The organism is Neobacillus notoginsengisoli (assembly GCF_003515685.1).
Taxonomy (GTDB): domain Bacteria; phylum Bacillota; class Bacilli; order Bacillales; family Cytobacillaceae; genus Bacillus_D; species Bacillus_D notoginsengisoli.
Genome location: NZ_QWEG01000012.1, coordinates 1 through 57671 on the forward strand (window position 1 = coordinate 1; position 57671 = coordinate 57671).

Genomic DNA, 57671 nt, shown 5'->3' on the forward strand with positions numbered 1-57671 from the left:
ATTAATGGCCGCTCCTCACCGCTAACTTTGCTTTTTCTAGATGCAACATGAACGGTATGAATGTCCTGGCTGTCGGGAAAAGGATAGTTTTGCAAAGTGACTTCTTCCTTTCCCTCATTAATTTGAATATATATTTCTCCCCTTGCCTTAAAGCCGGCTGCCTCACAAACTAAATGTTGTAGAAAAAGCCGCGGTTTTTCTGGTTTGCCTTTTTTGGACACTGTATATACTTTAGTCAATCTCAGATTCATCATGAGTTCCTCCTATTTTTTCGACCTTCAAGCGGAAAGGTGAATAGTCCTTGTATAGCCGCCATCATCATTGTAAATATCGAACAATAGATCTCCGGTATAACGAAGTCGGACAAATCCCTTTGTTTTGATATATAGGTGGTTGCTACCTTCAATCAGGAGCTCGTCATCGTGAATTTCGATGTTCGTTATCCTTGCCGGGTAAGAAATGATTTCATTGAAAAAATCATTATGGCAACGTACCTGAACCCCATAGGTGTTACCGATAATGGCATTAATTTGTTCATCATGGGTTAATTTCTCAAAATTGGTTATCTTCTTAACCTTCCGTACAGTTCCTGGTTCAATGAAGTTAGGTGACAGATCAAAGGTTACGACACTATCCTCCGTTATAAATTGTTTGGCATGATTGTTCCGATAAACGCTTCGGTCATAATTAAAGGACAGAAGGTCATTCTGTTTTATCACCAGATTCAAGTCGCCAATCATGCTTGCATAGCTCATGAGTTTTTTGTTTTTGACTGAACCTATTCCGCTTATTGGTGGAAAGGATGATTTAAAGATGGACTTAAAGGATATTTCTCCAGCTTGGAAAGGTAAGCAAAACTCCTGGTACTGGTCTTTACCTTTAACTAGAAAGAACTGGCCACTGAGTGAATCCAGTAACTCTAGCATCCTCCAACTTTCAAAAATAACTTTTTCTCCCCGGGCCGCCGCTATTTCTGTTGGTTTTGATGTAACATCGAAAATTGATAGTTGCATGTTATTCCTCCGCATTTTATTTTTGGTAAAAGAAAAGCAAGGCACCTTTACGGCCGCCCTGCTTTTAGACACTTAATATAATTTTCAATTCAGTTCCTCTTGATAAAATCCTCGGCGCTTTGCCGCGAAATAAAAAGGTTCTAATTGTTCCAATGCTTCCCCATATGGTTCGATAATTAGAAAAGGGGAAAATTTATTTTCTGCACTAATTAATCGCTCCATAGAATCCACAAACCTTTGAATGGAAGATGGAATAATTAAATGAGATGCAGCACAAAGTGTTTCCTCAATCACCTGTGTGTTTTTAATATCAGACCAATAAATATCAATAAGCTGATGTATTGTATTTTTAGTGCTTTCATACATGGCAGCTTTCCCCTGCCATTACCAAATCCTCATAGAACGCACCATTACAAATAGGGCAGCCACCAACAAATTTTTTATTAATGATAACCGGTCGTGACCATTCACTTTTATTAGTAACTTCATTACAACCACAACACTTTACCTTTGCATTTGTAGCTACCGTTTCCTCACTATTAAAAAGAATATAATACTCCTTTTCAAAATTGATTTGATTACCTTTATCAAGGCTGTAGGGAATAAAATCCACTTTAATTTCATCAAAGAACAGTGGTTCTTCCATGAGGCCGTTAAAGCAGTCATCTTCCCTTAAATCCCCCTTGTAGGCAATGGCAATATCTAGATCACTGTTTTCATTAAACCTGCCATTTAGCCGGCTGCCTACCATACAAATAATAGTTGGCTTAAATCTGCCTTTTTCCAAGGTATTTAAAAAACATTCAATATGGTTTAGTGCAGCTTCCCTAATATCGTTTAAGGTAACTGCCGGAAATACTTCCATTTTCCCCACCTTCTATTCCTCCTTATTAAAAAGAGAAAGCTGCTCAGTTATAAGTCAGCTTCCCCTATAATTTGATTTATTCTTCCTGGCAGCTAAGACAAAGTGAAAAGCCCAACATGTTCTTTCCATCGTCATTATCGATTACTGTAAGGCTAGAGCGGTTACAGCGTTCACAATGACAATCCGATAAGAACTGGTCCTTAGATAGCTGAACCAAATTATTGGTCTGCTTAACTTTTAGCAATTCCGCAATAGTCATTTTTATTTTCCCCCTACAGCAGATTTTCTTCTTTTATAAACTCAAAAATCTGCTCGAATTTTTTATTAATGGCTTCACGCTCTTCATCCATTGGAAAAGCCAGTCCATCCCTGGTACCTGCTACAAGGTAATCTGATCTTCTGCCGGCAGCCTTCAACTTATCCTGTATAAAGGATTCGAAGGCTCGGGCGGAAAGTTCTAAATTGGCGGACCAATAACGACCTACCTTGTTTTTGTCCAGGGCAATAGCTGCTTGATAGTAATTGGACATATTTGAAGGATAAGGGATACGTTCAACCCGCTCTCCTGTCTGTTCCTCATGGTACCAAGCAATTGCTTGAGCAAAAGACTTAATATCTCTTTCGGTTTTCTTCTTCAATTTCTCGATATCCTTTTCGGTAACATAGGAAAGAGAAGAATAATAACGGATCTGAGATTCAAGGTTTGCGCTCGCATCTTTGACTTTCTCTTCCATGGCTTTGAAGAGGTCACCGCCATGACGTTTATAAACCATTTTAAATTGAGTTCCTCTCCATCTTTCACCCGGCTTGTTGGTATTCTCGTAATACCCAATGCTGTTTCCGCTCTTAATTACGTCGATTAATTCAGCAAACAACAGTTGAAGGAACGAATCAATGTGATTACCAAGTGTATCCGGTTCTGAAGCAAATCCGCGTTTTCCGTTTTTTGAGTTATGGCTAAGGTTATATAGTCTTGAGTCTAGAGCATGGAACCACTCGTGTCCTAAGACCCCCAAGCACCCTTTCTCTTTTGTCATGTTGATGACATTAGAAATCGGTTCGAAATGGGCTAAAGCACTGCCACCTCTGCCGCGGGCACCATAAGCCATAGCAAGTGTTCCTCCGAGGGATACAGCCTTATAGTCAACTCCTAAAAGCTCAGCCAAATCCATCATTGCTTCTGATGAACGGAGAAGATGCTCCATGCCTTTTTCATCCCCCATATAATGGCCAAATTCCACACCGCGAAAGTCAAAGAACATTACTAAATCCTCTGGCTTTTCGATAGGACTCTGTGCCCCTCCTATACGATCTGGACGGTCAGGCAGATTCCTTTCCCATACCGGCTTTCGTGTAGAGGGTTGCTTTTTCTTCTTTTTGGAAAGCAATTCTTCCCAGGTCGTAACCTTTAAGGCATTTGTTAAGGTGCTCGTATAACTGGCTTTATTTCTAAAGAAGTTAATGAATTTCTCACCCAAGCTCCTTAACCCAATTTCTTGTGCCTTTTTAGTATCGTTAAGTGTTTTCTTTGTCCATAAAGCTTTATTGTATTTTTGTTTCCACTCTTCCGAACCTTTCTCAAGACAACCAAGTTCTGTTTTGAGAGTTTCAAAAGTATTTTCATAATAAGCCAGGTTAGTCCGTTCATTTCGGAGTAAACCAGCTATTTCATTTATCAAGGTATAAAACTCATCCAACGTTTTCACTGGCTCCATTAGAGCTAGGAGATGTTGCGCAGCCTTCATAAATTTTAGCCGGCCATCTTTAGAATCATCAGCAGGACTAGCATCAATACGCTGAATCAAAAGCTGTTTTGCTCTGGCTACAGCTGGTTCAACCTCATTTTCTCTTTCTTGTTCAAGAGAAAAACCCTTGAAGAGATTGTTTTTTGTAACGACTTCAACCGCCAAAGCGCTGCTGAAGCTTTCAATCTCTTCCAAAAGCGAAGCAGAATTGTTTTCTTCAAAGGCTTTTCTTAATGCGGCCATATCCTTTCTGGCCCCGCCAATTTTTTCTCCCACATCATAGGCAATCTTATTAGATGCCTGTTGCTCGGTTCTAATATCTAATTCTTCATTTTCTTCAGATGCCACTTGGAACAATGATAATTGACTAGTATCCATCTCTTTGACCTCCACAATGGTTTTTAATAAAAAAAGAGACAAAGAAGATAGTTCTTCCTTGCCCCTCGTTATGTTCAGCATCCTTCATTCAAAACCGGAAGATACTGACCATCCTTTTTAATTTTCTTTACCCCTATACCAGTTTTAAGATTCTACCTGTTGGGCAGATTACTTTTACGGAAACTTCCCTCTTGGTTTTAATCTTGGTTATAGTAGTGACACTACCATTATCATGAGTTTTCTTTTCCTCACTTGGAATTTTCTTTACCAATTCCAGGCCTTGGACTAAATGATAATTTTCGCCTTCTCCAATTTCACCGTTTACTGCGCCCGAAGCTAATAGAAGGGCAAGCTGTCCAACATTCAAAGGAAGAATTGGATCACCGCCAATTTCAAGCTGTCGTGGTTTAGAGCGGTTCATAAACGCTTGAAATCCCTTGCTGTTCCGAATGCCTTCTGAGAAATCGGATTTGTGGGCAAGCTTCGTGTAGAATGTCCTTAATTCCTCTATACCTGGGGGAACACTCCACTTTTTTCCCGCAGTAACAAATTTGTCGATAGGAGTAACTTTCGAAAATACAAATTCATCGGACTCCATATTAACCAGGAAATCAAAAAGCTTTTGATTAAACTCTTTATGCTTTCCGGATTTTTTGTTTCCAATGAAAATGCACTGACGAAAATCTTCGTAATCCTCATCGGAGAAACGCATCATGCCGACATTATAGAAATGGGTGGCCAAGAACCTAGCGATCCGCTTATCAGCAAACCTATAAGAAGGAATGACATATATGATTAATCCCTTCTCTTTTAGATAGCGGGTATTACGGGCAAGCTCGGTCCATTCTTTACGGTCAGCTGACTCATCGTCCATACCTTTCATCGTGAAATCATACGGTGGATTTAGGTAGAGTAAAGACACAGCATCATTTTGAATTACCATTGATTCAATTGGTGCATTAAGACAATGGCTCAATAGCTGTTTTGCTTTTTCTGCCCTGGCTTTGTCCAACTCAACCCCATATGTGGAGATACTACAATCCTCTAGATTGAACCGAGATGAAAGTTGATGCAAAATCTCACCTTCACCACAAGTTGGATCAAGCCATACACCGCTGCCTTCCACTTCCAGTATGTTTGTTAAATATTCTCCCTGACGATCCGGTGTCGCGAAAAAGCCCGCTCTTATTTTATTGCCAACATGACTCATATTAAATGATTCCTCCTAAAAGATTGGTTTTGGTTTGAGCCCAGCTCCTATAGTTACGTTTATCAAGAAATTCTTCATAAGGGTCTTGAAACGTATCTAGTAAACTAATAAGCTCTCGAAATAGCTCTTCTGGAATGGCGGCCTTCTTAAAATAATTTTTAAGATGCGTAAGTGCCACTACCTTAAACATCTTATCTTCATCATCGTAGGCCCCCTGAATAGCTAAATAAGCCAGAAATGGGAGGCTTTCTTTGGCTCTATCCAAGAAGGGTTGAACAGCTTCCCTGTCTTCGTAGCAGTGCGGTAGCCCCATTGGAAATCCCCTTTCATAATAAAAATGAGAGGTAAATATGACCTCTCTTTTAGTTCCATTTAATTTCTTAGTTAGCAACCTTCCCATAAATATCGATGCCTAGTAAGATCAAGTCTTTTCGGAATGGATGTTTAGGTAAACAGTTTTCACAAATATCTTCCTCCACGAAATCCTTCTTATTAACCAAGGAATCATGATATTGTTTATTGCAAATTGTGCAAGAAGCAATTTGTTCATCAGAATAAACTTCAATACGGGTATTTAACAACTGGCAAATAGCCTCCAGTGAATCATCTTCCGTAATGCCAATTTCAGTCAGTTTAGCAACTTCCTCGTCTGAAAGATCTTCATAAGAATCAGTATGAATATACATTTGCAAGTGCCCGTCATCCTCATTTTCTTGAAGCATAGGGTTGAAATCGAGCACTTCACAAATTTTCTCTTCCAAAACTTCACGTAAGTCACATGCTGTTCCCCTGAAAGCAATAGAGCCATCTTTTAATAGTACGCTATAAGTCGTTTCCATTTTGTCTCCTCCAATATTTGAGATTTAATTAAAAAGAAAAAGCGCCCACAAGTGTGAACGCTTCGGTTTCCCCTATTAGAATGGCCAATCATCTGTCGGAGTGCCGCCAGAGAAAGGGTCATAATTGTTATTATTATTGCTGTTGTTATCTTCGTTGTTAGATGGATTGTTCCTGTTGTCCAAGAAACGTACTTCGTCAGCAATGACTTCCATAGTAAAGTTTCTCTTACCATCTCTTTCAAAAGAACTAGTCCTTAGAAATCCAGTAACAGAAACAAGACTTCCCTTGCCAAGATACTTTTTACAATTCTCAGCAAGCTTGTTGAAAACCTTCACCTGGATAAAGTCAGCTTCCCTTTCCCTCTTTTGATTCAAATACTTCCGTTGAACCGCAATGGTGAAAAGACCGACTTTATTTTCGTCTCCTTTAAGATCACCCATTTGTTTTGTAAGTCGCCCAACTAAATTCAAAGAATTCATTATACATACTCCTCGTCTTTATTGTTTTGTGTTTACCTGATTTAGCCCAATCTGGTGCTTTCTTTGTTCACAACATTGCTGAACAAAAACTATAGATGCCCCAATTCTTTTATTGATCTGAATCTGCCGCTTCCGATAATAATATGATCGAGCAAGTCAATACCCATTAATTTTCCAACTTCAGCTAAACGCTTAGAAATCTCAATGTCCTCCCTAGAAGGAGTAGGGTCACCACTTGGATGCTGATGAGCCACGATAATTGAGGCAGCACTTAGTTTTAAAGCTTCGCGAAAAACGTCACGAGGATGAACTATGCTGGCATTTAGAGTTCCTTTAAAGATTGTCTTTCTACCAATAACAACATTCTTGGTGTTTAAAAAAACAACTTCAAATTGTTCTTGGTCTAGAATAGACATATCTGAAAATAATCTCGCGGCATCCTCTGGACTACGAATAGTGTACTTGTTTTCAATTTTGTACTTATTCATTAGCCCGGCTAAACCAAGAGATGCAAGAATGCGATTAGCAGCGCTTTCTCCAACTCCTTCATATTGGAGTAACTCTTCTTTAGATAAAGAAGAGAGCCCTTTTACTCCCAATGAAGCAAGTTGTCCAGTAATGGATGGATTTGCTTTTGATCCGATTAATACTGCCAACAAGTTCTGTAGGGAAGTATTTTCGGTACCATAAAATAATAGTTCTTCTTTTGCAATAGCGAAATGTTTGTTCATAGTTTCTACAACAACCTTTCGTAAAGTCTCTTAAAGTTTTTTGTTTTTCTATGCTTCCAGGTCAAAAAAATAGTTTAGAAGTGAAGATTTCGCACGTTTGAAGATAGAAGGTTGAGCATTATAATTAGTGCTCATGTGATATGTTTTTTCACCCTTAAATCTCCACATGACTGTTTCACCGGTTGCATTTTCTACAGCTGCAACGAATGTTAATACTTCCCGAGTAGCAGAATTTCTGTCAAAAGACTTGGCGCGATAAATGCGACGCTCCCCTTCTTTTAGCAAGATTTCTGCGGTTACGCGGTACTTTTGATTAGAGGTTAATACCTGAAATTGCCTACGACAATTATCAATTACATCCTCTTTTGTTCCTAATAACTGCGACATTGTAGCCATTACATTTCCACCCTTCTGGATTTTTTTTTATTAGAACGCAAAAAAGCGCCCTCCAGAACGGACTTTAATTGACACATAAAAATGTGTTTAAAGTCAGTCCCAAAGGACGCTGCGTTTAATAACTTAGCCCGCAAACCTAATAGGTTGCCAGAAAAACAAAAAATAAAAACAAGGTATGCATTAAGTCTACTATTAATTGGCTTAATACGCAATAATATTTATCATTCAATTAGACACTTCTACTAGATTAAAAATCTTTTGATTTAATTAGCTGGCACTAAGAAATTTTCTTCAATTGCTTTTCGTAATATTTCCATTCCCTCCGGACTAACGACTACTTTTCCATTAGCTAGGGCATAGTTTGAATCAGTAATTTGTCCTGTAACAATACAAACATGGTCCGGTTTGTATTTGCGAAGAATAATTTTATTGTCATCTTTAAATATCTCTAAAGAATCACCCACCGCTATCTCTAAAGACCTTCTTAGTTCAACGGGAATAACGACTCTCCCTAAATCATCTACTTTTCTAACTATTCCAGTACTCTTCATTTTAATCCTCCCAAAATATGAACTGCAAATTATTATATAGCATTTTTGGGGGAATCTGAAATAGTTCAAACAATCTAGGCAGATACATTCCCTCTACCGCGAGGTTTAAGTTGAAGAAAGGTTACTTTTTTCCAAACAAATTCTAATGGTCCGTAATTGTGGTACATTAACCACCATCGGCTTAATAATGCTTGAAGTAGAATAATAATAGCGGCCAGAGTTAAAGTTGCGATTGGTTCAACTTTTCCATAAAAGCCAAACACTCTAAAAATAATTAATCCCACTATTGATTGAAATAGGTAATTGCTCATTGACGTCCTTCCGATATCAGCCAGGATTGCCTGTATTCGAGTTCCCCTCTGTCCGAGCATGATAATGCTTAAAGAGTAAAACAAGCCTAAAATGGGGCCTCCGAACGCCTCAGATAAATGAATAACGAGTACATAGGATGGCTCGATTAGAAAGAGTGTTTTAAGTGTTAAGCCTAAAGCTCCGGAAATAAGCCAAAAAACATAAAGTATACGTTTTTCTTTGTTAAATTGATTGAACAAATTACTTTTAGCTGCTGCAAGGCCAAATAAGAACATAGGGAATATGCTAATGAAAATAAATGGAATGCTATCAACGTATGACAGCTGCCAGTCATGAAAGTTTTGAAAAAACCTTGCCGAAAATTCGCTATTATAAACGTCAATAATCTCCTGGATAATGATGCTGTTATTATAAGGTACTAACGAGAAGTTTGATCCATAAAGATACATTCCATATAGGAAGTTTGGAATTAACCAGATAAATAATTCGGTATTAGCAATCGCCTTCGGTTTTAAGCGGTAAAAAGGCATAAGTAAAAATCCAAGAATAGCATAAATTAATAAAATGTCACCATGCCATATAAAAAAGGCATGTGCAGCACCGATTAACAGAAGAAATAATAGTCTTTTTGAGAAGATGATATAAGGATTCAATCCTTTGCGAAGCGCACTTTTAAAAACAAAACTCATGCTAATGCCAAAGAGCGTTGCAAATATTGGGTAAAAGCTGGATTGGGCAAAAATTGTAGAGAAGTTATGTAGGAATTGTTCTGTTGGAGATTGCCAATACGAGCTAGGAAAAGAATCATATAGTTCTGGCCAGGAAAAAGAAATTATATTAACTAAGAGAATCCCGACAATAGCAAATCCTCTAATAGAGTCTAATGCTTGAATACGGACTTGATTCAAAGAATAGCACCCCAATTTTCTTTGCAATTCATCATTAACAATCCCCCGTAAATGGTTATTCTACCTTCATTATAACAATTAGTACTACTCATAAAAATGAAAAAACCTACTACTAGTGACTAGTAATAGGTTTTGACTGCTTTTTATGTTCTAGCGGTTTTGACTATTTTGTAGTTCTCAACCGAAATCTTGGCCTCTGATGGGTTTTTGTAAAGGGATCGACAGGCTTATACTTCAGTAATGCCACGATTTCCTCTTGTATTTGTTCAGCGTCTTGAAGGAATTTATCTGTGTCATGGAATAGTTGATCTATATCACTATAACCGGTTGTCTTTGGTGTCTCTTTTAATGCAGTATTTGCCATGTTATATTCCTCCCCGCTTAGATTTATTCTTTATTTTATCACATAACAGAATTAAGGTGCAAAGGCGAGCATAAAATTCTACAGTCCTTAAATCTGATGGGATAACAAAACCATCTTTTTCTTCTGACTGTATACAAAGAACCCCTAGTATTTGATCATCTACATTTAATGGAAAACCCAAAATCGAACCAATGGGTGTAGCTTGTAATCCCAAGTCATGAAACCTTGGATCTGAAGAAACAACATTGTTCTCAAAATCTGGTTTTCCTTTACCCCAAACTGAACCCGCAAACCCCTCACCCTTAGAAAAAACTCTTTTGGCGATTGATTCTGCGTTAATTCTTACGGATTCAATAATTTCAAGTTGTTCATTTTCATTTACTCGAAAAAGGGAAATAGATTTATCACTTTGGTCTTTTTCAAGCACAGTAATGCATTCCTCAAGTATATTCTTTAACATTTTCTGTGTTGTATCAGCGTCTTTTATGAAATGCAAAAAATTATAGGACCTTAATAGGCGGTTTGCATTTTCATTATGCCTTAACATTACTTTTATTTGAGCTTTTTGGCGGGATGCTGCATCCATTCCTGCTATTAATGTTTCGTTTATTTTTTTCATAGCTAACTGTGTCAATTTGTATTTAGTAACCAAAGCACTGTATTCTTTCTGTATTAAAAGCGGCCCCTTCCTGAAGCTAGGGTCATAAAACGGATTTGGCAGATTGGTTACAGCTGTTCCAATTTCATTTTTTGGATTGCTTCTCCAATGGTCTCCAACTATCCGCATTAGCCTATACATAAGAAAAACTACAGCAATGCTATTTGTGATGTCCATTCTACTAACCGGTTTATTTAAAGCTTTTGTCAGTATATCAGCAATTATTCCTGTAAATCCATACACAATTGAGACAACTAATAACAAAGCAACCAGGTAGCAAGCTAAAACCATTGGTTTTGACAAAGGCTTTTCTTTTATTGTTTCTTCCTCTTCAAAATGATTATTTTCCATAATTCTCCCTCGCATTAATTTTAATATTCTTAAATTAATTATACTTGATAAATGTAACCTGTCTTCGTTTTGTTTTAAATAGCAAAAACTAATTGGCCCGCTTCATTTTGTGTTACAGGAAGTGGCTCCAAATTAGTTGAAACAAAACTTTTCTGTTTTTTATTTCTTTGGTTTAATCCTTCTGAAAGAGCAGATAATATTAAATAATTAAGGGCTGCTTTCTTGGTTTCCTCTGTAAAAGAGCCATATATCCAGCCAAGCCATTTATGAACCAGTTCTGTAGCTTCTAATTTCGTTGTAATCTCATCTTTACACACAATAAAGGTAACTTTATTCCATACAAGCTTCATATCATAAAACTCCGTTGTGTCTGGAAAGAAATACAAGCTCGTTTGATTAGCCCTTTGCCTGTCTTTTAAGAAAGTGTAAAGTTCTTTTTCCTCCTTATTCAACTCAACTGTAATGTAAAATACTTCATTACAAGTTTTCGTTAGCTTTTTGTTTGTAGTCTTATCAGGAAGAAAGACCAATTCACCATCGTATTTGAAAGCTTTGGGCTTAATTGCTGAGCGTTTCAAACGAATTCCCTCTGTATCCTCCCAGGCATTCAAAACGGACTGAATTTCGTCCTCTGAGATTAGAGGAAGGTTATCCCTTTCCTGGATATAAAGAAGATGCTCCAGAAGTAATCTGCGGCCTTCTAAATTCATTCCGCCAGGTGCATACGAATCGGTTGTTGCCCTTCCATAGGTCTCAAAGTAATTGGTAGCCTTGGTGGTTTCATCTATATCAAATAAATCAACCTGTGCCGGCTTGTCCCCTTTTTGTTTTTTCATACGATTATAATGCTGTCTCGGAAAGATTTCCCTGTATCTTATGTCGTTCCTCATGGCCAGCATTAGTGTTTTCCACTCGAGTAAGCCTTGGTAATTATGTCCTTCTGCTATGAACCTTAATAACATAGGGTCTCTGCCGCTAACCATTCCACAAGTCCAGCATCCAAGCCTTCCTCCGGATGCTCCACAAGAACTTTGTCCTTGTTCTTTTGCAGTTTTTATACCACATTCCAGAATGCCCTCACCGTATTGAATCGACAACTCTTCAGCTGTGACACCATAAGGAAGGGTTCCCCGGCTTAATAATTCAAACCAAAGCTCGTCTGCAGTAACCCACTTGATCGCGTGAAAGCACATTATTTCTTCAAAATCAGAGTGTTTCGCCCATAATGAGTCCTCGCTTACCTGGAACTTATTAATTGAAGCTTTTCGTCTCGCTCCCTCTTCATTACGGACGCCCAAGTAACAAGTGATAACTGACTTATCTTCTCCTAACCTAATAGGAGCAGAAGCAATCCACTCCTTAAACTTTTCCTGGGTGGGTCCGATTTTAAGCCAATGCGTACAAGGATGATGTTTCGTGTTTGGAGTCGAAATAAGTGTACCGCGCCCCAAAATCCTGTACCAGAAATTATTCTTCATATTGGGTTTTACTCTTACTACTACGATTGGAAGTCCCTGCAAGGCAGCTTGTTGTTCAATTTTTCTAAGTGTACTATTCACGTAATCGGACATAATTGGAGCTTCAACCCCAGTGTCTGAATTCATGACGTAGACAGTCTTTGTTCTTAGATGTGCCGGTAATTCAAGCAGCACTTCCCAAAATAAAGTGAGTAGGTAAGAACTATCCTTACCCGCACTAAAAAGAACCGCTTGCTTTCGATTATCAGTAAGATAGTTTTGTTTAATTGCCTCTTTAACTTGTTGAGTAATATCCATATGCTATCCTGCAGCCAAATAAAAGGGGGGTAATCCCCCGCTAAGAATATTTAGCAGAGGATCTGCACCCCCTATTCATTTATTTGTTGATGCAATACATAGAAGAAAAAAGGGAGAATTCCTGCTAAATTTGCAAGAATTTTCCCTATTCATTTCAAGCCAGGTCAGCTACCTTATATACCCCACCATTGTGCTCAAAATACTTATTTTTAGAAATCATAAAAACATAACTTCTAACCAAACCATTTTCTGTAATGATCTCCACATAATCCTCATTTATAGAAAAAGCTCGTAGCATAATAAATTACCTCCAGTGTATTTTGTTTTATTAGATGCATTAAGCGCCCATTCGGTTGGCAGCAGCCATCCGATTTTTTTTGTCCAGCATTTCAAAGACAAGCTTCTCATCCTCCAAGGTCATAACTGCAAACTCTAGTCGGATATCAACAACGGTCCTAAACTGTTCAATGTCCTTTTTTGATATTGTGCCATTTAAAATGAACTGCTCTAAGAGGCGAGAATTTGGTTTTCCATACTCAATGAGCATCCACTCCCCTATATAGTCACATATAGCGGGAATGTCATATTTAGGTTGGTTGGCAATTACAGAAAGGCTTCCGTATTTATGATGAATAGGTTCACGCTTTGCTTGTTTCATTAAATGCTGAATTTCTGGCAATTTCATAAATTTTCGTTTCAAAATCTCATAATCACTATTTAAATGTTTTTCCTTTGACTTTAATATGGCCAATTCTTTGATAGCGACAGATAGATCCCATTGGTCAGCCATAGCAAAGTTTTGGGGAATTTTATTTAAGGCGTTTCCTAACTTATTGAAATTTGGCTTAATATAAAAACTATCCGTTAACTTGAAATCCTGAATCATTTCCAGATATAACTCATTGCTATCAATCGCTTTATTATCAATTTCAGCTACCTGAAGCAGTAAGCCAACGTCATATAAATACTCATTCAGCGCAATATAGTCAGTCTTATAAACCTTCTTTGCGGTGAACCGGCCAACAAGTCCAGCCTCTTTAAATTCATGACGCTTTGAATCGGAGTCCTTCAGAATTTCTTTTACGTTAGTAGTCAGCTTTTTTATTTTTCCTTCAGTTTGCTTCATCTCAGGATATTTACCTTCTTCGATAAAAGTCTCCATCAATTTGGCCGCCACTGATAACTTTGTTTTTTTGCCTTTCGCCATTTTATCACCTCATAAGACTCCCCAATCTAGTACCAGGGAGTCATTTTTAGATGATCCCCACTAGAAAGGGAGAATTATATAGGCTATTAAGCGACTTTAATGAGATGCTTCAGCGGGGCCGAAGTCCATTTTTGTACAACCTCTTTAGCCTGGAGTTCAGATGCAGCACAAATGTTTACTGTTTGAATGCTACGATATTGAATAAACCCCTTATAGAAAAAGAGCTCTGTTTTAGATTCGGAATCAATTTTCATTAGACCAGCTTCAACTATTTCTTTTACTTTAGGATCTGAGCAAAAGCGAATCTTGCCCTTCTTAAAGTTAAGAATAAAATGGTTGTTGAAAGGCCCTACAACGACAATATCGCTAATATCACTTTTCTCCTTAACCAAAACAGCCAGGTTGTTGATATTAACAATTATTTCTGTAGTTTCTCCTTCATGGATTAGATAAGCCCTGCAGGCCATTGGCATAGGTAATCCTCCATTCTGAAAGTTATAAGAAAGCCAGGGAAAGCAATTAAGCAACTTGTGAAATGTTAATTGGCTTAAAAATAGACCATTGTAAGAAGTCCTTATAAGCCTGTTCACCCGTTGTTGAAAGCAAATAAAGAGTTTCAACTGCTAATACCTCCTGGGTAACCTTAAACAACTTCAGAGGTTCACCAAGCCCTGTTAGATGGTTATCTAATTCAGTTTCTAGAGACACATCGCTAAAGTCAGTTACAACACCATTTTCCACTTTAAGCAGCAACGTTCCATGGTGCATAACCTTAAAGTCCCTACAATCTTTATACTGATGATAAAAAGCCGGCAAACAGTCCTGGCTAATTAGGTTATCCCGCTCCTGCCCATTTTCTTTAAAGAGAATTCGATAAATGTTCTTTCTCATAATAGCCTCCTAAGTCTTTTGATTTACAATGCAATTTCATTAACATTCGACTGTGATTTATTTGGTTGGAGCCTTTGGCCGTTAGCGAATTGATTGTGTGGAAGAACCGCTGTAATTGGTTTGGTTTTAATACATAGGACCGGTATTTCCTCACCTTGATCGACTATGAACCAGGCCGGTTCATTCATCATCAGATGTTGGACATTTACTACTCCTTCCGCAATAACCTCACCATTCTTAAAAATCTTTTCACCCGACACTACAAATTGGTCAGAGCCAATATAAAATTCAATAATCATGCGATTTCCTCCTGGGCGGCAAATGAAAAAAGATCGAATTCTACCGGCATTAGTTCTTCCCGGATAAAATCGATCTTTTTAGTAGCATCCACCATTATTAGTTTTTTGTTTTTTCGGCTGCGGAGTTGCAGAATAACCGTATCATTTACTAATACAACTCCAATTCCTTGCTTTACAAACATTCCCCTTGAATCAACCATTTGGTACGAAGGTCTATTTCTTAGCAGCTTAATCCAATCGGAATGCTTCATTTCGGGATGATCCAAGATGTATTCGACACCAGTTACTTCGGCGCTTAGCACTCCTAAAGATAGGTCGAATAGATAGAAGCCTCCATGAATATCCCCATCAAAATAGACTCGATAACCTTTCATACTATCCCGCGGCTGATTTTGAAATGGTTCAATCCGAAACGTAGATTCGTCCATTTTCCATTCAAAACCGTTCTTAACAACCTTAAAATGGATGCCTTTTAAAGCCTTTGCTAATTGTTTAGGTTCGACAGGAGCAAAACAGGTAATCTTAAACATTAAGTTCAACCCCTAACCTGGAAACTAAACAATCCGAACAATACTCTTTTCCTCTGATAAAGTAATAAGGATAGTCCTGTTCGCATTTTTGTTCACAAGAACAACAAATAAAGCCCATGTTTTCAGCCCTCTTTCTTAAAGTTTCTTAGATTCATAACCCTAAAACCGTTATCTCATAAACCACCTCCCAAAATGCAAAAAAAGCCCTTGGGCATAGTCTAATACGCATAAAAATATGCTTAAAGACTAAGCCCAAAGGCTCCAACGTTTCATACAATAAACGTAGCAAGAATGCTAACTAAAACCAAAAAAACAAAAGAAACTATGATTAAAGTTTACCATTCTAGGATTAGTGATACAAGTATTAAAATAAATCGGTTGCTGCTTTATGAAAAGAATCTTGATCTTCTACTAAATCAGTAAGCTTCATAGCCTGTTCTCTAGAAATAAATTTTTTATTATCTGGAACTTCCAATGGGTCTAACCCTTTTTCTTTCAAATCTTCTGCATTAATGTCACAAATACAAGATGATAAAATCTCTGGAGTCACTACTTTTACACCATTAACATTGTGGACTACTTCTTTAGTTACTGAAATGAGTTCTGTGATTGTATTTGAGTCTTCTCCAGGGAAGTATATTCTCTTAATAAAAAACGATTCAATAAAATTCATTGCTTTTATCATTTAGATAACCCCATTTATAGTCTTATAGTTAAATTAATTGTAATCTAATTAATATGCTCTACTGTAGATTTTCACAATGATTTAGAGTAAACAAAAAAATAGATATAAAACCAAACATTTTATATTACCCTATTAACTGATTATTAAACCTCATAAAACATAATTCTATTATACTTCCAATTTAGGGAAAAATAATAGAAACATTAGTTCTGATTATTCATTTTTTTACAACTTATCATAAGTATTCGGTGTAAATGATATCTTTTTGTCCTCAAAAAGTAAAAAAAAAAGCTTACTCATAATGAGTAAGCTTAAATATTAATAGCTTCGATGAAGTTTAAAGACTTCAAATGAATCAGCAATTATTTCAATAGGTACAGTGGCTTTTTTTATAACACCGTTTGTATATTTCACTTCAAATTCAAAAGCAGCGGGACCAACTTTTAAATTAGTTGGATAGTCAAGAAATGTCGGATCATACAACTCACCTATATAAAAAGTACTTGTAGACTTAGCTAATGTGGAGGGGGATGAAACTGGTGTTCCATTTTCTCTGGAAGCAATAAGAGTACTTTTCACATATTCTATTGGATATTGAGATGTATCAGCTTCTAATATAAACTTTTCTCCACTGTAAAATTGATTTTCCCTATTTCCCAAGGATTGATGCTTATCCTCCCAAAACTCAGTATGTTTTACATATCCATTTAAAATAAGAGTTTTTGAATAAAACCAGGTGGAAGAAGTAGTTATTTCCGCGCCATCGCTTACGGTGACTCTTAGGTCATACCTTCCAACTTCGGAAACGAAGGAATAGCATTGCTGAGTATTGCTAACAACATTTGATTTGTTCATTACTAATTGCTCTGCTGCCCCATCCTTAGACACAAAAAGCTGAACATTTAACAGATCATTGTCTTTATCTGTGGGTACTACACATACATTAACTGTGTCCCCTTCATATGGCTCATTTGGGGTATAGGATACCGTTACTTCCGGTGCTCTGTTTACTACAACAGGATTTTTAATTACTGAAGCGGTTGCTCCGCTTGTGTCTGTAACCGTCAACCTAATTCCCCAAGTACCTTTTATGTCTAAAACTCTTGAAGGGTTTTTAACTGTAGAAAAATTAATCCATGAAGTACTTCCTGGTTCCTGATATGCCCATTGATAAGTAAGCGTATCACCGTCAGGATCAGTAGAGCTATCGTTAAAAGTAACCGTCGTATCTTTATAAATTGTTGTAGGGCTGTACGTGAAATTGGCCACAGGTGCTCGGTTTAAAACGGTTAAAACCCTCGTCACTGAATGACTAGCTGTACCGTCAGAAACAGTCAAGCGTATGTTCCAAGTGCCTTTAATGTTAAAGATGCGGCTCGGGTCTTTTACTGTTGAGAAGTTAGTCCACGTTGTAGAACCGGGTTCTTGATAAGCCCACTGATAAGTCAGAGTGTCACCATCGGGATCCGTAGAACCGTTAGTGAAAGAAACATTTGTATTATTATAAATTGTTGCCGGACTATGCGTGAAGCTAGCGACCGGTGCTCGGTTTGAAACAGTCAAAGTCCTCGTTACTGAATGGCTAGCTGTACCATCGGAAACCGTCAGGCGAATACTCCAAGTACCTTTGATATTGAAAACTCGGCTCGGGTCTTTAGCTGTGGAGAAGCTAGTCCATGTGGTAGAGCCGGGAGCTTGATAAGCCCACTGATAGGTCAGTGTGTCTCCATCAGCATCAGTAGAACCGTTAGTGAAAGAAACAGTCGTATTATTATAAATAGTTGTTGGACTGTGCGTGAAACTGGCTACCGGTGCTCGATTTGAAACGGTCAGAGTCCCCGTTGCTGTATGGCTGTCTGTACCGTCAAAAACCGTCAAGCGAATATTCCAAGTGCCTTTAATATTAAAGGTACGGCTAGGGTTTTCAACTGTGGAGAAGCTAGTCCAGGTTGTAGAGCCGGGTTCTTGATAGGCCCACTGATACGTTAGTGTGTCTCCATCGGCATCTGTAGAACCGTTTGTAAATGACACAGTCGTATCATTATAAATCGTTGTAGGGCTATGCATGAAGCTAGCGACCGGTGCTCGGTTAGAAACGGTTAAAGCCCTTGTGACTGAATGACTGGCTGTACCATCTGAAACAGTTAAGCGAATGTTCCAAGCGCCCTTGATGTTAAAAACTCGGTTCGGGTCTTTTACTTGCGAGAAATTAGTCCAAGTTGTCGAACCTGGTGCTTGATATGCCCATTGATATGTCAAAGTGTCACCATCGGGATCAGTAGAACTATTGGTAAACGTCACATTCGTATCATTATAAATTGTTGAAGGACTATGAGTGAAACTGGCAACCGGCGCTCGGTTTGAAACAGTCAAAGTCCTCGTTACTGAATGGCTAGCTGTACCATCGGAAACCGTCAGGCGAATACTCCAAGTACCTTTGATATTGAATACTCGGCTAGGGTCTTTTGCCGTTGAGAAATTAGTCCAAGTTGTCGAACCGGGTTCTTGATAAGCCCATTGATAAGTCAGTGTATCGCCATCCGGATCAGTAGAACCGTTTGTGAAAGAAACATTCGTATTATTGTAAATTGTTGCCGGACTATGCGTGAAGCTAGCAACCGGTGCTCGGTTAGAAACGGTTAGTACCCTCGTTACTGAATGGCTGGCTGTACCGTCGGAAACAGTCAAGCGAATGTTCCAAGTGCCCTTGATGTTAAAGATACGGTTCGGGTCTTTTACTGTTGAGAAATTAGTCCAAGTTGTCGAACCGGGGGCTTGATAGGCCCACTGATAAGTCAATGTGTCCCCATCAGCATCAGTAGAACTGTTTGTGAAAGAAACATTCGTATTATTGTAAACTGTTGTCGGACTATGAGTGAAGCTAGCGACCGGTGCCCGGTTAGAAACGGTTAAAGCCCTCGTCACCGAATGGCTGGCTGTACCATCAGAAGCTGTCAGGCGAATGTTCCAAGTGCCCTTGATGTTAAAGATACGGCTCGGGTCTTTTACTGTTGAAAAGTCAGTCCAAGTGGTCGACCCGGGAGCTTGATAAGCCCATTGATATGTCAATGTGTCCCCGTCGGGATCAGTAGAAGCATTCGTGAAAGAAACATTCGTATTATTATAAATTGTTGTAGGGCTATGCGTGAAACTGGCGACTGGTGCTCGGTTAGAGACTACCAAATTTTTAGAAACCGTTGATGTTAACCCATCAGCATCCCTTACTGTAAGTCTAATTCCCCAACTGCCTTTAATATTCAAATTCCTGGTTGGATTTTTCAATGTCGAGAAGTTAGTCCATGTTGTAGAACCAGGAGTTCGATAGGCCCATTGATAGGTCATTGTTTGATTATCTGGATCTGTTGAGGTGTCTGTAAAAGAAACAGTTGTCGTGTTATAAATTGTGCTAGGGCTATAGGAGAAATTTGCAGTAGGCGCTTGCTTCTCTCTGTATTTAATTTCGTATTTATAGCCCATTTGCTGCCCTGCAAAAAACACGTAATATGGTCCTAAAATACCGTTGTAATAATCCATGTTGTAATGATATTTCCAATGAGTCTTGGCTATTTTTATTGCCCACTGGTTTTCAGGAGCAGTAGGCTTAAATGTATGCGGATGACAGTTCCCTGCTCCTGGTGCCGTTCCTCCGCAATCTCGTATGGAAATAGGATAACTACGGGCACCATAATAAGGGAATTTCAATATTTCCACAGCTACCTGGTTCGAGGTTGGAACCCATTCATTGGGATCATCTAACATCGGACTAATATATTGAAACTCAGTCCGGTCACGATACCATATTGTTCTTTCTACGTTTACTGCTCTTAGCAGCCAACCACCCCATATTTTCCCATCATATGCAGTAGGATTATCATCATAATGCTGTTCAGACCAGGGCCCCGTTAATGTAACCATCGGAACAGCTGCTTGAGCTGATGGGACGAATGATAATAATAAAGAGAAAAGAAATAGTGTAGCTAAAATTTTCTTAAAAAACCCCAATAATTCACCCCCTTCTGAATCAAAGTAACAAGAATAACTTATTACCTTGATTCAAAAGGAGGGTAATTAAAAATTACCCTCTATATCTGGAGACTTACAAAGGCTTATAAACTACAAAGCCCTTCATGTTGGTAATGTAATGCTCGGCTCCAACATTAAACTGTCCTCCATATTTATTGTCTCGGCTATACACACGATAAGTTTGTCCAGCTTTTAATACTCGGACATAGACTAATTTATTTCCTTGCCTCTTCCAAAGATTGATATTCTTTTGGATTGTTATAGTTCCAACAGGCCCTTTTTTGGTTACTATAGGGGTTGCAGAAATAGGAGTATATTTAACATAGTCCTTCATGTTGGTGATATAATGCTCTGCACCAACATTAAACTGCCCACCATATTTACTGTCTTGGCTATAAACCCGATAAGTTTGTCCAGCTTTTAATACTCGGACATAAACCAATTTATTGCCTTCCCTCTTCCAAAGATTGATATTCTTATGGATTGTTATAGTTCCAACATGTGTTTTTTTCGCTGGCTCTGGTTTTGGTTCAGGCTTTGGCTCAGGCTTTGGCTCTGGTTTTGGTTCAGGCTTTGGCTCTGGTTTTGGCTCAGGCTTTGGCTCAGGCTTTGGCTCTGGCTTTGGCTCAGGCTTTGGCTCTGGCTTTGGCTCTGGCTTTGGTTCTGGCTTTGGTTCAGGCTTTGGTGTTACTGGTGGTGAAGTTGAGTCAATTTCCCCTAAATTATCCAGAAGCTCGATAACCCTATTGCCTTCATAGAAGAATGCACTTATTTTATAAGGATTTTCTTTTGATGGCATTGGACCATATAAATAATAAACCCCTGAGTTATTTTTAGGTTTATCAATATGAGTCGCCGCGATGACATAGTAATTAGGGTCATTCCAATCACTTGCAACCATTCCCTGTGTTCCGTAATTTTGGCTTAGGATTGGAAGGAACCAAGAAAAACCATACTCCGATTGCGGTTTGTTTGGATCAGCATGTAGGCTAAAGCCTAGAAATGCTTTCTTAACTCTTGCCCTTTCCCACTCGGTATTATTAATGCCATTTTCTATTTTAAGCATTAAAGTTCCGGACCTTTTACCAAAATTAATCTCATATCCTCGTTGACCATATTTAGCCTCATTATCAACATAGATAACCGATAATTTTTCAGGTTTGGCACTCCCTGCTGCAGTTACCTTTTCTAGTGGAGCTAAAGAAAGAAATAACCCGCACAAGAATACCAATAGTGAAACGCTTAACTTTTTCATTGAACTTCCCCCTAACATATTTGTTGGTAATTCACTTCCTAAAATTGAATACAAAAAAACGGTTTTTGGAAGCAGTTTTATTTCTTGACGCCAAAATAGTCAAGACAAATAAAGCTGTTGTTCCAAAGAACCGTTGTTTGATAAAACCCGTTATCCTAATAAGGATACAAAAAAATCAAAATCAGGAAATGTTTACACTATCTAGTATACAACTGGGAACAACGGAATACAACGATTCTTTTATAAACTTTTAATAATACTTTCTACTTTTTATATTCATAAACCGCTGCTTGTCTTATGTATGAAGTACCTCCATTAAACCAGCGGGGGCTTTCGGTAGTTATAACTGCAATAACACTTGGGCCATCGAGAGTTTCTAGAATGTCATAATCTTGATTAACATACGTATATGGATAGCTCATTGTTATGCTGTCATCGACAAATTCCAAATGTGAAATATAGAGATCTTGTTTATAAAATGAGTTTGATTTTGGGGAATAAACGAAACCTCCCGCACTCTCAATCTTTAAGTTTTCTTCCAGGCTCAGCTTTAAGTTATCTATTGCCTTACTCTGTTCAAACACTATCCTCCCCTCTGCCATTTCTAATGGAGAAACAGCCAGGGCAGCATCATGAACAGCTAACTCTATTGCATTTTTCAGTTGTCGAGTTGCAGTTTTGTCAGCATCCAGGTTATATTGCATTTGCATTAATAGAGCGAATAAAAGCACAAAAAGAATAGAACGTAAAGTTGTTGCCATACGAACAACCCCTAATTTATATATTCACTTAATATTTTTGTTTCTTTCTTAAATGTTTTTGGCCCTTGATTAAAAATATCAAGTATAAAAATAAAGCTCCGAGGTACTTCAATACTTGCCTCTATGTACTCATTTCTAGGAGTAAGTGCTTGCGTTGCCTGAACTTCTATTTTAGATTCATCAAAGTTGTATTGGCTCACTAAAGTATCTTTCATATCCTGAATTATTTCCGGAGAAAATCTACCTTCTATAGAAGCCTTTTTTGCTCCTTCTGTAAGAACAACTTCGACAGCCTCTCTATGTAAACTATCCAAATAAGAAAGGATCGGAGCAAACATGATATTAATAGCAATAACGAGTGTCATCCATTCCCCTAATGCCTTGGACAAAGAGATTGACCTCCTTAAATTTATATAAGAGGGTTTTGAAACCCTCTTGTATAAACAAAATTTGAATTGAAAATTTTTATGGTGTAGTACCAGTAGGAAGGTTTGAATCTACACCGGTGATTGTTGATTTATACGATTCAGATTCTGTTTTAATCATCCCGTAACCAAAGACAAAAAGGAAAGCGGAGATAGCAATTACAGTAATTCCAATTTTTAAGAAAGTAGAAAGAGATGAATTCATGGGTTAATTTCCTCCAATATAGTTGTATTTAAAAATTGAGTTGGGCTCCTTTAGTTCATACAAGAAGTTTGAAACCCTCTTGTATGAACTAAATTATGAATCGAAAGTTTTTATGGTGTAGTACCGCTAGGAAGATTGTCGTCCACACTGGTGATTGTTGATTTATACGAATCAGATTCCGTTTTAATCATGCCGTAGCCAAATACGAAAAGGAAAGCGGAGATAGCAATTACAGTGATCCCGATTTTTAAGAAAGTAGAAAGAGATGAATTCATGGGTTAATTTCCTCCAATAAAAATTATTTTTTAAATTTAAGTTGGTGCTCAGTTTTTAGCATTTGTTCGTGTTCGCTATTCTTCTTTTGTAAAGAATCAAAGCCAATTCCAAAAAGTAGTGCGACAATAATAACCGTTACAGCTGCCATCATCATAAAGGCTGATAAGGATGTATTCATTATGCACCCCCTAACTGTTCTTTGATATGTAATCAGCCATTGAATCAGCAATGCTTCCCATTGCCTCATACATAGTTCCAAAAATAATGGCACTAATAACCACAGCTGTAATGGCGATTTTCATAAAAGTACTCAGGGATGTGTTAATGTACATCACCTCCTTAAAGTGGTCAAAACGTTTACATGCGAGAAGACTGTAAAATGATTGATACCATAGTGACTATAACTACAAGGAAGTTAAGAATAATGATAAAATGAGTAACTTTAATAGGAATTCCCATCAAGTCTGTCGTGATTTTTCTTTTCCTCCTGTAATTCTCAATTTGAGATTTAACAAACATATTGTGCATTCCTCTTAGCTGGCCTAAAGCTGTTTCTCTACCTAAATCATCTAGGTTTTTTAATACTCCAATCAGAGTTTGAGACTCCTTTGAGTTAAGTTCGGTTCCAAACTTTTCTAATGCTATCTCCGGTCCTTCATCACTACTCCAAGAAGTGAGTAATATCGTGAGCGGTTTATCCAAAACTATGAAATAAGGTTTTATACTTCTGAGAAGGCTATAGGTATTAATACGACTATTGGTCATCATTTCAATTTCATTTATTAGTAGGTCGTAAAGCATAAAGACTTCAGCATTTTTTTTGGCCTGGTGAAATTCAATTACTCTCTTCATAAAGTAAACGAATATAGAAAACGGATTACTTGGAGTGGCTAACGCTGCCAATAGAAAAATTAGAAAACTTGCCATCATTGTTAATTTCGTAGGATGACCCTTTATTAAGATAGGAAGAACAACATAATAGGCTGTTAAAAAGGCTATTAAGCCCCCGAATAGAAGATAATATCTTATACCGTTTAGCCCTAAAGGATAATGAGCTTTTTTAAGCCATTCCTCTGCCTTGGAATTTCGTGATCCGGAAATCACCTTATCGCGACTGGTGCTAAAATTTTTCCGTAACCGTATCCTAGTTTGTAATCTTTCGTTTTTTGAACTTAGTCCTGTATAGACTAAAATTCCAGCCACAACTGATAGTAGAAAGGATAAGGTATACACTAGATAAGGCAAAAACTTAAATATCATTACTTCATTCACGTACGCCTCACCCTTTCTTACAAATCATTTTTTGGATTCTTTAAGAAAACGGATATGATCAGGGAAAAAATCACCCCGAGGGCACTTATCGAAAACAGAAGGATTGTCCATTTATGGCCAAATTGAAGTTTTACCCAATCTTGTGCTCCTGACGAATAATATCCGAGTATAAGTGAACCTATTAATACAGGAAGTGTTAAATATCCGTTATATACCGAATCCATAGACTGCGATTTTTCTTCCTCTAACATTTCTTCGGTATCTTCCATCTGTTTTGCTAAAATCATCAACGCATTAAGAACCTTCTCATTGTATAAATAAGCTTTTAAAATGATACTTCCTAACCGTTTGGACCAGTTTGAGCCGGCAGTATAGGTAAAAACCTGAACACTTTCCCTAAGTTCATGCTCATTTCGCGAAACCTGTAAATCAGAAACAAGCTTTATAATTACTTTTTTCAATTCTGGATTCTTAATTTCCTTTTGCGTTTCTGTAAGTGCGTGGTACATATCATAGCGCTGAGCATTATAATTCTGAGTCAGCAACTGGACAATCTGAAGAAATTCTCCACTCATTAAATAGCGCATATTATTTAATCGCAAGCGAAGCATTAAATAAGGAATTAATGAAATTAAAGTTCCAAAAACTGTTGCTACAACAATATCTTTAAAGGAAAAGAGCATTAACAGGCCCGTTAATATGCCTGCCAGGGCGGAAAAAACCAAAAAGGTTTCAACTTCATTTTCATTTCTTTCATCCCTGGTTGTTTTTAAAATTAAATTCAAATGTTTGAGCAAAGGATGCTTATAGGTTGGCCGGGTAAAGGATGTTCTGCTGCTTACTTTTCTGATCCTGTATTTATAACTGAGTTCATTGTATTTGGTTTTTAAAGACGACAACATAATTGTCTTCGAGGTCCAAATAGCGAAAGCCAAAAGTATTATGTAGAGGAAGTAATGAATCCCTACTTGCCATATCCATTGAACCAAACTATCCATTTATCTCTTCTCCCAATATTGACTCAATAATTTGATCCTTCACTTTTTCATAGTCGGACATTGGAGAAACCTTTTCCATTCTCTTCAAGTGTTGCAAGAGAATTTTTGTATCTTCCAAACTTTCTTCAATCATCAGGTATAAAAGGCCTTTAGTAATTTGTGAAGAGTAATAATACTTATCTGTGACAGGGCTATATCGCAATAAATCGTGAGTCCGGTGGGTACGTGTTTTGTCATCCCAAATTACTTCTGTAACTCCTATTACTCTTTTTCTTCTTCTATCCCGGTCAGCACTCATCGTAACGATAATGTCTATATTCCTAGCTACACGTTCAAGCTCATTTTCAAAGTTGCGGTTGGGAAACTCATCCAAAAGATGCCTAGTGATTTGCGGAGCAATGTTTTCTACCCTTGTTAAATGGTAAGTGGAGAATGCCCCTCGCTCCCCCCGTTCACAAGCCTGTAGGTAGCCTTCTGTCTCAAGACTCCGGATTTCACCTACAACAATGTAATCATGCTCCATCCGAAGTAATCGGGGGATAGCATGGTGAAGGTCTCCTTCTTTTGCCTGGACTTCGAAAATTAATCGGTCCTTAAACTGTTTGGTTAAATCCAACTCGAAGTGTTTTTCCATCACAGCTGCAACATAAGATGGATCTCGTTCCCTCAACATTGTTTTCATGAACGTTGATTTTGCGGAACGAACCCTACCCGCAAAAATTGTGTTTGCCATTACCCTTGAGAGTGAGCGGAACAATGGGATATCCTCTTCCCTTATTGTCCCGCGGCTAGCTTGTTCTTCTAGGCTCATATCTTTTACAACAAATCGACGGAACATGATGTAATTTTCTTTACTTCTAGGTGACTGCATCATTGTTATGCGGCTGCCATCTTCACGTTCAATCTCAAGTTCGGGGGTTTGTTCATTAATGACAGCATCTTTGACACGTAACGTAAAAGCTCGCTTTATTCTTTCAACCGCTTCTTCATTTTCAAATTCTTCAGGCTGTTTTTCAAAGTGACCCTCAATGTCTAGCCATAACTGTGTTCCCCTTATAACTGCCGCCTCACTTGTGGGCATTTTATCCCACTTATGAAGAATACTTACCCCCCATACTTCATGAAAAATTGCTTCAGCAAGCGTATCGTAGAATTTCGGGAAATCATTCGTTGTTATGTTCTCTTTTTGAAGCACTTCATTTATTTTGGTTATGAAATATGACATAGCTTGCTCGTCACCAATAACAGCCTTATGTTGTCGCTCAAGCCAAATATTCTCTTTGGAATATTCCTCTTCAAGTTCATTGTTCTTTCGAATAGGTTCCATTGAACCATCAATAATAATGTCATTCAGTTGCTCCCGCACTTTTGAACAAATCTCTTTAAAGGATCTCTTTCTTGCAAAGGTCGTTATATAATCGACTTTTAGGCCCTTCACAGCCACCATTCCGGCTAACCATTCTGAGGAACTAAAGGGCTTATCAACTCCCAATTCCTGTTTGATTTTTTCCATGTCAATTCACCTGCCGATTCAAAAAGAAGGATAACAAGCCTTTCTTTTGTTTTTTATCTTCCTGGACAATTAATTTTTCTGTTAATTTACATTCAGAAATGATTAAATTGGACAGTAAATCTAGGTTTTTGTTATATAAAGAGTCATTGGCTATGTCGTAGAGTAAATCTTTTTTAAATGCTGCCATTGCCCCCAAATCGCCCATATCTGGTATAGTTGCAGCCTTTGTCATATTTAGCTCTTCTTCCAACACTTTTTCACTTATCATCGTGTTAGCAGGTTGATATCTGTTCACAATCAACATGAAATCATTTGACTTGCCGCCTGATGGCTCAATCAATTGCTGAAAAACGTAAGGGAAGTAACCTCGGTAACCTTTCTCTTCTTGGTTAGTGATTAAAAATCGTAAGTTGCTGGATAGATAAGCCTGTACAGTTGGTGCTGTATCAAAGTGTGTTCCTGCGTCAATTAGAATTACGTCAAAGAGTTCTTGGGCTACCTTAATCAAATGCTCGATTTCAGCGGGCTGATAAAAACGTTGCATCTTTATATCTCGGTTACCGGCTAAGTGATAAAAGTTTTTATTGAAAGATACAGCTTCTGACAATCTAGCAGCAGTTAAATTTTTTGTCTTTAGATCTACTTTAAGGTCATTAAGGTAATGGCCATTATAGTGATAAAAGTAATCGGATGGGTCCCAGCTATTTAAACTAAGAACCAACACCTTTTCTTCGATTCTCTGGCCTAAAGAGCGTGCTAAATTTAGAACTGTAGTAGAAACCCCGGCACCGCTATGGGTACCAAAAAGGCTGACAATTCGTTTTGAAAGATAATCTTGCTTTTCTGTGATGTGATTAACAATTTCGTCAACCGTTTGCTGTTCGGTTAAATATTCATTAAGAACAATAATTTTATAGGCCCCACATAAGCGGTTTATATCTCGCATTATTACGTCACTATTAATTTCTTTAGGTTTATAAAAAACTTTAATATCGGGATAAATTTCCCGGACAGCACTAAATTGGTCAGATGTAACAAGGTCTCCGTCCAAAAGTATGGCATCTAAGTCAATGCTTGCCCCTTTTACTGTGTCAAAATGCAAAACAGTTTTAATTTCACCTGCTTTTTGAAATAGTTCTTTATATTTTATATCTCTGGAAATTACAGCAATATCCATAGTTCTCTTACTCCTTTGTTAATAAGTGATATACAGGCGGGCCTCTTTCTGAAGGACTTCATACATCAAATTGGAAAAGTCTTCTTCGTTCAAAATCACTTCTAAATCACTAATGGTAGAGGAAGCATTCAATCTATCATCCGATTTCCCATTATCAGAGGCAGAAACCACTTCTTTATTGCCTGAATCCTTTACGTAAACTACTTTAACGCCTTTAAGGAATACCTTTGTATTGACCTTTTCTCCCTTAGTCGAAACTGAATTTTCATCCTCGGATGGTTCTTCACTTGAAACTGTATTTGGTCCGTTTTCAGTCATATTTGTAGAACCGTCTTTGTAAACTAGGTAAATATCAACTACATCTTTTCTCCGAAGTGATCCTGGTTGAGCGAATATCATTGAATCTGTAATAGGGCGGATTGCTTCTCCTTTGGTTGCATCAGGAACCAACAAGTCGAAATCAATCATCTTTGTTGAAAGCATGGAGTTACCAACAATTAGTTGATTAGCATCATGACCGATCACCTTGTCAATATCTTCCGCCAAGACGACCCCTTCTAATAAGGATTCCTTAGCCCTTCGTTCCACAGTTAACTTATTTTGATGAATTTTCTCTGACTTCGAAATCTCTTCACCAGGTTTTACAATAACAACTTCCTGGCTATCGATTCTGTCCTTTATGTAAAAGTCGTAAACTAATATAAAGCCAGCTGCAGCTAACGATGTGAAAATTCCTAATGCTATTTTTACTCCAGGTTTCATACGGACATTTCCTCTCCTTTTGATTCAGTCTTCTCAATGCTGATTTTTTTGCGAAATAAACTTTTCAGTATGTTCGCACCTTTCCTCTGCTTTTTCATAAAATCCTCTGGAAGAATATCTTCTAATAATGGCTTGAGTGGCAGTTCCAGCCTCTTTGCATAATCATTTAAATCATTCAGGAAGATTCCTTTATACTGAGCCTGAAAAACATCTGAAACGGATATGTTAGGAATAGTTGTTTTAATACCACCCTCATACATATACTTAATGAGCTCGTTGTCTAAGATTGTTTTGTCAAAGCGGTTGCCGATAATTGAAGTCTTTTCGTTCTCTAATTGCTTTCTGAGGAATTCAACCGATTCTTTTTGGGATTCTTCAAAGTACTGGATGAAAGGAATATCAGGCTCCATTACAAAGTAAACGTGATCTGCAATATCAAAAACATCCTGGAACATTTCATATTGCCAATCTGTACCTACATCAATAACGGTTACAGTACTCAAGGAAGAAAAAAGAACTTTGATAAGATTTTCAAATGAGATATCTTCCTCTTCATAGACAGGCTCATTTGTAGGATGTTTGCAGATAATTTCAACATCTGATTTGGTCCAGTCAAAAACACTTTTTAGCTTTGGATCGATATATTTACTAAACTGATAAAACTTACTTCTGTAATCTTCAGCATGAGTCCGCCCGTAGAGCCTGTCGTATGTGTATGCTTTGGAAAAAGGGGATTCAACATAGGTCGTAGAGATTCCAATCTGTGTTAGTGCCCTGGCCACAAGGTGAGATATAAAAGTACTTCCACTTCTAGGCATTGTGCTTCCAATCAGGATGAGCTTTTTCTTGACCGGTACGCCAACAACTTTTTCCACTTGGTTGTGAACATGGAAGGTATAGTCGCGCTTGATTGTGGTTTTATTTACAACCTTCTGAACCACTTTTTTCTCAACAACCTTTTGTATGACTGGCTGCTGAGCTTTTTCTTTAATAACTTCATCTGGTGTATCTTCTTCCTCATAAGAAGAAGTCTCCAATTCTTCGGGTTCGATAGAAGCTTCTCCATGGGAAGATGTAATAAGAAACTTTTCAACCCTCGAAAACCTTGGCTTATCAATCAGTTGGTCAATAAAATCATCCAAATCGAATGAATTGCTATTAACAATATCGAGAACGCCTATACTGACCAGGTTTGATAGAAAAGCATCCCCTCTTGCTCTTTCGCAAAGGAAGACTACACGAACAGAATCATCATAATCAACGCGTATTTTTCTGAAGAAAGAAATTAGCTCGTCTTCTCTTTGTTCCTCTCTGACAAAATCGCTGCCCAAATAGTAATCATGGATAATAAGGATATCCGGCTTTTCGATGTCTAGGATTTCCTCTAGAAAGCGGCGGTGCAATACCTCCTGTGAAGATAGATAGAAATCATCCTGGTGTTTATTGAACGTTTCCGTCAATATATTTGAGTAGGACTTATCCCCTACCGCAATTAGCACTTTCTTTTTCACACGATCACTCCTGAGAAATAAAAAAATACCCGAAACACAAACCACTAGCATTACATTTTGCTAGAGTTTGTATCTCGGGTATTTCCCGTTTATGTATTAAGTTAAGAAATGATAAATTGGGTGCCTCCTAATTTCTTAGGAGGCATTAAAAAACTTTAAGAAAGGCTGCTGCAACCGGGCTAGGTTACAAACCTTATAGTAATATATTACCACTTATCTCATTGCATATCAAGAGCCAGTTTTTTGATTTAAGTAATATCTTTCGTTTAAAAAATCTTTGTATTCAGCGGTCAACTCTGGATCATAGTGCTTCCCACTGAGAGAACAAATCTCAGTGATAACATCGAATTGGGTTTTACTCGTTTGATAGATGCGGCCATGCAGCATGGTATCGTATGAATCTATTATTCTGATCATTCGGGCCAACAAGGGAATATCCTTACCCGACTGACCGTAATACCCAGTGCCGTCATAGTTTTCATGATGAAACTTAACAATGGAGGAAAATTCGTCGGGGAGTTCTTTGATTCCTTTAATTATTTCTTGGCCGTATTCCGTATGCAATTTTATCCTTTCAAATTCCTCCAATGTTAGCCGTTCTTTCTTATTTAGCAAAGTTTCTGGAATATGCAACTTGCCAATATCATGAGTCAATCCCACAAGATAAATGAGGTCTAAGTCACTCATTTTTAAATAATTGGCAAATCGGTACAGTTCGTCACCAACACGCTGAGAATGTCGGTAACTGCTCAAACAGTGCTTGAACAGTTTACCAACAATCTCGTAAGTGTCAGTAAAATGCAATTCTTTCATCTCACACCTACTTTTTAAAACTCTAATTTTATTCTTTTGAGATTTTCTTTATTCGGGCGGTAAAAGGCGGTATTAAAACCATCTTGATGTAAATCTTCTTCTACGCATAGCCAAACATGAAATGGATAAGTATCCAGCATCAATTCCTTATGGATATGTTCAGCTACAGAAAAGGTTGATGTGAAAATGACTACAAATGCCGGGTTTTCAGGAAACTCACTCACTGGAATCGTGCCATACTTCTCAAATACACTCTTCCATACATTGAGTTTGTCCTTGAAATAACCAATGAAATTTTGATTCATTTGTGCCCGGTCAATTAGAAAATTTACGTTTCCGTTACTGGTACGTATTTCAGCAGCTGCAAGTGGAAATTTAAGCCTCTGATTATTTGCAATGATGGCATTCCATTTCCACTTGTTGACTATTTTCTTCTCTGTCATTATGCAGCGGATCTCATTCATTGCGGTAAATCGCTTAATGGCACCTATACCATAATCATCCCAACGGTTAGGATTCATAAAGAAATCTGCGTTGTAGTAGTGCTTCAAAAGCTTAAACCCTGCAACTCCCAGGGTAAAGGGGGCAGGAGGCTTTACAGTTTCCTCTTGACCCCTTATTCTAATTTTCCAACGGTCAACTAATCCGGAGGTTCTGAATCTGTCCAAACGCTTAGAGGTTTGGGAAGGACTCATTATACTTTGCATATACCTTCTTAGCTGGTCCTCATTCGCACATATTGCATCGCCAAGCACCTTTAGCAAGATAAGGTCGGTGTCGTCGAGTCTACCTCTCCTTATGAGGTCAATTACTCCCTCTTGTGTTGTATAAGGATAATATTTTTTCGGCAACACTTTACTACCTTTCAGGAAGGGGTGGTCCCATAAAGGTACTTCGCCTTTCTTGGTAGTGAATAAGGGATAATCGAGGTTGTCAAATGCAACCTGGTCAACTTCTTTTGCAAGTACTTCCATTATTCAAAAAGGAATGAACCTAAATCTTTTCTATTCTTTTTACCCCTCGGATAGCCTACGATTACTACTTTTGCATGACGCTTTTTTCGGTCAATGTTGCGGATGGTGCAAGAAACAATATCGCCTACAATTGGCTCTTCAAGATAAGACGGCTTAATTCCCTTTACTTCTAGACCGGCATCGAGCTTAACAAAAATACCATGGATAGGATCTACTCCGGACACTTTGCCGGCTACTGTACTCATATCCTTCAGGCGCTCTAGCTTTTTGAATGGATCTTCAATCGTATGCCTTCTGCTTACCTGGATAAGATTGTTTTCCCTATCGAAGCGAAGAACTTTTACTTGAACCTTTTCACCGCGATCCACTTCTGTTTCGAGATTCCGTCTTTCCCAGCTCCAGTCATTTGGCATCATAAAGCAGTCGGCTCCATTGATACGAACAAACACTCTGCGGCTCCTTGGGTTAAAGCCCCATACTGTGCCTTCAAATACCTTATCGTTCAGCTTTTTGGCAGCTTCCAATGATTCCAGTTCATTAAAGAAATGTTCCTTCTTGATTTGGTCCGCCTTTTTGACGCTTACTACAGCTGTCTTATCCTCAAGGTCAAGATGGTCAATAATAAATTCCTGCATTGTTCCGGTAAAGCCATTTAGCGTTTTAAATTCATAATCCGAGAATTCATTTGCTGGGCAGTATGCAGTTACCCCGCCTTCTAATAGGAATACCGCAATTTCAGTTTCCTTTTCAACATACTTTCCCTCTTCTAGCACTTTCCCCTTTTTCGTTCCTACAGAAGTGATAACGCCCCTTACAATCTCCCTATTCCGCTTCAGCCGGGCAAGGTTTTCTAATTGTAAATCAGACGACCATGATTGTGGTACAGTCATTTTATTGTCCTCCAGTACTTTGTTTTAGGATCAGCAACCGATAAATTTATAAAAAAATGCAAAAAAGCCCAAATACAGAGTAGTGCTTAGTCTACTCAGTATTTGGGCTATCCCATTAAAATATAAAGTTAGTAGTTTCTGAAATCCTTAAGCAAAGTTTATTATAGATTGGTATCTTTTTCAATAATAATTTTAACAGACTTTTAAAAAACCATTCCGAATCAGTTCGGAACAGGTTGTGAAGTACCTTCGAATAAGTATGAAGATAGAATATAAAAAAACAAACCCCTCTTAATTGTGAGGGGTTTGAAAGCCTTATTAATCGTCTATATCGCTGAAAAATGTAGGTACAGCTTCCTTCTTTGGAGCTTCAACTTTTTTTAGTTCACTTTCCAACTCTTTTACCAGTTGCTCGTACTCTGGCCCTAATTTTGATTTATCTGGCTCTTTATCGGCTTCAGGTTCTTCTTTTTTAATAAAGGAGCCTAAATTCACTTCCTCCGCTTCTTCTGATTTATCTTCTTTTGCTACATCATTATTCCTTAAAGCCGGCGCAGAATTAGTCTGTTCATCATCTTCCGCAACCTCATCCCGCTCATTTGTGTAATCAAGCGGCTTATCTGCCCCAGGGTAAACAGTGAGTCTAGGATTTTGAATAGAATTATCTTCATCCTTGTTTGCGGTATCCACAGCATCTACTTCCGATTCATCCTCAACCGTAAATTCTTCAATCAGTTCAGACTCTGTATCAATAACGATTCCATAGCGGTTAGCGGACCATATTTCGGCCGCTTTCTCGTTAACCTTAATGACAGCTTCATTAAATTCTTCTTTGGGAACAAAGTTCGCGTCAATTTGCCTTACCGGCATAGGTTCATTATTCGCAACAATTTTAACCGCACACTGGAACGGTTTTTGATAAATGATTTCACTCGGAGATAATATTGGTTCAACAGTTTTTTGATAATTGCTGCCGATCCGCAACATGGGCTGTTCCTGTAGTGGGCTGACAGCTTGCTCTGAGTGACTCTCTTCAAACCTTTCTTTTTCTCCGAAGATTTTAGAAAACATTTCTGCGTCATAATCCGGAATATCACCATAAACCATTTTGTGCCTAAGTGTTCCTAGCAGGATGTGCATGTAAGTTTCTCCGTATTTGTCGGCCAGCTGAGCAATGGTTTGAGCAACAACTGTAACAATCGTTTTATACTTTCTCGACTGTGCGGGGAATTCTTTAAAAGGCTGATAGATATAATCCGGAAATTCATCAACGATAATATGGTGAAAGTTTGATGTGTTCGGAGTTCTTCTAAAAACAGCATTCTGTAAGCAAAGTAAGATCAGTTTCCCTAATACATTGGACAAGCCGCCAAGTTCCCCTTTTGCGGTATTAACCAGTAGGACTCCACCGCTTTCTAAGTGCCGGTCAAAATCAAAATCAGATTTGCCGAATAAAACCCTCCGAATAAGCGGGCTTGCTCCGATATCATTCAGAATGTTTCGCAACCCTTGTACATATTCCGCTTTTCCGTCCATATAAGCCGGTTGTCCCCTATACTCCCCATGCTGCACAAGGACAGGCACCATTGAACCGCCTGCTCTCTCCATCTGGGGAATAAGGTTCATATCAAACCATTCATCAATTTGTTTAACGATTGCCCAGTGATTACGCTCATCCCTATTATCAATAAGTTCCCAATTCTCAGGGAAAGTTTCTTTTAACTTAAGGTGCATTTTGCTGACTAGCGTTGGATTATCATACATTTTCAAAAGCATATCGAAAGTAACTTCTTGGCCTGGGTTATAAAGCTTTAATAGGTAAATATAATGCTTCAAATGGTTACGCTCCGATTGCTGAAAGAAAAAGTTACTTTGACCGCCTTCAGCTAGTCCTTCCATAACCATGGCAAAAGCTTCAGCAACTTTTTCAACCGGCCCCTGCATTGGATTGATAGCGGGAGTGTCGGGATTGGTAGGATCAATGTAAAAAACGGATTCTTCGGGTATGCCATGTGCCGTTACAAGTTGAAAGGCCTTTTGGCACAAGTCGTTTGACGGTTCAATTACGGATATACCATTGAGGTACATCCCTTTAATTTCCTCTGTATGGTAATCTTCCCGCTTATAAATTTTTGGATAGTCATTGATGAAGCGGCTCATCCAGTGTAAATCTTGGTTAAGAATGGGTAAGACGAGAGCGGCAGTTTTACCGGTACCAATACTTCCGATAATGACATTATTAAGGGTTCTGTCTCTTCCAGGTTGGACAACGAATTCACCTGTATCTGAATCCGGTCCCAACACAACATCTGGCCAGTGTTCCTTTTTCTCTAACTTAAACCATTTCTGTAAATGAACGTTTTTAAATTCAAATTTGTCAAAAGCCTCTTTAAGTCCTGCTGAATATTGCGAGTACTGACCAGAAAGCCAGATCATCATCATTCCGCATACTACTGTTGGGATAAACATGATGGTGAGTAATAACGTATCAGAGTCCCCTATCGCAACTGCTAGCCAGATATTATCAACTACAAGTGTTTCAATTCTTTCCCCAATATACGGTAGCAGCGTGTTATATACAGGAGCGGATACTAGCCAAACGTAATGTAAGCCAACTCCTAAAAACATGTTCCAGAACCAAAACCGTTTCCAGTTAGGCCCTTTAAATCTCTCGTATTTTGTAGTAACCAACCACCCTGCAATTAGCCATAGGCTTGATAACAAGAAAAAAATAAAGCCTGGTTTTGTAGAATCTCCGAATAGTATAAAGCTCGGTATGGCATCTAAAAACTGACCAGTCATTAAGAAAAAATAATTGAATGTTGCTCGCATGGTGAAGTACAACGAAACTGTACCTAATAGACTCATAGTGATTAGAGGCATTTTCGGCTTAAGCCATTCACCCATTAGGATCATTTTGAGCTTAAGCCGCTCACCCATCAGAACCATTCTCTCATTCATATTAAAACCCCCGCTCCTTTCTTATAGTCTCTAACGTTTCTGTAAAAAGGCGGTTTATCGGAATCAGTCTGAAGTTCCTCCATCATGCCAAACACAATATGCTGCATTTCTCCCGCTCCCATTGCATCATATTCAAATTCCGAAGCAGAACGATAGATAGCGATAGTCTTATCCACCTTACGCATAAATCGATTTTGTGAGTGCAGAGTATTTAGGTACTTCAATTCATCCATATACCTGGCATTGCCCTCTTCCATTAGCTTAATTAAGACTATCTTGCTTTTACCGGTTTTCCTATTCTTCAACAAGAGGTGAGCATCAGCAAATAATTCAGAGTGAACTTCCGGTAAATAAAAATCAACAGCGTTCAACGACTCCATTTCGTAATTGAACTTGTTACTCATGATTACTTGAATGGATTCAACCGCACTTGAACGTTCTTCATCGGTTATCAGAGATTGACCAGTGAGAATATTACAGGCCATATGATGCCCTCTATTCATTGGTGAAACATAAAGGTGTAAATTAGCGGGAGCCAAGCTACTAGCCCTTACTATGGCATCTTTCACATTTGCTACCCGCACAAGTCGATTCTTTCCAAAATTCTTAATGTACTTAAAATATTTATCTTGGTTATCGATAACGACAAATAAAACATGATGATTTTCGTCCGGACGGTCCGCAGCGTACTTCATATACTTTTCTACTTTTTCTCTAATATCTGTAAGATTTTCATTTGCGGTATCTAATTCAACATTGAGAAAACCATATTGATTGTGAAGTATCCAGTCTGGTACAACGACTGGATCAGTTGAAACACTATCCTTCTCCACATACGGGATTAATGAAGGGGCGGCAGAAAAGACATCTATATTCTTCTTCTGTATTTCCACTAATGTTTGTATCACTACATCTTTGGTTCCGAAAAAATGGTCAATCTGATTTTCAGGGGCGGCCAATTCTTTATAGTGTCTATCTCCAGGTACAGTTTCTCCTTCTTGCTCTAGAATTTTATACCCATTCATGCCCAGCCGATAATATACATACTTTTCACCGCCATATTTCTTACTCAAGAGTATTTTTTCCGAACGCCACCTCTGGAGTTTTCTTGCCAAGGAGTTTGGTTTCACACCATAAAGTGAGTTCGCATAATATTTGAGTTCCAGAAGTGAAAGGATACGGTGATCGTATAGTAACCTAAGTAACTCTATATCCTGGTCTTTAAGCCAAACCCCCTTTTTCTTTCCTTTACCGAAGGTATAAATTCTTTTGCTCATCTTAACCTCCTAATAAAAAAGCGCCCCCGAATAAACAAAGCTCCTTGTTGTTAAAGCTTTGAATTTCGAGGGCGCATCCCTTTTTTTATTTAGTTTCTCAGTCAGTATACCACCTTGGGGGAATCATCTTCAACAAGAATCTGGAAACTCATAGACTGAATAATTATAAGCAATATGCAAAAAGCGATTTAAGAGGAAATCTTAAATTCCAAGCAAATAATTCGAGTAATCTTAACAAAAATGAGGGTACAAATAGACCTGGTGAAACTCGGGGATTCAAAGTGAGCCGAAACCCCTACTTTTAGGTGGTGCTAAAACAGGTTGAAGTCTGGATTTTAGAATACCCTCTAACCCATACGGGGCATAGCTTTAACTTGTCGCTATATGCGACAGGTTACATGCGACAACTTAACTTGTCGCATCAAATAACTTCACAACTTGTCGCATGCCTAATTTAATCACTGCCAGTATACCCTTAAATCCATAGCGAGGCTTTCCAACAAAATTGTATAGTTTTTGAATAAAATTCGAGTAGAATATCAGCCCTTCCTCTCCCCTAATCAGTCTATTTCATCCAGAAGAGAATTAAACCAGCGTCCTTTTCCACTTTTCCAAAACCCGCTGCATTGGGTTTATAGGAGTATTGATTCTTAAAATAATATTTTATATAAGTGACACAATTTGAAAGAATTTATGGTTAATTAAGCAACTTTAAACTACCTCATCACATGCTCGGAGTTTCGAAATTAGTTTGGATTAATTATGTAGATCTCTATCTTTCCAAAAAAGAGCCGTTATATTAGCGAAAATATAGTGGTACACAATTGCGGTACATAAATAGGTTGTTAATTTAATATTCTTTGAAACACTATCTGTTAAAGGGTTTCTTTTTTGGTACACAATTGAGGTACACAAGAACCTAGTTAATAATAGTTTATAAGAGTTTATTGGTTAATTTTTCATTTAACTATTGCTTTATATTGCCCGCTTTTCTATAATTACCTTTAATGGTACAAAATTATGGTACTCAATTCTGTACCATAAGGAAGTTTATAAGTTTCTAAGGTGGTGAAAATGTTGTCCGAACTTTTAACTCAAAACGAGCATGATAAAGATTTAAATCATCTTGAGTACGATGAAGAGACATTGTTATTTTTAAGAGCTAAACTTGACGAATTCACCATTGAAGTATTCAGAAAGGTCATTAAAGAGAATAAAGTACATAAGGGCTTGGTTAAAACCAGGTTAGAAAACTTCCATGGTATGAGAAAAAGATATGATGCTGCCTTTTTGATGTTAGAGGCACAAGGCTTTATCTATAAGGTTGAAGATGGAACAGCTACTCCTTATTTCGCAACAGTTCGCGGTAAGCAATTAGCCCATCTATTACATGAGGAAAAGTTAAGGAAGGAGCATATAAATGATTAAATCTTTTACTGAGAATGAAAAACTAGGAGCTATCAAAGCACTTCTATCGCCCCACTTGCTATCAGATGAATTGAAAACGGAAATGGGACGCTTCCCTACACAATCAATTATAGGTTTAGGACAAGGCGGTGGCCGGATCGCAGCTGAACTATCACGTTTTGGATTTCCAACATTCTTATTAAATTCATCAAAATCAGATATGGACGAACACAAGCATCTAATTCCTAATGACCGGAGAATTGTTACTTCAAGCACCGAGTATCCAGAGCTTGAAGGCACAGATAAGAACGCTCAGTTAGGATATGCGATTGCGAAAGAAAATCTTGATAAATATAAAAGAGTAGCACTGGATGATGCAATTCAGGAAGCAGAGTTTGTTTGGGTGACAGTTAGCCTTGGTGGAGGAACAGGGAACGGAGCATTGAAAATTGCTCTATCTTTATTGTCCAGGGTACGAGAAAATAGGGCATTGCCTGGTGGTAAAATTCCATTAGGAGTAATTTGCTCCCTACCTTCTACAGACGAGAAAGGTTCTGCTTTTAGAAGGAATGCTTTAGCTGGGATCAGTCTATTACAGCAGTTGATGAATGAAAATAAAATTGGCACAACAATCGTAATTGATAACGAAAAGATGAAGGATTACTATGCTAATAACCCGCTTAAAACATATGGGGGAACTGAAATAGATGCTAAGTCCTATAGCAATATGGTTATTGCCAGTTCCCTTGCAGAGATTTCCTCCCTCCCGCTTATGGATGGGCGTTCAGTCTTTGATAAAACAGAACTACTTACAACATTGTCAACTCCTGGGTGGCTTTCATTATCAAAGCATAAAGAGTTACATAATGACGATAACCTTGAATCAGTAATTAAAAACTTGTTTGAAAATAATGAGGTTTTAGCAACTAACAAGGTTCAGAATGCAGTAGCTGGTGCTGTTGCGGTATTGTACCCTTCTACTAAGAATATCTCACCGAAAATTGCTGATGACGTTTATAGCTATACCGCGGATCTGCTTCACACTAAGGTGAATCTAGCAATATCAAAAAATAGCAAACTGGACAGCTTAACCCTTTACGGATTGGCTGTATATCCTACCCCTTCAATCCGAATTCAACAATTAAGAGAAGAATTGGATTACTGGGAGAAGTTAGAAAAAGAACAAGAAGAAGCCAAGAAACAAGCTGCTTCCAGTCTTGGGTTGGACGAATTTGATGATTTCTTTACATCTGGTACTCCAACTTTAAAACGTAAAAAGGTTTCGCTTGATGACCTAAGCTTCGATCTTGAAGACGAGGCCAAGCCAAGGAAGGCTAAAGTAGCGGATTTGGATGATATTGATTTCTAAGTAAATTACTTTACGGCTCGGGACTTTCCTGAGTCGTATTTTTTTGGTTATTATTCCGATTCTACGCATTAAATATATCGAGTTATATTTTAGCTTGCCCCTTTTTCACCTAGGGTATACCTTGAAATCACTTTTCATACCAATCAATAACGTTCATGCTCATTCATCATTGTTCGGCCGGGAGAACCATTGACGCAACAAGCGTTAGCCGCCTCGAACGATATAAAGCGTTACCGCTGAATAACGTTTGTATAGCGCTCAAAATAGTTCAAGAGCGAAAGTGAATCGTATTAGCGTAATTGATTTATTCATTTACGAAAGTGAATAGGTAGGTTGTGTTGATGATTGGTAGCGTTACTTATCGTTCGGGGGCGATGGACGTAAGCGCTGTGAGTCGTTCGCAAGCTGCTAACGCCTGTTAATTCAACGTTTTATGTTGATTTTCTCGGTAGTTGAGTGTACTATTTGGTTAAGTGACTGTAGAAATCTACAGTGAAGGGGTGAAAGTAGGATGGAAGCCGGAATGAAAGAGTTACTTTTGAAAGAATTTGAAAAAGATGCAATATATCGAATGGCTGTATTAAATGGGCTGGAACAAAGTTTGTTTCCGGACGGTATCTTATCCATGCACCAAGAAATGACGTATAGTACTGTTGAAGCCGGCAGGATTATAAAACGTTCCGACTCCACTATTAGAAATCACTTCCGTTCAGACTTAGTTGATTACATACAACCAGAGAAATTCGGGAAATTTTACCGAATGAATTATAAAAGCATTTTTAAATTGCATTTGATCTTTTTGTTAATGGAGAAGGCAGGAAAGACCAGTGTAGATTTACTGGCTGAACTGGGGATGGAAGCAGCTGTTACAATTGGCGGGAACTTTAAAAGAGTCCCCAGAAATGAAAGTCGGGAAGTAAACTCTACAGAGGTTAGGGAACACGATCACCTGGCAGACAGAGTTTCGTTGTTAGAAAAGAGCGTTAAGATACAGCATATTATGTTCAATATTTTAAAGTATGAAAAAGATATAGCAAACATAGAAAGGCAGTTGGAGAATAGAGAAGCCGCAATTGAACAAGTTAAGACAGATGTTTATATGAGGTATTTAGAAGAGAAGCAAGCACAGATGTTTGCTGTTTCACTAAAAAAACCTGTAGTAAAGTCCTCATTTTTTGGCTTGATTAAAAAGGCAGAGGAAATAGATTATAACGAAATCTACTCAGAAATTGATAAAAAGCTTACGGAGAAAATGAACCTAGAAACCAAAGAAAAGATAGAAAAAATAAAATTAGAGATAGAAGATTTGAAAAACAAAAAGAATAAACTACTTCAACTATTAGAAGGGGAAAAAGACAATTTCTCTAATGTCCAGCTCGATACAAATGACTCCCAGGCTAATTTGATCGATTCAGTTAAATAAAATTTGAATTTTACGAACATATGTTTTATAATGGTAAATACTAGTACGAAAGAACGGGGTGGGCTAAATGATTTTCTTAATGAATAAAAAAACCGAGAAGATGATCGCAAATACTGTAGTCGGAATTACAGCTTTAGCTCTACTGGCAGCAATCGTCTTAACCTTTTAACCATTAATTAGTGATGAAAAATGTCCCTTTTTCTTTGAAAAAGGGGCTTTTTATTTACTATCTTCTTGAATTAATTCTCCTGATTTTTTAGAATTCGTCTTGCTAACCATCAGATTTTTAAAAACTCAGTTAGGGTACATATATACCCTAACTGAGTATAAAGAAAAAACAGTTGTAGCCAAGGAACATTGATGTGTGTGACTTAAAGTATAAGTTTTCCGATTTGGAAGGCTTATGCTTTATTTTATGTTTGGCACTCTTATGCTTTATTATTTTTCTTAATATAGACTTTTATTAGCCCAAGAACTTTGGCTAAATGGGTTAACATTGAACAGAGGGTAACTCAGCATTATCTCTAGTGTTGTAGGGATTAAAAAATTCCTAAACTAATAAAAATGTTGTTTACTATAAGCAAGTATTGTCAGTAAATCTAGGGAGGATTAACAGAATTTTTTGTTGGATGCCTTATTTGACATATGGTGTAGGTTAGCTGAAGAAAGATTGAATATTAGAAAGGCTTTACTTTATTTGCAACTATATTTATATAAAGGAGATCTTTATGAGTTATAAAATTGTTTTTTTTGATATCGATGGTACTATTACAAATCACGATGATGGCAGCATTCCTCATTCTACTATTGAGGCTATAGAAGCCTTGAGGAACAAAGGGATTAGGGTGGTAGCTGCAACAGGAAGACCGTTATCAATGTGTAAGGAACTACAGGAATTAGGTATAGAAACATTTATTACAGCAAATGGTGGATACGTGAAACACATTCGAGAAGTTATACATAAAGTACCAATGGATAAAAGTATCGTTCAAGAAGTTATGGAATTTGCCAAATTAATGAATAACGGCTTGTCATTCTATACAGAAAAGTTCAGTATGAATGGCGTAACAGAGAAGGGAATATTAACGGCCTTGAGAGAAACTTTGTCTCTGAATGAGTATCCTGAAATTTATGGCACGATTCATAAAGAAGATGTATTTTTGCTGTGTTTGTTTGCAAATGATGAAGCCGTTGAGAAGTATAAACTAAAGTTTCCTCACCTAACATTTAAAAGATGGCATCCTTATGTGTTAAATGTTTTACAGGAGGATGTTTCAAAGTCTTTAGCTATAATGAAAACTTTAGATTTCTTTGGTATCGATAAATCGGAAGCTATTGCATTTGGTGATGGTGAAAATGATATTGATATGTTGGAATTCGTAGGTTTAGGTATAGCAATGGGGAATGGTAACGAAAAATTGAAAAATGTTGCGGACTTTATTACTAAACCATCAAGTGAAGATGGAATTGACTATGCATTAAGAAAGTTTGGAGTTATTTAAATTATTAATAACTGGTTCGGACAGTGATCGTTCAATTATAAATATTGCTTTTTTCTTATTGAGCAAACTGAAGTTGTTCTAATTGTTAGTAAAAAGTTTGAGGAATTTAAAGTAATTTAAAAGAAATGACTAATGATTAACTGAGCAATGACTTCAATACAATAATTTTAGACCATTAGGAACTGTCGCTATGATGACGATTCCTATTTTTTTTAGTGATAATTTTAACTCAACTAGGAACACGCTAGGGAATAAATTGTATTACTGTATTTTTTTGAAACCGATAATAAATAATTCCGTCTATATCTTAACGTCAATTAAAAAGGGGGGGGCTGTCATCAAGCAACATATAGAGCTGCAAATTCAAATGTTGTATGAACAGTACCATAATGAAATTTTTCGTTACATATTCCTGATGATCGGTGACCGTCAACAAGCTAAGGATTTAATGCAAGAAACCTACGTCAAAGCATTTATAAATATTGAGAATTTTCGGGGTGATGCTAGCATCAAAACTTGGTTATATCGAATAGCTCGGAATGAAACAATTGATTACTTGAGGCGAAAAAAACCTGTTACTTATTTTTTGGATTTCCTTTTATATGTCAAATCGAGTGAACCGACTCCAGAAGAAGTGATAGTGTTTGGCGATGATATGGAACAACTATATCTTGCACTTTCACGTATAAAAAAAGAATACCGAGATGTTATTATCCTCCGTAAAATTAGAGAGTTTTCTACCAAGGAGACAGCGACTATTTTGGGGTGGAAGGAAAGTCGGATAAAGACTAATTTGCAACGAGGGCTTATGGCACTTCAAAAGGAAATGCAAAAGGAGGGCTACTTAAGTGAAACGTTCAGGTTTTGACAGTCAATTGAAAATGTTAAATAATATATGTTTAACAGAACGGGAATCCTCTGAATCCTATCAAAAGGTACTTTCCAAAGTTAATAAAGTGAAGAAACGAAAGAACATTGGAGACATTTTGGGCCGCCCTATAACTGGAATTGCTACAATGCTCGTACTAGTAGTCGCTGGCTTGTTCCTAAATGACCTTGTGAATTTCTCTATTAATCAACCGGGAGATCAGACGCCATCTCTAGCAGATGAGGATAATTCTATAGTGGAGGAAAAACGTAATGCTTGTATGGATAGCAATGTTGAACTCTCTGCTAGCTCAATATTAGTTTATTTCGAATGTCAGGGGTTTGAAGAACCTTCCCCCCCTTCCAAAGCAGTTTTACGAGAAGTTAAAAGTGGGGAAAAAGTGGAAAGCCGTATTGAATATGCAGTTAAGCAATTAATACGAGGTCCGTCGAAGGAAGAAATTAAAGAAGGATTCATATCGATATTTAATGAAGAAACTGCCGATTCATTACACAGTATCGAATTACAAGATTCTGGTCATCTAATAGTAGATTTCGTTGATTTCTCAAAGATTATTCCAAATGGAAGTACATCAGCTTCTTCCTTTGCAATGATGGAAACGTTAAACAAAACAGTTTCTCAGTTTGCAGAAGTTGAAACGATAGAGTACCGTTTTGACGGCAGCTGTTCAGGATTTTTTGGATGGATTGAACGAATTTGCACGACTTATGAAGCAGATGATTATAGGGACTTAGAAGAGAACACTAAAAAATTTTTATTAGAAAAGTCAGAAGTTCTATTTAATCAGTTAATGGCGAAGCAATGGGAGGAATTTGCAAATAATATTAATATAGAACGAGGACTTGTATATTCTCCATATTCTAATGTTGGAGATAGTGATGATTTACATTTTAGTAAAGAAGAAGTTCGAAGGTTTGCAGAGGATCAAAAGCTATATAGTTGGTCTTGGGATCAAAGTGAGGCTGAATTTAAAGCAACACCAAATGATTTTGTGGAAAACCTGCTTAAAAAACGCTATAACTATACCTATAAATATGATGAAATTACGTATAATGACTCTAAAGCAGGAACAATGATTAATACTATTCATGATATTTATCCAAACGCAATCTATGTTGAATATTTAGATGAGCCTGACAGGGAGTCCCTCGAATGGGGTTATTATCAGGCGATAAGATTTGTTTATGAGGAAATAGATAATGAGTGGTATCTAGTAGCAATAGTAAGGGGGGCACACAATCCTTAGTTAGCAGTCTTGCTAAAGTCGTTATCTTAAACAGAGAAATATGAATGTTAAGGCTATTAAACTAACGGGTGCGTTAATCCAGTAGGATTAACCACCCTTTTGTTGAATTCCTTATTGTGGCATGTTAGTTGAACAAGGAAGTGATTTAAAAACGTAATAAACTATGGGGGACACTATGAAAAACCATTTACCAATCATGTTATTAATAATCTTATTATTAGTTTCTTGCCGATCAAAGGAGAATAACTTAATATCTGAAGGCGAAGGAGAAGAAACTCATAGCACAACAAATGCCAATATATCTATTGATAATAGTCTTAAAACAAATCAACAAAAAGACCTCAACCTTCATATTGAAATGCCAAACCAAGAACCACTTTATGTATCTCTTGAGACGGTTCCGATTTTAAGTACATATCTAGAACAGTTTGAGGACAAAAAGAATGAAATAAATAGAATTCGAAGCAGCTATTTGTATACCAATAATCAGAAGGACTATTTCCTCGTGAATTACAGTTGTGGGACGAAACTTTGTAATCAACTCCTGCTAGAACATAACCAAGGGGACATACAGTCATTACAGATATCAGAATCAAGTTTTCTTCAAAATTCAAAACTCAACAATGATTATTTAGCATTTCTCTTTGGCAGAAATGAAGGTTCTGAGGTCCTTCGAAATCAAGTCGTTATAATCAATATAAAAAATTTCCAGAAGATATCGCCTCCAGAAGATTTGAAAGTATTAGAGTCATTCAAATATCCAATTCCGTTCATCGAATGGAGGGATGGCACTTTAATATCCACAATTGCTGATATAGACGATACCTCATATGAACGTATAAAGGAATGGTATAAAAATAATCAAGAACCGTTCCAACAACTAAAGTGGAAAATTTTATAACGGATTCGAAATTGGATTCTCATAGCTAAGGAAGTTCTATCGATAGCTGTACCCACGAACCAAACGCCATAATAAAGGTATTTATTAAAGTTTTTGCGAAAATGCACTTAATCTGAAGGGTGCTAATGTTGAATAACGAGTCAGGTAAAATGAGGGATAATATTTCAGGAACCATATCCTTGCCGAGAGTTTTACATAAGCCCATAACATTGCCTAAAGTCCTAGGTTTTAAGTTTTTTCCTATTAAGGATAGACATTATCTTTTGTAATTGATATCTTGTTACAAAAAAATTCGTGAGAACATAGGCAGCATAAGGGATGGCAATATTATGGCTTAATCTCTGGCAAAGAAATAGGTTAAGTCACAGATCCTTAAAGGTTGCGGAACTAATCACTGACAGCTTTTAGGTAGTAAGGTAAAATCTATTGTAAGAGTAAAGAGTAGTGGATAGGAGTGAAAAGGGATGCCATATGGATTTATAAGACATTTAGAGGATAAAGGTTATAGTGAGGAAACAATATTAAGTTATGAAAAGGTTACTAATAATTTTATTAACTTTATAGCGTCGGTATATCCAGAGAATAAGGAGCCTTTTCACATTAATCCTTCCGATATTAAAAATTACCTAGACTTACAGTTAAAAAGTGATAAGTCAGTTGGAACTGTAAATAAAGAGCTAGCAATATTGAAAACTTTTTTTAATTTTTTGTGGGAGACTAATAAAATCCCTGTCGATCCAATCGTAAAGATTAAGAGGTTTAAAGTACAAACTTTTCCGGAAGTAGACGTTTCTTTTGAAGAAATAAATACGATTTTACAAAAAGTTCTTTTGAATCCTGAATACACTACATTAAGAAAGTCAATTTTTATTTTAGCAACCAAAGGCTTAAAAACATCTGACTATCGTTTTAAGAAGGATTATGTACAGGATTCGATTCAGGACGATAGGGTGAAGATTAAATTACGAAATAGAGTAATACAGCTGGAAGGGAAAGAGGCTTCTTATTTCCGGGAATACTTTTATGAGGCAATGTTTAATGATAGTGATTATGTATTCACTACAAGACAACGAAAGCAAAAAATTAATGGGCCTATTCAAGTAATGTCAATTTTAAATCACTTACGAGCAATTTCTGTTGATTATTTACCTGAGGATACTCAACAACTCACCTTATTATCAATCCGTCGGTCAATAGCCTTTAAACTATATAAAGAGAAGCATTCTATACAATCAATAGCAAAAGCACTTGGAATAGAGGAATCTACGGCTTCAAATTATTTGAAGAACCTTGTTGTAGGCACACAGATGGCAAAAAGTACTTGATGGTAAAATAATGGCTAGTGTATAATAGAATTTATATTAATAGTGATCAGGGAAAAACCCAGGACCAACATATCTATTTTGGATATGTTAGTTCTGGGTTTTTATTATTTTAAAGGAGTTTAGGATGTGGAAGAAAAAAAGACTGCCATCACACTAAAGAAACTAGCTATTGCGTCATTAATTGGAGAAGGAGAGTTTTGTACAACAACAAAATCTCCAGTATTGAAAGTACCTTTTGATAGGAAGAAAGCATTTTATTTAGCCGAATTGATCAAGGAGAACAATTTAATAAATTTATATTTGGAGATTGATTTAAAAAAGGGGCAATTCTCGCTACACTCACACCCGATTTTAGAGGAATTAAGAAACCAATGGTACGCAAAAAACAAGAAAGTGTTTAGCATGGTTCTAGATCCCGGTTTACTTTCATTACAAGCCATAATAATAGGGGTAAATATGTTTGGTACAAGAAAGTTAGAAAGCATATCCATACCTACCACAACTGATAAGGACCACTTGAAAGCCCTATCTTATTGCATTGGCCAACATATTAACGTTCCAGTACTCCCAACAACCAATCAAATAAAAATAACTAATGTTCCAAAGTTTATTTTAAATTCTCTAAATGAAATTCCCGCTATACATAGTGCTGAATTAGTTAATTTTCTTACTGAAAAAGAAAAGAAAAAGATAATAGAGGGGGCTTTGATGTGAAATATAAAAAAAGAATATTTACCTCTTTTCTTGCTGCATCACTACTTTTAACCGGTTGTTTTAATTCTAAATTTGAAGAAGAAGCAAAGAGGGTTAAACAAAAAAAGGAGGAATTGCAAAAAGAAGAAAAAGCCAATAAATCAAAGAGCCAAAAAGAAGAAGTAGATTTCTATAAAAAACTCGAGAAACCATTGGAAGAAACCATTTTAGAAAACGATCTGGATGAAGTAAAAGAGATGGACACAAAAGAAGTTCAAGAAAAACCAGTTTTTGAAGATGGAACCGAATTTGCTCAATATACCGGTAAAGTCTTATATGAATTTTACACTCAACAAATTACACCTGAAGAATATTATAAGTTTCTTAAATCTTATGGCAGCATAAGCGTAAATGAAGAGCTTCCTACTGAAAAAGATGCTTTGACTATTTTAGCAACAATTCAAGATATGTTTAAGAAGCAAAATATAACAGGCGATGGCTATAAAATTACTCAGGTTGAATTTAATCATTCAAAAAGGAATGGAACCTTCTACAGAAAAGTTACTACAACAAATGGTGAGGAATATTTTTTAACCTCAATAATTAAAGAAAATGGTGGTTGGAAATACGTAGAAGATAGTCCATCTCCACCGTACAGTCTTTCCGATGCAGAAGAAGGCCAGGCTGAAGATGAAAATATCACAATAGAAGAGGGGCAATAATATGAGTAATGTTTTAGTTGTAGATATTTCTGATTACACTAATAAAAAATTAAAGGCACATTATCAGAATAACGAGGAATTTAATCAAGAGTTAGCAATTTCCTTTGAGTTTTATAAGAATCGGTTTTTACCGCTTGTAAAGGAACAGGATATTGAAAGGCTGGAAAGAGAGCTGCTGTCGAGTATTAAATCACAGATTTATAACGGTTACTTTATGGCTATGGAATTTTTGTCTCATGAAGATACTCAAATTGAGGATAGTTGGTTCCAGCAATCACATGGTATGATTGCTCAGCAAATTCCTGATTTGCTTAGGACTATCACCGGAAACAAACTAGAAGATGTGATTACATATGAACCCATGAGAAAGCTTTCTAGTTGGCTTGTAATTGATTATGGGGCTGATTACCCTAGCTTAATGGAACTCTCTTTAAATACAGCCTGTATCGGCGCTAAATGGGCCCTATTGGACGAGGGGGAGAAGCAAGGGTTAAATGCTTATCAAGCACAATACAAAGGTCTACTGGCCAATCTGGACGATATTACATTCCTTGATCCGGAAACCTATATAACAGCAGTTGCCATGAACCCGTCCGTGGAAATATGGGAAGTTATTAAATCAAAACATATCCAGCTAGATAAAATCGGAGAAGTTACAATATTATCGATAAAGGAATTAGAAAATCAGTCTAAGATGTTTGTAAATGTTAGTCTGAAAAACACTTTCAGTCCTGAAGAGCAAGAAACGCTTTTGAATAACATTGTTACTAGGGTTATGGCACTGAATGACGTTGAAAGAGAAAACATAACACTTGCTGCAGCTATGGTAGATGAGTTTTACTACTTTACAAATTAAAGAGAATAAAATTCTTATGATCCTTACACTTATCCCTTTGGACAATTCGTGTTTTTTCCCCAAAAAAAAGCAACCCTAATGATGATTGTGGGGTTGCTTTTACTCATTATTTATACCTCTGCCTGAATAGGTTCACTTCTCATATACCCTCTTTTAGAATGGTAAAATATCTTATGTGTAGATAAAGTACCAAGTTCAAAAATTTCATTCAAGATAGTACTTGCGGCTAATGAAGAATAACGGTTCGTAATAACACGCTGAGGATCTGAAGCGGCCAATTGCGTACAGGACAATTGAGAAGGAGCTATTTCATCCTTATCATCCAATATGTCCGGGAATACCGAAGCAATGGGGTCGCAAATTACACTTCCATTTACTTTTAGGCCACATACTAATTGTCCGGTATATCCCGACTTTTCATATGCATCTATTTCATCCGCTGTCCATTGCTCTTTCGGACGCAACCTAAAGTCATTAGGAACTCGTACCGATTCATTGCCTATATCAATATAAAGCAAGTTATGAACTTGCTCAAAAAATTGATGAAAGATTTGTCGTGAATAGTTATTATCTACACAGCTAATTAAGATTGGGAGATATGAAGTAGTCCAACCATGGCATCCTTCATAGTCAGTATTAAATAGATTTGTTAATGTTTCAACGTCCTCGACGTAACTTGCACTATACGTTGATATATCAATTTGATAAGCTGATCTGTACCTCTTGGCCAGTGCTTCAGCCTTATTTTTGCCTATGTCACTCCGTAAGCATAGCTGATTAGCCAGGTTCTTTTCTTCAAAATGATCGTAGTCAGCGATTACTAACTTTCCCCATATATTGAAGATACTTAGCATTTGAGCGACTTGCTGAATAACATAAGCCCCATTTCCTCCCGCTCCAACTACAACAATATGAGGATAAAAGCTTCTCCCTTTCTTTAAGTCCACTGTAATTCTAGCCATATTACTGTACCTCCACTTCTGAAATGTCATGAAGGTAAGTAGCGTAGCTTTCGAAAATAGGGGGACACTCAAAGATTTTATTCGGATTAATGTACACGTGCTTTTCTGCATTTTTATTGAAAGTCCGAACAATGATATCCGGGAAAAACTTATCCAAGCGGCCAACAATAGCATAAAGAATCGGCGCCCGCTCGTTCAGGTCATCTGTTGATGATGGTTTAGTAGGCATAACATGATGTGAATGAATTTCCATGATTTTTATATATCTTCTATCTCCGAACTTCTCAGCATTGATCCAAGCAATATTCTCATCCACTGAACATAGTAGGGGAGAGACAACTTGCTTTGGGAAGTCCATAAAGAATTCCTGTTTATCTAAGTCGAAATAGATGTCGGCATGAACCTCTGTTCCAAACGAATTAGAAAAACCCTTTGCAACAACAATAAAATCAGCCAGGATACTAAAAGGAATTTTTTTTTTTGAAGAAACAGAAACCCCTGCGTTAGCAGAGGTCTCCAGACAATCAACCATTCCTTTTTTCTTTGCAGAAAGTATAGGAGCGATGATATTTTTCTTTTCAATATAAACCAATTGAGTGAAATTCGCGACTAATTCAGCGAAATCTTGCTCCAACTTCTTACGGAGGTCATTTTCAGTAATTGGTTTAAATTCTATTTCATCTCCTGAGTTTTCATCGCTCTTTTTCTTTTTAACTGGAAGGCCGTTTTCAATTTCTTCTACAGTAAAGTAATCGGTAACCGGCAGATCCATTCCAGCGTAGCGTACAATAGTATCAACCAACACTTTAAATGGCTCCTTTTTAGGCGCTGCTGCTGGTGTAGTATCATTTTTGTCCTTGGCCTCTTTTAGTTCAGCTATTCTCTGTTCATGTTGCTTAATAGCTGCTGCTTTAGCCGCTTCCATTTTAATAGCATGTTCATCCTCAATATCAAACATTGAAAAAATATCAGTTTGTTCAATCGCTTTTGTCATGTTAATTCCTCCAAATAATCGTTTTTTTATAGGTCCTCAAATTTGATTTTAGCCGGCATAAGCCAGTTATCTTCAAAATCATTGTTTGATAATAAAGTGAAGAGCTCCCTTAATTGTTTTCCTGTTGTTGTTTTGGCTCCATAGTCATTGCCAAATGGGGCCGCAAAGAAAACAGAATGAAATGTGCTGATTTGAACGAGGGAATTAATGTTAGGCAACTTATTCCCCCCCATACACACTGAACCATCTGAATTTACGTTAGAAAAAGGGAAAACAAATAGGGGAGTATCATCTTTGATAAACCCTGTCTCCTTAATCGCAAAAACATGGCTTAATGTTACCTCTGCTCCAGCAACAATATATTTGAAAACCATCCTCGGAAAACCAACATTTTCAAATTGTTGATTATGGTAAGTTATATCCCACCGATTTTTAGGTATTTCTACATAAACCACTTGCTGATTTTCAGCTCGATTACTCCACACATGTTTAATACAATGTTGGGGAAGGTTAGGTGTAGAAATTGATTCGGTAACTCCTGATTCGGAAATAACGGTCATTAATTGTTCAAGAGTCATCTTATAATGGCCATTAACCATACGTTCATTAACCTTCACCATGTCCGCTAATTTCTCTTCAGTTCCATCAAATCTTCTAGATAATTGCATGACCTCTACATAACCATTAAAATCTGAAATGTTATCAGACAGCTTGATTATAAAGTCCATTTAACTCCACTTCCTCTACCTGTTTGTATAACCGGTCAATTGTTTGCAGAACCTCTGAAATGGCTACGGCAACTTCATGAAGAATACCTTCAAAGTGAAGTCCAATCAGAATACCGTACTTTTGGTGATAAGCCATTTCAAAATCCAAAAGATCTCCATGATGCTTAGACTTAACTTGCATTAACTCTTTATCCTTCCCTGACTCAATTAGCTTTTGAAGTTTTTCATTATTTAAAATATAAAGAGATTCAGGAGGATGCATATCAACTTCATTAGCAATCGCAGTTAATTCTTTTAGTTCGTCATAATCCAAATGGCGGAAATCAGGAAACAAAGATTTAAATCCATCCTGGAGAAGTTCACTGCCTGGATCATCACCGTAACCCCCTAGGTGCATGAAATAGTTAGAAAAACCCGTAACATCGATCCCTAAATCATGCCATACCTTAAGCATTAGAAAATTTGAAATACTCGTATCATATGCGAATTTTTCTTCAGCATCGAGAACCATATTCATTTTATATACCTCCTAAATAAAGTCCGTATCATCTTCTTCAAAGACTTTATTGTTGCATTTGACAAGAGCATATAAGGTATTTTCAATATTGGCATTGATCTCCCACATATTTCCCTTAATAGCTAATTCATCAGCTGCTGTTAGTTCATCATCCGAATGAGGAAGGGTATAGAATTCATAAAACGCTCTTAATCCGTCATCCAACGTAAATGAATTAAAATTTACAGCCCTAGTGTCCGTATGGTTCCAAATATATTGGATTACTTTCGACACTCCCCAATCGCTATGCTTTGATTGTTCCGTTACCTTAAATTCTTGAAGATTCTTTTCCAGTTTTGTAAGTTCGATTTTCATTTAACGAGCCTCCATAAAAAAGGAAGGGGGGATATAACCCACCCATCCTCTTTAATTTACATAGTCCTCACTGGGAGAATCAGTTGCAATTCCTCATATTTAGATTCGCTAGGAGTCAACAAGAATGGTCTCATGGCTCCCTGGAATTTAAAATTAACAAAGTCATCATCAATAGCTTTTAAAGCATCGAGCATGTACTTTGCTGAAAAGGAAATTGTATAATCATCCTCGCCTTCCAGTGATTCATAGTCCACTACAACAGTGCCTTTACCCGCTTGTGCAGTATGAGATGAGATAGTCGCGGCCCCATTCACATGAAGCTTTACAACTCCGCCTTTCCCATTATCCGCAGCATTAGCCAGTTCTTTTACCAGATCCATCGCGTTTAAAAACTCTTTTCGATTTATCTTCATTTCCGACTTAAATTCAGTTGGAATGAGTCGCGAAGTATCAGGATAATTCCCTTCTAGCAACCTACAATAAAAAATCAAAGCTCCGCTCCTAAAAATTAACTGGTTGTCCGACTCACAATACAAGTGCAATTCTTCTTGTAAATCGAATGTTTTACCTAATCTATCCAGGGCTTTAGCCGGAATGACAAGCTTGAGGCTGTTTTCATTTGTAATATCCGTTTTCACCTTTCCCAATCTATGAGAATCGGTACATACCAAATGAAGCCCTTCACTATTTAGGTCTAAACATACTCCAGTTAACAGCGGCCTGACTTCAGAATCCGAAGCAGCAAATGCCGTCTTCTTAATGAACTCATTAAAATCAGTACCCTTTAGTGTGACGGAAGGCTTTTCAAGTTCGAAAGCAGGTAGTTTAGGAAATTCCTCTGGATCAAACGTGTTGAGGTCGAACTCGGTCTTTCCAGATTTCAAGGAAAGTTTAAAGCCGGTCAGTTTCAACTCAACATCCTTTTTCATTTTCTTTGAAATATCGGATACCTGTTTAGGTAGAACCGTTTTACCAGGCTCGAAAATTTCTAGGTTTTCCCCATCAACTGGTACATGAAAGCGGAAAGATTCTGTGCTATCTGAACCGATTAAAATCAACTCTTGTTCAGTAGCCTCCAAGTAAATGCCTTGCAGAATGGGAGTCTGGTGTTTAACATTTACAACTCTCTCTACCTTTTTCAGTGCTTCAGCTAGTGTTTGACTATTGATTTTAAGATGCATAATAAAACCCTCCAAATTTGCTTTTTTATAATAAAAAAGCACAAAAGAGAATGATCTCCTTTGTGCTTCCTCCGCTAATTAAGCGATTTTTTGAATATTACCGTTTTTCAAGTCTTCCTTGATGAACTCAGCAATCGTTTTAACATGCTCATGCTTAAGATTCATAAGGCAGGAAAACAAAGTCTTAATTTCAACCTCTGGAAGAAGGATTTGAGCATAATGAAGGGCATCCTCCAATGATACATTGTAATGTTTGGTTACAAGTACTAGGTCCGAAACAGGTTTCAGAGTACCATAATACATTTTCAACTCATTCTCTGTACCCTGTTCTAGAACGGATTTAATATCCTTTTGTTTAAGTCCTGGATTGATCCTTTTAAACAAAGGCATAATAAATTGACGATTGTCCTTTAGACCAGTATTCGTTAAAAATTCCACGATTGCTTTTGATGCCGCTTGACGGTTAAATCCTTTCCCGGAATTATCTGGCCGAGCGTTCTTGTTCCCTTGCTGATTGTTGGTATTTTTTCCTCCAGGATTATTCTTGTTACCTTGATTTTTGCTTGGCTGCTGAGAAGTTGGAGAAGAATTCTGTCCTTTACCACGCTCATTTGCCGGCAGTGCCCAATCAGGTAATCTAGGAGGGAACCAATAGCCTTGAACATTGTTCCTTTTGTCATAAATCCTAATAGAGCCAGGGCGTTTGTCATTAAATACATCGACAAAGGATGCTTCCAGCTTATAAAGATATCTTCCAATTCCCCACTGTACTGCTGCACGCTTCATAGCATTTGATAGACCGCCTTTTAAGGCTTCAAAATCCGTTTTTTCAGCACCATCAGATTTATCAATCCACTGGCCCTCGATCAAACAGGAGATTGTACAAATGATTCCTTCCTGGAAGTCAGCATATCGATTTTTCCAACCTGCAGGACCGAAAACATCATCCAGCCGATTCTGAATTGCTCGATTGGTGACATAAGCAAGTACCATCGCCCAAGGCTTGCCTTTTGAGACTCCACTATGACTGACTCTCCATTCAATGTCAGCTGCAGAAAAAGGTTCCTGCAATGCAGTCATAATTTCGTCCGCGGTACAATCTTTTTTCATTACAACAGCCCCCTAAAGTTTTTTAACCTTTATCATTTTTTTACTAATAAACGCAAAAAAACCTTTGAGATTTGATAGTGAACCAACATAAACAAAATGTTTACATGATTCTTCCATCAACCTCAAAGGTTGCTCGTTTAATAGATACCCGCTAATCCATTGGATTGCAAAAAATAAAAAAGAAAAAAGGTTATAGGAAAATTATACTCTTTAATACAAAAATAGACAACCACTCTTTGCTATATATAGTACTTCTATTCATTGAAAAAGAATTTTTATCGGAGTAATTGATTTTCTACAAATTCAATTTTTTTATGATATAATTAAGCCATTATAAAAATTCAATTTATATTAAAGCGACAACCGCTAAATAGCTCTCTTACTTGAGAGCCATTTGGCGGTTTTTTTTGTTTTTAACTAGGGAAGGAGATTAGAATGGTTTTTAATTTAAATGAAATCCAGGTAGCTGATGATGCGGAGCGACTCATTATTCTTAGAAAAAGACTTAATCTTAGCCAATTTCAATTCGCAAAGGAATTAGAAATCAGTACAAGTTATTTAGGGCAAGTAGAAAGAGGGGAGTTGCCCTTTAGTCCTCATCTTTTAGCTAAAATCAATAATTATTTAAAGAGGGAGAAAGAGTTGGATGAACAAGATATTTTTAGCCATATCTAAACATGCAGAAATTTTACCCTCATTAAAACAAAAATTTCCTGAGAGCGAAATTACACTTCTGGAAACCAGGGAGCAATTGATTGAAATTATTGATTCCTCATTTCAGTTAATAATTACTTCAAATGAATTTATCAATGCTGAAATGCTGTCCAATCTTATTCCAAGTGGTCCCATTATTATTTACGATTCATCTGGAGAATTACTACATTTGAAAGATAACTCAAACTCTATACATGTGTATAAGAATTTGAATACTGTAAATAGTCATATAAACACCATGCCATTAGAAAACAAAGATATTCAACAGCAAAGACCACAAAAAGAAAAGTCAAAAAAAGAGAAAAAGCCAAGTTCAAGTACAACAGAAAAAGATGTTAGTCCTGTTCCATCAAAAGAGATTTCGCCAACTGAAGTAAAGGAAGAAGGGAATAAAAGCAAGCCCGTTATCCTCGAAAATTATCCTATTAAGGAAGTTGAGGTTAAGCCGATCCCACGTTATGAAAAGGTTCTATCAATTAGGAAAGCTGCTGTTCCCGGTTCTCACAAAATGATAGGAATATGGTCACCGATATCTACTGGAATATCTACTTTTGTTGTTAACTTTTCAATTTATATGAGCCAATTTGATTTGGATATAGCTGTGGTGGAGCTTCCTAATGAAAAACAAGTCATGAAAAGCATGTTGTCTAGATTTCAATCAAAACCGCCTAAGTGGGCCCCTTTTATTGAAAACTACTATTCTGATGATTTGGAAGCAGAGGCTGTAAATTGGCTATACAAGGGCGTGAATTGGTTTCCTTTGGGAGAATCTAAACTGAAATGGAATGAGGAAATCATATCTGAACTTCTAAATACAGCCAAACAGTATAAATTAGTATTTATTGATTTTCCAAGTGGCAATATGGATGAACATGCATTGAATAGTTTATGTCACTTAGACGAATTTTGGATACTGGTTGATGATAATTTCCACCAGGCTCATGAATGGAAGAAAGAAATCCATAAAATCATCAATGAATATAAATTTCCAGGAAAATTGATTTTTAACAGAATGATTCACAATAGGAGCAGAGTACAGGAAATTGCCGATTCTCTTGAACTTCCTTTAATTGCAGCTCTTCCCAATCATTTTGAACTATTTCAATTAAATAATTATGAAACTGATCCTCCGATAGAATTACACCGCAGGGCATTAGAACCTAAATATTTCGAGATAGCTACACATTTACTAGGGCCGGATAAAGTTAAAAAGGCTAAACCTAAGCTTATGGCACAAATTATCAACTTTGTTAAAACACTAGGTTGATTAAGGTAATTCCAAAGTGCTATTATGATAGTAATCTAGTTAATGTTTTTGTGTTTTTATTGCTATCTGTTTTAAGATAAGCAGGATTCTTTCAAACAAGCGGTCTTTGGATCGGCAGTACGAGCTTCTTTTTGTTGCTCTGCTTCCCATCCATTGGCCGCTTTTTTATTTTACCAATGGAGGTGAGAAAACTATGCAAATGAAGGACATTAAGAAAGTGTTAATGACTG

Annotated in this window: 63 protein-coding genes and 1 pseudogene (1 of these 64 running past the window's edge); 15 read left to right on the top strand and 49 right to left on the bottom strand. The window is 37.2% G+C overall.

Annotated elements, in window-relative coordinates; genetic code table 11:
- Both D1B31_RS17725 and D1B31_RS24375 read right to left on the bottom strand, forming a co-directional pair.
- A pseudogene (locus D1B31_RS17725) lies at positions 1–254 on the bottom strand (DNA cytosine methyltransferase); the annotation flags it as partial.
- 24 nt (positions 255–278) lie between these two features.
- Positions 279–755: a hypothetical protein gene (locus tag D1B31_RS24375; RefSeq protein WP_158587583.1), complete on the bottom strand. Its 477-nt coding sequence runs from the start codon at positions 753–755 to the stop codon at positions 279–281.
- A gap of 13 nt (positions 756–768) precedes the next feature.
- Here D1B31_RS24375 and D1B31_RS24380 point away from each other — a divergent pair, with 13 nt between their 5' ends.
- Positions 769–1089, top strand: a complete 321-nt coding sequence (locus tag D1B31_RS24380) for a hypothetical protein (protein WP_158587584.1) — start codon at positions 769–771, stop codon at positions 1087–1089.
- Between the two features lie 8 nt (positions 1090–1097).
- On the opposite strand, the gene D1B31_RS17735 is transcribed toward D1B31_RS24380, so the two are convergent.
- The 40 genes from D1B31_RS17735 to D1B31_RS17910 form a co-directional block, all read right to left on the bottom strand.
- Complete coding sequence (locus D1B31_RS17735) at positions 1098–1379, bottom strand: hypothetical protein (protein ID WP_118922907.1); 282 nt, start codon at positions 1377–1379, stop codon at positions 1098–1100.
- The gene (locus tag D1B31_RS17740; protein WP_240035339.1) at positions 1372–1878 is read right to left on the bottom strand and encodes a nucleotidyltransferase domain-containing protein; all 507 of its coding nucleotides are present in this window, start codon (positions 1876–1878) and stop codon (positions 1372–1374) included. Before D1B31_RS17740 ends, D1B31_RS17735 begins: the two co-directional genes overlap by 8 nt.
- Before the next feature lie 272 nt (positions 1879–2150).
- Positions 2151–4082 carry an LPD1 domain-containing protein gene (locus D1B31_RS17750; protein ID WP_158587585.1) on the bottom strand — a complete coding sequence of 644 codons (1932 nt, stop codon included), beginning with the start codon at positions 4080–4082 and terminating at the stop codon, positions 2151–2153.
- A 52-nt stretch (positions 4083–4134) separates the two neighbouring features.
- The gene (locus D1B31_RS17755; RefSeq protein ID WP_240035325.1) at positions 4135–5211 is read right to left on the bottom strand and encodes a DUF6094 domain-containing protein; all 1077 of its coding nucleotides are present in this window, start codon (positions 5209–5211) and stop codon (positions 4135–4137) included.
- A gap of 1 nt (position 5212) precedes the next feature.
- Entirely contained in the window at positions 5213–5611 is a 399-nt protein-coding gene (locus D1B31_RS17760) for a hypothetical protein (RefSeq protein ID WP_158587586.1), read from the bottom strand.
- The gene (locus D1B31_RS24640) at positions 5592–6050 is read right to left on the bottom strand and encodes a hypothetical protein (RefSeq protein ID WP_192894796.1); all 459 of its coding nucleotides are present in this window, start codon (positions 6048–6050) and stop codon (positions 5592–5594) included. The genes D1B31_RS17760 and D1B31_RS24640 overlap by 20 nt, the downstream gene beginning before the upstream one ends.
- A gap of 75 nt (positions 6051–6125) precedes the next feature.
- A complete protein-coding gene (locus tag D1B31_RS17770; protein WP_118922917.1) occupies positions 6126–6530 on the bottom strand; it encodes a single-stranded DNA-binding protein in 405 nt (134 codons plus the stop codon).
- Between the two features lie 89 nt (positions 6531–6619).
- Positions 6620–7261, bottom strand: coding sequence for a RadC family protein (gene radC / locus D1B31_RS17775; protein ID WP_118922920.1), 642 nt, complete (start codon positions 7259–7261; stop codon positions 6620–6622).
- A gap of 48 nt (positions 7262–7309) precedes the next feature.
- Positions 7310–7657 (bottom strand): DUF6018 family natural product bioysynthesis protein, encoded by a 348-nt coding sequence (locus D1B31_RS17780; protein WP_118922923.1) that lies wholly within the window; start codon positions 7655–7657, stop codon positions 7310–7312.
- 263 nt (positions 7658–7920) lie between these two features.
- Positions 7921–8208: an AbrB/MazE/SpoVT family DNA-binding domain-containing protein gene (locus D1B31_RS17785; RefSeq protein WP_118922925.1), complete on the bottom strand. Its 288-nt coding sequence runs from the start codon at positions 8206–8208 to the stop codon at positions 7921–7923.
- A 74-nt stretch (positions 8209–8282) separates the two neighbouring features.
- A complete protein-coding gene (locus tag D1B31_RS17790) occupies positions 8283–9428 on the bottom strand; it encodes a DUF418 domain-containing protein (RefSeq protein ID WP_118922928.1) in 1146 nt (381 codons plus the stop codon).
- 163 nt (positions 9429–9591) lie between these two features.
- Positions 9592–9792, bottom strand: coding sequence for a hypothetical protein (locus D1B31_RS17795; protein ID WP_118922930.1), 201 nt, complete (start codon positions 9790–9792; stop codon positions 9592–9594).
- Between the two features lies 1 nt (position 9793).
- A complete protein-coding gene (locus D1B31_RS17800) occupies positions 9794–10801 on the bottom strand; it encodes a GAF domain-containing protein (RefSeq protein ID WP_158587587.1) in 1008 nt (335 codons plus the stop codon).
- 74 nt (positions 10802–10875) lie between these two features.
- Positions 10876–12576: an adenine nucleotide alpha hydrolase family protein gene (locus D1B31_RS17805; RefSeq protein ID WP_118922934.1), complete on the bottom strand. Its 1701-nt coding sequence runs from the start codon at positions 12574–12576 to the stop codon at positions 10876–10878.
- Between the two features lie 154 nt (positions 12577–12730).
- Positions 12731–12874, bottom strand: coding sequence for a hypothetical protein (locus tag D1B31_RS24385; protein ID WP_158587588.1), 144 nt, complete (start codon positions 12872–12874; stop codon positions 12731–12733).
- A gap of 39 nt (positions 12875–12913) precedes the next feature.
- Positions 12914–13783, bottom strand: coding sequence for a hypothetical protein (locus D1B31_RS17810; RefSeq protein WP_118922936.1), 870 nt, complete (start codon positions 13781–13783; stop codon positions 12914–12916).
- An 86-nt stretch (positions 13784–13869) separates the two neighbouring features.
- A complete protein-coding gene (locus tag D1B31_RS17815) occupies positions 13870–14256 on the bottom strand; it encodes a hypothetical protein (protein WP_118922938.1) in 387 nt (128 codons plus the stop codon).
- Positions 14257–14302: 46 nt separating this feature from the next.
- Positions 14303–14674: a hypothetical protein gene (locus D1B31_RS17820; RefSeq protein WP_118922940.1), complete on the bottom strand. Its 372-nt coding sequence runs from the start codon at positions 14672–14674 to the stop codon at positions 14303–14305.
- Positions 14675–14697: 23 nt separating this feature from the next.
- The gene (locus D1B31_RS17825) at positions 14698–14973 is read right to left on the bottom strand and encodes a hypothetical protein (protein ID WP_118922942.1); all 276 of its coding nucleotides are present in this window, start codon (positions 14971–14973) and stop codon (positions 14698–14700) included.
- Entirely contained in the window at positions 14970–15503 is a 534-nt protein-coding gene (locus tag D1B31_RS17830; RefSeq protein WP_118922944.1) for a hypothetical protein, read from the bottom strand. The genes D1B31_RS17825 and D1B31_RS17830 overlap by 4 nt, the downstream gene beginning before the upstream one ends.
- Before the next feature lie 364 nt (positions 15504–15867).
- Complete coding sequence (locus tag D1B31_RS17835; protein WP_118922946.1) at positions 15868–16188, bottom strand: hypothetical protein; 321 nt, start codon at positions 16186–16188, stop codon at positions 15868–15870.
- Between the two features lie 318 nt (positions 16189–16506).
- Positions 16507–20190, bottom strand: coding sequence for a PKD domain-containing protein (locus D1B31_RS17840; RefSeq protein WP_118922948.1), 3684 nt, complete (start codon positions 20188–20190; stop codon positions 16507–16509).
- Positions 20191–20284: 94 nt separating this feature from the next.
- The gene (locus tag D1B31_RS17845; RefSeq protein ID WP_118922950.1) at positions 20285–21466 is read right to left on the bottom strand and encodes a hypothetical protein; all 1182 of its coding nucleotides are present in this window, start codon (positions 21464–21466) and stop codon (positions 20285–20287) included.
- A 263-nt stretch (positions 21467–21729) separates the two neighbouring features.
- Positions 21730–22227, bottom strand: a complete 498-nt coding sequence (locus D1B31_RS17850) for a peptidase M23 (RefSeq protein WP_118922952.1) — start codon at positions 22225–22227, stop codon at positions 21730–21732.
- 11 nt (positions 22228–22238) lie between these two features.
- The gene (locus tag D1B31_RS17855; RefSeq protein ID WP_118922954.1) at positions 22239–22616 is read right to left on the bottom strand and encodes a hypothetical protein; all 378 of its coding nucleotides are present in this window, start codon (positions 22614–22616) and stop codon (positions 22239–22241) included.
- Between the two features lie 76 nt (positions 22617–22692).
- Entirely contained in the window at positions 22693–22857 is a 165-nt protein-coding gene (locus tag D1B31_RS24645) for a hypothetical protein (protein WP_192894797.1), read from the bottom strand.
- Between the two features lie 110 nt (positions 22858–22967).
- On the bottom strand, positions 22968–23132 hold the full coding sequence (locus tag D1B31_RS24650; RefSeq protein ID WP_192894798.1) for a hypothetical protein: 165 nt from the start codon (positions 23130–23132) through the stop codon (positions 22968–22970).
- Between the two features lie 23 nt (positions 23133–23155).
- Positions 23156–23311: a hypothetical protein gene (locus D1B31_RS24655; RefSeq protein ID WP_192894799.1), complete on the bottom strand. Its 156-nt coding sequence runs from the start codon at positions 23309–23311 to the stop codon at positions 23156–23158.
- A 10-nt stretch (positions 23312–23321) separates the two neighbouring features.
- Positions 23322–23465, bottom strand: coding sequence for a hypothetical protein (locus tag D1B31_RS24390; protein WP_158587589.1), 144 nt, complete (start codon positions 23463–23465; stop codon positions 23322–23324).
- Between the two features lie 25 nt (positions 23466–23490).
- Positions 23491–24405, bottom strand: coding sequence for a hypothetical protein (locus tag D1B31_RS17860; RefSeq protein ID WP_240035326.1), 915 nt, complete (start codon positions 24403–24405; stop codon positions 23491–23493).
- Positions 24406–24422: 17 nt separating this feature from the next.
- Positions 24423–25403, bottom strand: coding sequence for a hypothetical protein (locus D1B31_RS17865; RefSeq protein WP_118922956.1), 981 nt, complete (start codon positions 25401–25403; stop codon positions 24423–24425).
- On the bottom strand, positions 25396–26916 hold the full coding sequence (locus tag D1B31_RS17870; protein ID WP_118922958.1) for an ATPase, T2SS/T4P/T4SS family: 1521 nt from the start codon (positions 26914–26916) through the stop codon (positions 25396–25398). The genes D1B31_RS17865 and D1B31_RS17870 overlap by 8 nt, the downstream gene beginning before the upstream one ends.
- 1 nt (position 26917) lies before the next feature.
- A complete protein-coding gene (locus tag D1B31_RS17875; RefSeq protein ID WP_118922960.1) occupies positions 26918–28093 on the bottom strand; it encodes a CpaE/TadZ family protein in 1176 nt (391 codons plus the stop codon).
- Between the two features lie 18 nt (positions 28094–28111).
- Positions 28112–28855 (bottom strand): hypothetical protein, encoded by a 744-nt coding sequence (locus D1B31_RS17880; RefSeq protein ID WP_118922962.1) that lies wholly within the window; start codon positions 28853–28855, stop codon positions 28112–28114.
- On the bottom strand, positions 28852–30366 hold the full coding sequence (locus tag D1B31_RS17885; RefSeq protein WP_118922964.1) for a CpaE/TadZ family protein: 1515 nt from the start codon (positions 30364–30366) through the stop codon (positions 28852–28854). Before D1B31_RS17885 ends, D1B31_RS17880 begins: the two co-directional genes overlap by 4 nt.
- 228 nt (positions 30367–30594) lie before the next feature.
- Positions 30595–31179: an HD-GYP domain-containing protein gene (locus D1B31_RS17890; protein ID WP_118922966.1), complete on the bottom strand. Its 585-nt coding sequence runs from the start codon at positions 31177–31179 to the stop codon at positions 30595–30597.
- A 14-nt stretch (positions 31180–31193) separates the two neighbouring features.
- Positions 31194–32153, bottom strand: coding sequence for a hypothetical protein (locus tag D1B31_RS17895; protein ID WP_118922969.1), 960 nt, complete (start codon positions 32151–32153; stop codon positions 31194–31196).
- The gene (locus D1B31_RS17900) at positions 32153–33043 is read right to left on the bottom strand and encodes a S1 RNA-binding domain-containing protein (RefSeq protein ID WP_118922972.1); all 891 of its coding nucleotides are present in this window, start codon (positions 33041–33043) and stop codon (positions 32153–32155) included. Before D1B31_RS17900 ends, D1B31_RS17895 begins: the two co-directional genes overlap by 1 nt.
- Before the next feature lie 318 nt (positions 33044–33361).
- Positions 33362–36004: a type IV secretory system conjugative DNA transfer family protein gene (locus D1B31_RS17905; protein ID WP_240035327.1), complete on the bottom strand. Its 2643-nt coding sequence runs from the start codon at positions 36002–36004 to the stop codon at positions 33362–33364.
- Positions 36001–37281, bottom strand: coding sequence for a replication-relaxation family protein (locus tag D1B31_RS17910; RefSeq protein WP_118922974.1), 1281 nt, complete (start codon positions 37279–37281; stop codon positions 36001–36003). The genes D1B31_RS17905 and D1B31_RS17910 overlap by 4 nt, the downstream gene beginning before the upstream one ends.
- Before the next feature lie 1074 nt (positions 37282–38355).
- On the opposite strand from D1B31_RS17910, the gene D1B31_RS17915 reads away from it, so the two are divergent.
- The 11 genes from D1B31_RS17915 to D1B31_RS17965 all read left to right on the top strand — a co-directional run bounded on the left by D1B31_RS17915 (position 38356) and on the right by D1B31_RS17965 (position 49614).
- Positions 38356–38709, top strand: coding sequence for a hypothetical protein (locus D1B31_RS17915; RefSeq protein WP_240035328.1), 354 nt, complete (start codon positions 38356–38358; stop codon positions 38707–38709).
- On the top strand, positions 38702–40057 hold the full coding sequence (locus tag D1B31_RS17920) for a cell division protein FtsZ (RefSeq protein WP_118922976.1): 1356 nt from the start codon (positions 38702–38704) through the stop codon (positions 40055–40057). The genes D1B31_RS17915 and D1B31_RS17920 overlap by 8 nt, the downstream gene beginning before the upstream one ends.
- Before the next feature lie 511 nt (positions 40058–40568).
- Positions 40569–41480, top strand: a complete 912-nt coding sequence (locus D1B31_RS17925) for a hypothetical protein (protein ID WP_118922978.1) — start codon at positions 40569–40571, stop codon at positions 41478–41480.
- 728 nt (positions 41481–42208) lie between these two features.
- Entirely contained in the window at positions 42209–42982 is a 774-nt protein-coding gene (locus tag D1B31_RS17930; protein WP_118922980.1) for a Cof-type HAD-IIB family hydrolase, read from the top strand.
- A 274-nt stretch (positions 42983–43256) separates the two neighbouring features.
- Positions 43257–43850 carry an RNA polymerase sigma factor gene (locus tag D1B31_RS17935; protein WP_240035329.1) on the top strand — a complete coding sequence of 198 codons (594 nt, stop codon included), beginning with the start codon at positions 43257–43259 and terminating at the stop codon, positions 43848–43850.
- Positions 43831–45117: a GerMN domain-containing protein gene (locus D1B31_RS17940; protein WP_118922982.1), complete on the top strand. Its 1287-nt coding sequence runs from the start codon at positions 43831–43833 to the stop codon at positions 45115–45117. Before D1B31_RS17935 ends, D1B31_RS17940 begins: the two co-directional genes overlap by 20 nt.
- Positions 45118–45292: 175 nt before the next feature.
- Positions 45293–46018: a hypothetical protein gene (locus tag D1B31_RS17945; protein WP_118922984.1), complete on the top strand. Its 726-nt coding sequence runs from the start codon at positions 45293–45295 to the stop codon at positions 46016–46018.
- A 464-nt stretch (positions 46019–46482) separates the two neighbouring features.
- Positions 46483–47343 (top strand): tyrosine-type recombinase/integrase, encoded by an 861-nt coding sequence (locus tag D1B31_RS17950; protein WP_118922986.1) that lies wholly within the window; start codon positions 46483–46485, stop codon positions 47341–47343.
- Positions 47344–47469: 126 nt separating this feature from the next.
- Complete coding sequence (locus D1B31_RS17955; protein ID WP_118922988.1) at positions 47470–48057, top strand: hypothetical protein; 588 nt, start codon at positions 47470–47472, stop codon at positions 48055–48057.
- The gene (locus D1B31_RS17960; protein ID WP_118922990.1) at positions 48054–48758 is read left to right on the top strand and encodes a hypothetical protein; all 705 of its coding nucleotides are present in this window, start codon (positions 48054–48056) and stop codon (positions 48756–48758) included. The genes D1B31_RS17955 and D1B31_RS17960 overlap by 4 nt, the downstream gene beginning before the upstream one ends.
- Position 48759: 1 nt before the next feature.
- Positions 48760–49614 carry a hypothetical protein gene (locus D1B31_RS17965; RefSeq protein ID WP_118922992.1) on the top strand — a complete coding sequence of 285 codons (855 nt, stop codon included), beginning with the start codon at positions 48760–48762 and terminating at the stop codon, positions 49612–49614.
- A 110-nt stretch (positions 49615–49724) separates the two neighbouring features.
- Here D1B31_RS17965 and D1B31_RS17970 read toward each other — a convergent pair whose 3' ends face one another.
- From D1B31_RS17970 to D1B31_RS18000, 7 genes are read right to left on the bottom strand one after another with little or no spacing between them, the layout of a single operon-like run.
- Positions 49725–50576, bottom strand: a complete 852-nt coding sequence (locus D1B31_RS17970; RefSeq protein ID WP_118922994.1) for a ThiF family adenylyltransferase — start codon at positions 50574–50576, stop codon at positions 49725–49727.
- A gap of 1 nt (position 50577) precedes the next feature.
- Positions 50578–51570, bottom strand: a complete 993-nt coding sequence (locus D1B31_RS17975; RefSeq protein WP_118922996.1) for a hypothetical protein — start codon at positions 51568–51570, stop codon at positions 50578–50580.
- A 26-nt stretch (positions 51571–51596) separates the two neighbouring features.
- A complete protein-coding gene (locus D1B31_RS17980) occupies positions 51597–52298 on the bottom strand; it encodes a hypothetical protein (protein ID WP_118922998.1) in 702 nt (233 codons plus the stop codon).
- Positions 52273–52815, bottom strand: a complete 543-nt coding sequence (locus D1B31_RS17985) for a hypothetical protein (RefSeq protein ID WP_118923000.1) — start codon at positions 52813–52815, stop codon at positions 52273–52275. Before D1B31_RS17985 ends, D1B31_RS17980 begins: the two co-directional genes overlap by 26 nt.
- Before the next feature lie 12 nt (positions 52816–52827).
- Positions 52828–53169, bottom strand: a complete 342-nt coding sequence (locus D1B31_RS17990; protein WP_118923002.1) for a hypothetical protein — start codon at positions 53167–53169, stop codon at positions 52828–52830.
- Positions 53170–53225: 56 nt separating this feature from the next.
- Positions 53226–54392, bottom strand: a complete 1167-nt coding sequence (gene dnaN / locus D1B31_RS17995; protein WP_240035330.1) for a DNA polymerase III subunit beta — start codon at positions 54390–54392, stop codon at positions 53226–53228.
- Positions 54393–54428: 36 nt separating this feature from the next.
- Positions 54429–55460 carry a Rad52/Rad22 family DNA repair protein gene (locus D1B31_RS18000; RefSeq protein WP_118923004.1) on the bottom strand — a complete coding sequence of 344 codons (1032 nt, stop codon included), beginning with the start codon at positions 55458–55460 and terminating at the stop codon, positions 54429–54431.
- A 435-nt stretch (positions 55461–55895) separates the two neighbouring features.
- Between D1B31_RS18000 and D1B31_RS18005 the strand changes: the two genes are divergently transcribed.
- From D1B31_RS18005 to D1B31_RS18015, 3 genes are all read left to right on the top strand, one after another.
- Positions 55896–56135 (top strand): helix-turn-helix domain-containing protein, encoded by a 240-nt coding sequence (locus D1B31_RS18005; protein ID WP_118923006.1) that lies wholly within the window; start codon positions 55896–55898, stop codon positions 56133–56135.
- Positions 56107–57441, top strand: coding sequence for a hypothetical protein (locus tag D1B31_RS18010; RefSeq protein ID WP_118923008.1), 1335 nt, complete (start codon positions 56107–56109; stop codon positions 57439–57441). The genes D1B31_RS18005 and D1B31_RS18010 overlap by 29 nt, the downstream gene beginning before the upstream one ends.
- A gap of 193 nt (positions 57442–57634) precedes the next feature.
- Positions 57635–57671, top strand: partial view of a DUF4258 domain-containing protein gene (locus tag D1B31_RS18015; RefSeq protein ID WP_118923010.1) — the 5' portion only. It continues 257 nt past the right edge of the window; only the first 37 of its 294 coding nucleotides appear in the window; it begins with the start codon at positions 57635–57637; its stop codon lies beyond the right edge, outside the window.

Excerpts from the sequence above, each read along its gene's own strand:
- D1B31_RS17950 (WP_118922986.1), top strand. The coding sequence starts at position 46,483 with ATGCCATATGGATTTATAAGACATTTAGAGGATAAAGGTTATAGTGAG.
- D1B31_RS24645 (WP_192894797.1), bottom strand. The coding sequence starts at position 22,857 with ATGAATTCATCTCTTTCTACTTTCTTAAAAATTGGAATTACTGTAATT.
- D1B31_RS24655 (WP_192894799.1), bottom strand. The coding sequence starts at position 23,311 with ATGAATACATCCTTATCAGCCTTTATGATGATGGCAGCTGTAACGGTT.
- D1B31_RS17930 (WP_118922980.1), top strand. The coding sequence starts at position 42,209 with ATGAGTTATAAAATTGTTTTTTTTGATATCGATGGTACTATTACAAAT.
- D1B31_RS17970 (WP_118922994.1), bottom strand. The coding sequence starts at position 50,576 with ATGGCTAGAATTACAGTGGACTTAAAGAAAGGGAGAAGCTTTTATCCT.
- D1B31_RS17975 (WP_118922996.1), bottom strand. The coding sequence starts at position 51,570 with ATGACAAAAGCGATTGAACAAACTGATATTTTTTCAATGTTTGATATT.
- radC (WP_118922920.1), bottom strand. The coding sequence starts at position 7,261 with ATGAACAAACATTTCGCTATTGCAAAAGAAGAACTATTATTTTATGGT.
- D1B31_RS17980 (WP_118922998.1), bottom strand. The coding sequence starts at position 52,298 with ATGGACTTTATAATCAAGCTGTCTGATAACATTTCAGATTTTAATGGT.
- D1B31_RS17825 (WP_118922942.1), bottom strand. The coding sequence starts at position 14,973 with ATGATTATTGAATTTTATATTGGCTCTGACCAATTTGTAGTGTCGGGT.
- D1B31_RS17830 (WP_118922944.1), bottom strand. The coding sequence starts at position 15,503 with ATGTTTAAGATTACCTGTTTTGCTCCTGTCGAACCTAAACAATTAGCA.
- D1B31_RS17815 (WP_118922938.1), bottom strand. The coding sequence starts at position 14,256 with ATGCCAATGGCCTGCAGGGCTTATCTAATCCATGAAGGAGAAACTACA.
- D1B31_RS17810 (WP_118922936.1), bottom strand. The coding sequence starts at position 13,783 with ATGGCGAAAGGCAAAAAAACAAAGTTATCAGTGGCGGCCAAATTGATG.
- D1B31_RS17880 (WP_118922962.1), bottom strand. The coding sequence starts at position 28,855 with ATGAAACCTGGAGTAAAAATAGCATTAGGAATTTTCACATCGTTAGCT.
- D1B31_RS17835 (WP_118922946.1), bottom strand. The coding sequence starts at position 16,188 with ATGATAAAAGCAATGAATTTTATTGAATCGTTTTTTATTAAGAGAATA.
- D1B31_RS17905 (WP_240035327.1), bottom strand. The coding sequence starts at position 36,004 with ATGAATGAGAGAATGGTTCTGATGGGTGAGCGGCTTAAGCTCAAAATG.
- D1B31_RS17945 (WP_118922984.1), top strand. The coding sequence starts at position 45,293 with ATGAAAAACCATTTACCAATCATGTTATTAATAATCTTATTATTAGTT.
- D1B31_RS17915 (WP_240035328.1), top strand. The coding sequence starts at position 38,356 with ATGTTGTCCGAACTTTTAACTCAAAACGAGCATGATAAAGATTTAAAT.
- D1B31_RS17845 (WP_118922950.1), bottom strand. The coding sequence starts at position 21,466 with ATGAAAAAGTTAAGCGTTTCACTATTGGTATTCTTGTGCGGGTTATTT.
- D1B31_RS17755 (WP_240035325.1), bottom strand. The coding sequence starts at position 5,211 with ATGAGTCATGTTGGCAATAAAATAAGAGCGGGCTTTTTCGCGACACCG.
- D1B31_RS17990 (WP_118923002.1), bottom strand. The coding sequence starts at position 53,169 with ATGAAAATCGAACTTACAAAACTGGAAAAGAATCTTCAAGAATTTAAG.
- D1B31_RS24375 (WP_158587583.1), bottom strand. The coding sequence starts at position 755 with ATGAGCTATGCAAGCATGATTGGCGACTTGAATCTGGTGATAAAACAG.
- D1B31_RS18000 (WP_118923004.1), bottom strand. The coding sequence starts at position 55,460 with ATGAAAAAAGATTGTACCGCGGACGAAATTATGACTGCATTGCAGGAA.
- D1B31_RS17865 (WP_118922956.1), bottom strand. The coding sequence starts at position 25,403 with ATGGATAGTTTGGTTCAATGGATATGGCAAGTAGGGATTCATTACTTC.
- D1B31_RS17850 (WP_118922952.1), bottom strand. The coding sequence starts at position 22,227 with ATGGCAACAACTTTACGTTCTATTCTTTTTGTGCTTTTATTCGCTCTA.
- D1B31_RS17890 (WP_118922966.1), bottom strand. The coding sequence starts at position 31,179 with ATGAAAGAATTGCATTTTACTGACACTTACGAGATTGTTGGTAAACTG.
- D1B31_RS17965 (WP_118922992.1), top strand. The coding sequence starts at position 48,760 with ATGAGTAATGTTTTAGTTGTAGATATTTCTGATTACACTAATAAAAAA.
- D1B31_RS17795 (WP_118922930.1), bottom strand. The coding sequence starts at position 9,792 with ATGGCAAATACTGCATTAAAAGAGACACCAAAGACAACCGGTTATAGT.
- D1B31_RS17780 (WP_118922923.1), bottom strand. The coding sequence starts at position 7,657 with ATGGCTACAATGTCGCAGTTATTAGGAACAAAAGAGGATGTAATTGAT.
- D1B31_RS17735 (WP_118922907.1), bottom strand. The coding sequence starts at position 1,379 with ATGTATGAAAGCACTAAAAATACAATACATCAGCTTATTGATATTTAT.
- D1B31_RS18005 (WP_118923006.1), top strand. The coding sequence starts at position 55,896 with ATGGTTTTTAATTTAAATGAAATCCAGGTAGCTGATGATGCGGAGCGA.
- D1B31_RS17985 (WP_118923000.1), bottom strand. The coding sequence starts at position 52,815 with ATGAATATGGTTCTCGATGCTGAAGAAAAATTCGCATATGATACGAGT.
- D1B31_RS17805 (WP_118922934.1), bottom strand. The coding sequence starts at position 12,576 with ATGGATATTACTCAACAAGTTAAAGAGGCAATTAAACAAAACTATCTT.
- D1B31_RS17750 (WP_158587585.1), bottom strand. The coding sequence starts at position 4,082 with ATGCTGAACATAACGAGGGGCAAGGAAGAACTATCTTCTTTGTCTCTT.
- D1B31_RS24385 (WP_158587588.1), bottom strand. The coding sequence starts at position 12,874 with ATGCTACGAGCTTTTTCTATAAATGAGGATTATGTGGAGATCATTACA.
- D1B31_RS17785 (WP_118922925.1), bottom strand. The coding sequence starts at position 8,208 with ATGAAGAGTACTGGAATAGTTAGAAAAGTAGATGATTTAGGGAGAGTC.
- D1B31_RS17770 (WP_118922917.1), bottom strand. The coding sequence starts at position 6,530 with ATGAATTCTTTGAATTTAGTTGGGCGACTTACAAAACAAATGGGTGAT.
- D1B31_RS17870 (WP_118922958.1), bottom strand. The coding sequence starts at position 26,916 with ATGGAAAAAATCAAACAGGAATTGGGAGTTGATAAGCCCTTTAGTTCC.
- D1B31_RS17820 (WP_118922940.1), bottom strand. The coding sequence starts at position 14,674 with ATGAGAAAGAACATTTATCGAATTCTCTTTAAAGAAAATGGGCAGGAG.
- D1B31_RS17920 (WP_118922976.1), top strand. The coding sequence starts at position 38,702 with ATGATTAAATCTTTTACTGAGAATGAAAAACTAGGAGCTATCAAAGCA.
- D1B31_RS17910 (WP_118922974.1), bottom strand. The coding sequence starts at position 37,281 with ATGAGCAAAAGAATTTATACCTTCGGTAAAGGAAAGAAAAAGGGGGTT.
- D1B31_RS17895 (WP_118922969.1), bottom strand. The coding sequence starts at position 32,153 with ATGGAAGTACTTGCAAAAGAAGTTGACCAGGTTGCATTTGACAACCTC.
- D1B31_RS24640 (WP_192894796.1), bottom strand. The coding sequence starts at position 6,050 with ATGGAAACGACTTATAGCGTACTATTAAAAGATGGCTCTATTGCTTTC.
- D1B31_RS17875 (WP_118922960.1), bottom strand. The coding sequence starts at position 28,093 with ATGGATATTGCTGTAATTTCCAGAGATATAAAATATAAAGAACTATTT.
- D1B31_RS17760 (WP_158587586.1), bottom strand. The coding sequence starts at position 5,611 with ATGGGAAGGTTGCTAACTAAGAAATTAAATGGAACTAAAAGAGAGGTC.
- D1B31_RS24650 (WP_192894798.1), bottom strand. The coding sequence starts at position 23,132 with ATGAATTCATCTCTTTCTACTTTCTTAAAAATCGGGATCACTGTAATT.
- D1B31_RS17800 (WP_158587587.1), bottom strand. The coding sequence starts at position 10,801 with ATGGAAAATAATCATTTTGAAGAGGAAGAAACAATAAAAGAAAAGCCT.
- D1B31_RS24390 (WP_158587589.1), bottom strand. The coding sequence starts at position 23,465 with ATGTACATTAACACATCCCTGAGTACTTTTATGAAAATCGCCATTACA.
- D1B31_RS17740 (WP_240035339.1), bottom strand. The coding sequence starts at position 1,878 with ATGGAAGTATTTCCGGCAGTTACCTTAAACGATATTAGGGAAGCTGCA.
- D1B31_RS17900 (WP_118922972.1), bottom strand. The coding sequence starts at position 33,043 with ATGACTGTACCACAATCATGGTCGTCTGATTTACAATTAGAAAACCTT.
- D1B31_RS17925 (WP_118922978.1), top strand. The coding sequence starts at position 40,569 with ATGGAAGCCGGAATGAAAGAGTTACTTTTGAAAGAATTTGAAAAAGAT.
- D1B31_RS18010 (WP_118923008.1), top strand. The coding sequence starts at position 56,107 with ATGAACAAGATATTTTTAGCCATATCTAAACATGCAGAAATTTTACCC.